Origin of the sequence: Acidovorax sp. K2F, from assembly GCF_025246485.1 — a bacterium.
In the GTDB taxonomy this organism is placed as follows: Bacteria; Pseudomonadota; Gammaproteobacteria; order Burkholderiales; family Burkholderiaceae_C; genus Acidovorax; species Acidovorax delafieldii.
Genome location: NZ_JAOBSQ010000044.1, coordinates 1 through 40,863, shown reverse-complemented (window position 1 = coordinate 40,863; position 40,863 = coordinate 1). Strand labels below are relative to the sequence as shown.

Here is a 40,863-nt window from a genome sequence, read left to right as displayed (position 1 = left end):
GACCTGGTCGGTATGTGTTTTCCTGCAGATCAAAATGAGAGTCTGGTGTTGCTACTGTGGGCAGACTTGCTCTGCTACCACCGCACCGGCCCCACCTCATCCCGCCAGAATATCCACCGCCGCGTCTCCACATACAGTGACGTGCTGATGGAGTAAGGGTCCATGCCCGCCTCGCTGCGCTGCAGCCGCACCAGGTAGCCGCCATAGCTGGCCGCCCACAGGGTTTCTCCATCGGGGGATGCATCGACAGCGCTGATCGTGCTGCCGATGTGGTGGTGCCACAGGGCTTGTCCCTCGTCGCTGATGGCATGCAGGTAGCCGTCCGCATCGCCCAGGATCACCAGGCCCGGCAAGGTGACAGAGGCGTACACGCGGCAGCGTTCGTCCAGTGGTGGGGTGTCCTCATCGGTCGCTTCTTGCGGTGCCGCCCCGATGGGGATCGAGCAGGTACTGCCCCAATACAGATGGCATGAGTTGGCAAACAGGCGTGTGCCGTCGTGCGAGAACACTGCGTGGTGGGGGTAAGACGATAGGGGTTCGTGTTCGGCCGCCACAGCGCCGTGCGCGTCCAGCAGGATGTGGCAGCTGTCCTGGTCGCCTACGGCGATGTGACGCTCATCAGGCGACAGGGCCATGTGCAGCATGTCCAGCGCCAGCACGGTGACGGTCTCACCATCGACCTTTTCATCCATCTGGTTCTTGGGCCAGGTGTAGGGGCCATCTTCTTCAAACGTCTGCGGGTGCAGGCGTTGCACTGGGCTGTCGGCATTTTGGGCTGCGGGGCGCAGAAGATACACCCCTGTGGGGTTGCGCAGCAGCACGCGCAGGCCATCGTTGAAGGGAATGATTTCATCGCAGCGCTGCCCGAGCGGGCCTGCCGACACCTGCACCTGCGGGGGCAGGCCTTCGTTGCCGCGCGGCAGGGCAAATTGCGCAATCACGGGGCCATTCCATCCGTGGTGGGTGGTGATGTGCAGGCCGTCGCATTGGGCAAAGCACTGGCGATCGGGCGAGCGGCCCAGGCCCTGGATCGCGGGCAGGGGCGTGTGCTCTGTGCCATGCAGCAACACCCAGCGGGCGTCGCCGTCATGGGCCGCGCCGATGCGGGCGACCACACGGTCATCGTCCAGCACAAACACGGGGCCGATGAATTGGCCGGCCTGGGCGGCACGCGCCACATAGGCATCCGGAGCAAAGGCAAAGCGCTGGCGAAACCGCGTGGCAAGATCTTCGTCGGCCCAGTGGCTCACCACGCGCGCCAGTTGCAGCACGGTGGGCGCATCGGCCTTGCGCGGGTCTTCGGGCAGGGCGTTGTCGTGTTCTTCGGCGCCGTTCTCCTCATCGCCGCCACCGGCTGTTGCCGAGGCCTCGGCGCGGTGGGCATCGTTGGCCAGCTGGTGCGCGCGGATGGCCGCTACGTAGGCTTGCCCATCGGCCTGCCATTGCTCCGACAGCGTCATGAGTTCGACGGGAAACACGGCCGCATCGGGCAGGTCGGGCGGCAAGGGTGGGGTGGCCAGCAGTTGCACGGCGGCTTTGATGCGGCGGGCCTCGGCCTGCTGGGCCTGCGCCTCTTCGTGCCGTGCGCGGATGCGGGCCTGCACCAGACCGTGAAAGCGCAGCAGGCGGGCAATGTGGTCGGCGGCGCAGCGGGGCAGGGGGGCGCGGCTGTCGCTTTGGCGCTGGGTGTGGCTGAACTCGACCGCAGCAGGCCCTTCGCGCGCCTCGTCCACGTCGATCTGGTAGGCGCTGTGGGCGTTGTCTTCGTCATCGCCCGGCGCGTCGTCACCGTTGCGCCAGCTGTATTTGAGCGCGCGGCCCCAGGGGTCGCCGTCGTGCATGCAGGGCTGGCGCGCCCCCACCCAGACCTCGCCCTCCCAGTAGCCGTTGCGGTCGCTGTCCCACCAGTCGTTGTACTGCTCGGTGAACACGGGCAGGCTGGTCAAGGCCTCGATGTGCTCTGCCGTCAATGTGGCCTGCAGGCGCTGGTAGAGCGGGTAGCGTGCGCGGTGCTGGCCCACGGCCTTGCGCACATAGTCCAGCACTCCGCGCCAGGCGTGTTCGCAGGCCTTCCAGGCGTCGGGGTCGTGGCCGGGCTCGGCGGGGGGCGCCAGCACCTGCCAGTCCCCAGGCTCACCCTGTGTGTAGCGGCGGTACAGCAGCGTGCGCTGCGCTACCGTGGGGGCAGCATGGCGCCACAGCTTGGTGGCCACACGCTCCAGCCAGTTGCGGGGCGCGGGCACCTGCTCCACCGACAGGTAGAAGTCCCAGGTTTTCCACACCGTGATGAACACGTTGTCGTCGCGCGCGTCGCCTTCTTCGTCCACATGCCGTTGGCACAGCGAAAAATCGGTCTGCTGGAACCAGCCGTAGGCTTTGTGCTCCTTGTGTGCAATCACTGGCGTGTGCACCACGGCCAGTATGTTGTCGATGCTGATGGTGTTGTCGGCGCACAGGTCGTCGGCCACAGGCTGGTCGGCGTGGATGTCTGCGCTGCTGCGCACCGCGCACTGGCCTGCCCGCACGGCGGCCAGCACCTGGCGGCGGCTGATCATGGCAGCCAGGCCGTCTTCGCCGGCGTCCACGCCCTCGTGGAACTCGGGGGCGAACACGGCACCCACGATCTCGGCCGAGAACTCCGCACGGTGCGGCACACCGCGCACCTCGTCCAGCAAAAACTCCACCTTTTCTGGGCCTGTGATGTCTACATGGTATTCGTCGGTGAACAGCGTCACCCGGGCCTGCAGCCCACCACGCACGCGCAGCTCGCCATGGTTGTAGTGGCCCCAAAGCAGGTCATGCACCTGCAGCGCACCTTGCACACGCACCAGCTGTCCGCCGATCACGGCGTTCTGCACATGCATGTTGCCGTTGACAACCAGGTGCGTTGTGCCGTCGGTGTCGGCGCTGGTCAAGGCGCCGTCGATGCGCAGGTCTCCATCCACCACGATCACAAAGGGCGCACGGGGCACGGAGGCCTCAATGGGGCCGTCGGGTTGCTCTTGCAGCCATTGGCGCAGCGGGCTGCCCTGGGCCAGGGGGGCGTCGAGGTGCAGCGCAGGCCAGTGCGCGTCGCCGGTGATCCACAGCACGGTTTCATCAGCCAGGGCCTCAGGGTCCTGCTCCAGACGCTCGGCCATCCAGCAGTCGGGGGGAATGCGGTGGGCCAGATCGGCCAGTGGGCAAAGTCGGGCAGTGGGCATAGGCAGGGACGCAGGAGGGACTCAACCGGCGGGCATCGTACACCGCGCCCAGCACTGATCCGGCTTTGCGCAGACAATGATGTGTCATCTTATTAATTCATTGCCATGACGCAGAACCCCCCCGTTTTTGAAGTCCTCCCCCGCGACCTCTCTGCCTACCGCCGGGGCAATGTCGGCATCGACTATGTGCACCGCTTCGAGTCGGGCAAGCCTGGCCCGCATGTGCTCATCAATGCACTCACGCACGGCAACGAGATCTGCGGCATGGTGGCGGCCACCCACCTGCTGGACACGGGTGTGCGTCCCCTCATCGGCACGCTGACCATCAGCTTTGCGAATGTGGCCGCCTACGAATCGTTTGACCAGAGCCGTCCGTTCGAGAGCCGACAGCTGGTGCACAACCTCAACCGCATCTGGTCGGCGGCCGAGCTGGACGGCACGGCCGACAGCCCCGAGCTGCAGCGTGCCCGCATCCTGCGCCCCGTGGTGGCTGCGGCCGATCACATCCTCGACATCCACTCTACCAGCCAGGACGTGCAGCCGTTCTGGGTGTACCCAGCCTACCCGCGCAATGCGGAGGTGGCGCTGGCCATCGGCCGCCCGCCGGTGCACCTTGTGATGCCCAGCGGCCTGGGTTCGGGCACGCCGCTCATCCAGCACGGTCGCCACGGGCAGGCCGAGGGAGATGGGGTGGCGCTGGTGGTGGAATGCGGCCAGCACTTCCGCCAATCGGCGGCCGACATGGCCACGGCGGTGGCGCTGGACTTTCTGGCGCACTTTGGCCTCATCGCACCGGTGGCCGACCGGGCCACGCCCGCCGAGCAGCGTCGCTACGAGCTGCTAGAGACCTGCATGGTCCGCACGTCGGACTTCCGCTTCACAAAGCCCGTGCAAGGGTTTGAGGTGTTTGCCAAGGGTGACCTCATCGCCACCGATGGGCCGCACGAGATCCGCGCGCTGTGCGACGACTGCACCATCCTCATGCCCACCCGCGAGCCCATCGTGGGCCGCGAGGCGGTGTACCTCACGCGGCCGATCTGATCCGGTTGGGGCGGCTGAGAGGTCCGGGCATGGGCGCCCGGGCTATTTCTTGAAACGGATCTTGCCGTCCTTGACGTACTGGTTGAACTGGTCGGGTGGCAGTGCTGCAGACCCGACGATGTCTTCTTCGACCGACCAGCTCAGCGTGGTGCTGTCCGCGCTGGTGGTCACCTCGATCGGGCCCTCTGGGATGGCGATCGGGGCGCCGTCGCCCGGGGTGTAGGTCACGTGGCCGTGGACGGTGGCGTGTTGTGTCATGGCGATTTCCTTGCGGCAGTGCCGCTGTGTTCATCGCTTCATTACAGGGTGAACTGCCTGACTGCCGTGTCAGCGCATGCCGCGCCGGAGCGACGGCAAGTGGCCGGTCTCGCACCGGTCAGGGTGGCACCACTGCCTGCGTGCGCTCCTGGCGCACCAGGTACAGGCCGCTGCCAATGATGATGGCGCCGCCCAGCAGCGTGCTGTAGCCTGGGACCGTCTGCCACAGCACCCAATCCAGCCCCATGCCCCAGGCCAGCGCCGTGTATTCAAATGGCGCCACCACGGAAGCCTGCCCGTGGCGAAAGGCTTCGGTGATCGCCAACTGGCCTGCAAACCCTGTGATGGCGAGCCCTGCCACCAGTGGCCAATGCGCCTGTGCCACGCCCACCCAGTGCGGCCAGGCCAGCGCGCCGGCACCCAGTGCCAGCAGCGTGGTGGTCCAGAACACCAGGCTGGCACTGGAGTCGGTGCGGGTGAGCATGCGCCCCGTGATGGCCGACACCGCATAGCAGGTGGCTGCAGCCAGCACGGCCAGTGCGCCCAGGGTAAAGAACGCCTCCTGATTGGGTTGCAGAGCCACCAGCACGCCCACCATGCCCAGCGCAATGGCGACCCAGTGGGCAGCGCGCACCTTCTCGCGCAGCACCACCGTAGACAGCGCAGTGATGAGCAGCGGCGCAATGAAGAACAGTGTGTAGGCCTCGGCCAGTGCCAGTTCACGGATGGCAAATGCAAACAGTGCCAGCATGGCCACGTTGAGTCCGCCACGCAGCAAGTGCAGGGGCCAGCGCACCTTCAGCAGCCGTGGCACCTCGCCACGCCACAGCGCATAGAGCGCCACCAACGGCAGCGCAGCCCAGCCCCTCAACGCCGCGACCTGCATGGCGGGGTAGTGGGCGCTCAGCGTCTTGAGCAGCGCATCCATCAGCGAAAAGAAACCCACCGCAGCCACCATGGCGATGATGCCGCGCAGGTTGCCCGAGGGCATCGACAGGCCTGCAGAGGCGTTGGGTTGCGCTTCAGACATGGTGCGGCCCTGTGGCTGCGCGCGCGCAGGCCAGGCCTCGCTGGCGGTCATGTGGGACAGGAGCCTGTGCAGAGAAAAGGCGCGGCAACAACGGGCTGGGCAGGTGCATGAGAACGTGGGCCCTGCGGACCAGCCTGTGGTGTGGCCGGACCATTGCAGGGCGTTTGCGGCAAGGCCAAAAAGTGTAGCCCAGGCGCGCTGCGCCGCGGTGCTGTCAGCCCGCTGGCGCGGCGGGCATCTGCGTGCTGGCAGGGGGGGTATCGCTGCTGCTTCCGCCGTCCGCCGAGGCGAGGATCGCATCAAGTAGCGCCAGCGCCTGCAGAAAGTCGAACCCATCGATGGCCTGTGCCAGCGCCTGGGCGCGGTCCGGGTAGTGCTGCAGCATCGCCGGGTGCAGTTCGGCATATGCAGCGCTGGCATCGAGATCGTCACTGGCCAGCAAGGGCCGCAGCGCGCGCAAGCCTTGTCGCAGGTGGTCGGCACTGGCGGCCGGGGCTGTACTTGTTGTCTGTGCAGAGGCATCCACCACAAAGCGCAAGGATTGCACCACCTGTTGCAGTCGTGCATCCAGGTCTTGCAGCGCGTGTTGGGTGTCGGCGTCCAGGCCCCCTGGCGGAGCGGCCTGTAGTCTGGCCTCGGCTTGCTGCGCGGCCACCTGCAAGCCGGTGAGTCCTGCTGTACCCGCCAGGCCCTTGAGGGTGTGCAAGATGCGCTGTGTTTCGGCCAGGTCACCGCCTTGCCAGGCCTGCAGAGCCTTTTGCGCGTCCTGAGGGTGTTCCATCACCATGCGCTGCAGCAGCCGTACCAGCGCTGCAAAGTTGTTGCCCAGCGATCGCAGCCCCTGCTCCAGCTGAAAGCCCGCCACGCCCTGTAGCTGGGCCCGCACCCGAGTTTCATTCACCAGCGTGGGGGGCGGTGCCGCGACGCTGGGCGTTGGGGCTGCGCCGTCTGCGTCCACGGCGTGGGGCAGCAGGCGCGCCAACACCCGTGCCAGTTGTGCCGGGTCCACGGGCTTGGGCAGGTGGTCGTTCATGCCTGCGGCCAGCGCGGCGGCGCGGTCTTCGGCGAAGGCGTTGGCCGTCATGGCCACGATGGGGGTCTGTGCGTGACCCGGCAGTGTGCGGATCTGCCGCGTGGCTTCCAGACCGTCCAGGTGGGGCATCTGTATGTCCATCAGGATCAGGTCGTAGTGATGTTCACGCGCGCGCTCCACGGCCATGGCCCCATCGCCCGCCACATCCACTGCAAAGCCCAGTTGGCGCAGCAGTTCTCCCGCCACTTCCTGGTTCAGCGCATTGTCTTCGGCCAGCAGCAGTTGCAATCCCGAGGTGAAGCGCACCGGCGCATCGGTGGTCAGCGCGGGCGTAGCGGTCTCAGGCAGTTGGGCACGGTTCCAGACACGTACCAGCACTTCGTCGAGTGCAGTGGGCAGCACAGGCTTGGGCAAGAAGGCGGCAAACGGGCCTGCATCCACCTCGTCGGCCGGGCAACTCAGGCTGCCGCTGACAAGAATGCAGGCCGGGCGATGTTTGAGCGGCAGTGCGCAGATCTGTTGCCAGGTCTGGGTGCCGTTCAGGCCTGGCATCAGCCAGTCGGTGAGCACCAGCTCGTAGGGGTCCCCCACTTCGTCGGCTTGCGCTACCGCCTGCAGCGCAAGCGCGCCAGACGATACGGCATCGGCCCGCGCTCCCAGGTGGGTGAGCATGTCGGCCAGCAACTCGCGGGCTTCTTCCATGTCATCGACCACCAGGACGCGGGTGCTCGGGGGGAGGGCCTGGACATGTTGTGTGGCGGCCGCCTGTGTGCTGATGCCAAAGGGCGCCTCGAACCAGAAGGTGCTGCCCCTGCCAGGCTCGCTGCGCACGCCCACCTGCCCCCCCATGAGGTCTGCCAGTCGGCGCGAGATGGCAAGCCCCAGTCCTGTGCCGCCATGGGTACGGGTGGTGGAGACATCGGCCTGCTGAAACGCGAGGAATAGCTTGCCTTGTTGCTCGGGGCTCAGGCCGATGCCGGTGTCGCGCACCTCAAAACGCAAGCGCACGTCGGTCGCTTCGCGGTGGATGACAAAAGCGTGCAAAGAAACGCTGCCGCGTTCGGTGAACTTGACTGCGTTGCCCATGAAGTTGGTCAGGATCTGACCCAGCCGCATGCCGTCCCCATGCAGTATGGGGGGGACACCTGCAAGCTCGGCCATCACCTCCAGGCCCTTGGCCTCGGCCTTGTCGCCGGTGATGGTGAACACGTTGCTCACCACCTTCTCCAGCTCGAAATCGGTCGGGTCCAGGGCCATCTTGCCCGCCTCGATTTTGGAGAAATCCAGGATGTCGTTGATGACGGCCAGCAGGTGCATGGCAGCGCCCGACACCTTGTCGAGTTGCTGGCGCTGGTGCGGGTTGGTGGTGTCGCGGCGGATCAGGTGTGTCAGCCCGATGATCGCGTTCATGGGCGTGCGGATCTCGTGGCTCATGTTGGCCAGGAAGGCGCTCTTGGCCTGGTTGGCTTCGTCGGCCATGGCCTTGGCGCTGCGCAGCTGGGCATTGGTGTGCTGCAGCTCCAGCGTCTGTTGTGCGAGGGCTTGGCTGGTCTTTTCGAGGTCGAGCGTGCGCTCGGCTACCAGCTGTTCCAGCTCGTCGCGGTAGCGGGCCAGTTCCCGCTCGGACTGCTTGCGGCTGGTGATGTCCACCCATATGCCGGTCATGCAGTCGCGGTCGTGCAGGTGCAGGGGGCGCATGGAAACCCAGAAGTCGCGCACGTTGCCGGCCTTGTCGCGCCGCTGGGTCTCGAAGTCCTGGCCGCCCAGGGCCTGGATGCGCTGGAGCTTTGCATCGACCTTGCTTCTGTCTGGGTCCAGCTGCAGGTCGTAGAGGTTCATCTGTGAAAATTCTTCGCGCGTGTAGCCCAGCGATTCGTAGGTGGCATCGTTGAAGCTCACAAACTGCAGTGTCTGCAGGTCCAGCACCACGATGCCGATGGGGGCCTGGCTGATGATGTTGGCGTGCAGCTCCTCCCGGTCGTGCAGTTCCGCCAGGGCCAGACGGCGTTCATCCTGTGTTTTCTGAAAGGCCAGCACTGCATTGGCCATGTCTCCGATGTGCGTGCCTTCGCGTGCGGCCATGGCCTTGATGCGGGAGAAGGTCTTGTAGTCGCTCAAGCCGCTTTCGCCGCGCGAGAGCTTTTGCAGGATGGTGTTGAGCTGGTCCAGCTGGCGGGATGTGGACCGCGACAGCAAAAACCACAGTGCAAGAAACACCAGCGCGGCCAGCGTGCTGTAGAGGCGCATGCGGCGATGAAAATCCTGCAACTGGTTGCGCGTGCTGGCAGCGTTCTCTATGGCATGGTCCATGAAGGTCTTGGCAATGTCGCCCATGCGCAGTGCGAACACACCGTAGTACGCCGTGGCGCTGATCAGGTGCTCGCCTGCCGCTGACTGGTCGATGGCCATCTGGTCCGAACTCATCAGCGCAAACTGGCGAAACTCTTGAAAGGCTCTGAGCGCAGCGGGGTAGTGCGTGCTGACATGCGAGAAATCGTGGGCTGTGGTCAGCCCGGTCAGGTCCTTTTCGAGCGCGGCCATTTCGTCCACGATGAGTCCGTGGAGCTGGTAGGCCTTGGCTTCGTCCACCTCGCGGTATTTGGAGACAGTCAGGGTCTGTGTCAGCCGCAACTTGATCTCCAGCAGTTTTCGGCTGATGGCTTCCGCCTTGGCGGCCACCTGGATGTCTTCCTCCTGGCTTTGCAGTGCCTTGCGCTGCACGGTCTGGGTGTGCTGCTGCACTGCGTACTCAAACCCCATGCCCACCAGAACGGCCAGCACCACCGGCAGAAAAAAACGCAGAAAAAACCGTTGGCGTTTGATCAGGAGGAGCATGGGGGATGGGTGGCGCGATGGTGGGTCAGCGCTTGGGGGATGCGGGCAGCAGGGCGGCCCAGTGAGACGGCGGAATGCTGCCAAGGTATTCAAACCGCGACTGCCCCAAGGGACGCAGCACCACCATCGTTCCCTCGGGCTTGACGAAATAACCCATCAGATCCGCCATGTTGGGTGCGTGTGCCACGATGACGCGGTTGGTGCCTGCAGGAACCGGGGTGGATACCAGGGCCCGGGTGGCGGCGATCACCGGCTTTTTCTGCTCGCTTGTGAGGTTGGCGGTGTAGGCCAGAAGGGGCTCTGCGCGCAGCAACTCCGGCTGAGTGGCAAACGTGAGCTGCGCGCTTTCGCGGGCCCTGCACAGCGGGCTGTGGATGACCTCGCCCACGGGAATGCGGGCGCGCTGCAGCGTGACACCGAGGTCGCGCGCCTGCTGCCGCCCCGCATCACTGAGGACTCGTTGGGTATTACAGTCGTTCAGGTCCACCTGCGGGGCCTGATCCATCCGGCTGCTGTCGGTGGCGCCGTGGCGCAGGTACAGCACAAAGCCTCCCTGGCGCATCTGCTCCAACAGGGCGGGGCTGACAAGGGTCTCGCGAAAGGTCTGGTCCTGGGCGCTGCTAAAGCCAGGCCAAACCGCGGCAACAGCCAGCACACAAGCGCTCACAGCGGCCTGGTGGGCGGGCGCATTACCGTGCAGTGCGATGGCCGGGGAGAAGGCAAGCATGCTTCACGGCTCCAGTGCGGCCACCGGGTGGTCTGCAAACTGCTCGGCGATGGCCGCAAACTGCGGCACCAGTTGCACAAATGCATCGCAGATGTCGGGGTCGAAATGTTGGCCACGGCCGTTGCGGATGATGTCTACCGCATCGTCCAGCGTGAACGCGCGTTTGTAGTGGCGGCGCGAGATCAGCGCGTCAAACACATCGGCAATTGCCATCAGTCGTGCGGGCAACGGGATGGCGTCGCCCTGCAGTCCCTCGGGGTAGCCCGAGCCATCCCACTTTTCGTGGTGGCCTGCCGCGATCTGTCGTGCGGTCTCCAGGAACTCCAGCGCTGAGTTTCTGGGGGCGCTGGCCGGGAGGGGCGGCTGGTGGTGACCCAGCTGCAGCACGCTGCGGATGGCCTCGTCGATGGCGTCGGCACCAATGCGGGCATGGGTCTTCATGATCTCGAACTCATCAGGGGTGAGCTTCCCCGGCTTGAGCAGGATGGCGTCGGGAATGCCCACCTTGCCGATGTCGTGCAGGGGCGCGGCCTTGGCGATCCGCTGGCGCTGGTGGGGGCTGCCCAGCAGGTGTTGAAAGCGCGGGTGGTCCTGCAGGTGCAGCATCAGTGCCTCGATGTAGGCCTGCGTGCGGTGCAGGTGGTTGCCGGTTTCGTTGTCGCGCTTTTCGGCCAGCGTGGCCATGGCGTGCAGGCTGAAGTCCTTGATGAGCTCGTTCTCGGCCATGCGCCGCTGCACCTCGGCGTCCAGGTAGCTGTTCTGGTCCGCCAGCCAGTCGCGCGCGGCTTTCAGCTCCAGATGGGTGCGCACCCGCGCCAGCAGCACAGCGGGCTTGATGGGCTTGGCCACATAGTCCACTGCGCCCGCCTGCAGGCCGCGTTCTTCGTCCGCGATGGCGTCGAGGGCGGTCACGAAGATCACCGGGATCTCGCGGGTCTCTGGCGCGGCACGCAGGGCGGCCAGCACCTCGTAGCCGTCCATCTCCGGCATCATCACATCGAGCAGGATGATGTCGGGCACTGGCTGGGTGTGGGCGACCTGCAAGGCCCGCTGCCCCGAGTTGGCCACGCGCACGTGGTAGTACGGGCGCAGCAGCTGGCCGATGACGGTCAGGTTTTCGCGGGTGTCGTCGACGACCAGTACCGTTCTGAGCAGGGCTTTGTCATCGGTCGGCAAAAACATGGTCGGGGTGCTTTCGGGCTACCACGCAGAGAATCCGCTCTGGTGTAAGTGCATGTTACTGCCCTTACAGGAGCTGACAAGCTTTCCGTGGTGCGGTGGTCGGGTAGCACATCGCATCCATGCGTTGCTGCCGCAGCACCTGTCGGGCCGGGGTCCCCCTTTTTTAGCCAAACGACCGCGCTGCAGCCATGGCGCCCATGCGCTGGCTGATGGCAAGAAACTCTGCCACGGTGTCATCAATGATCTGCTGCGCGGTCTTGACGGAGTCAATCAATCCCACGGTCTGCCCGGCCAGTGCAGGGGCCGCCTCCATGTCACCGTCAAAGTACACACGCTGGATGCCCGCAAAGCTGTCGGGGGGCATCAGGCCCGCCTCGTGGATGGCCTGGGTGCGCTGTGACTTGAGCGCGCGGATGCAGGGGCTGGCCTTGGTGTTGAGCATCCAGGTGCCGGTCACGCCCGCATCGACGATGGCGTTCTTGTAGTTGGCGTGCACGGGGCTTTCGGCACAGCTCACAAAACGCGTGCCCATCTGCACGGCCTCGGCCCCCAGCGCAAACGCAGCAGCCATGCCGCGCCCGTCGCAGATGCCACCGGCTGCGACCAGCGGCACGTCCACCTGCGCGCGAATGGCCTGCAGCAGCACCAGGGTGGAAACCTCTTCGGGGTTCTTGAAGCCGCCGCCTTCGCCGCCTTCGACCACCAGGCCGTCAATGCCTGCATCCACGCATTTCAGCGCTGCATCTACCGTGGGCACCGCGTGGTACACGGTGATGCCCGCGTCCTTCAGCGGCGCGATGAACTTGGCCGGGCTGCCCGCCGAGGTGGTCACAAACTTCACGCCCGATGCACACACAAAGCGCAGCATGGCATCGTCCTTCAAAAAGCGGATGGGCAGGTTCACGCCAAATGGCAGGCCCAGCGCGCTCATCTTGGTGATCTCGGCCTGGCAGTTGGCGGTTTCGCCCGACGAGGTCTCAATGATGCCCAGCCCCCCCGCGCGCGACACCGCCGAGGCCAGCTGCGTGCGCGCAATCCAGCCCATGGGTGCCTGGATGATGGGGTAGCGCGCACCGGTGTGGGCGAGGACGCGGTTGGTAGCGGGTGCGGTCATGGGCGGTGTCTCCTGATTTTTGGGAGCGCCCATTATTTCGACGGGTGTGCCGTCGCTGTGTCGCCCGCGTTACGGGGCCAGGGCGGGTGTCTCTTGCCAGGGCAGCAGCACAAACAGGCGCTGCCAGTCGGCGCAGGGAGAAACCGTGGAATCGTCGTTGGGCAGGTGCCCACAGCCCCAGTCTGCAGGCCCAGGCCAGCGCAGCCCGCTGTCGAAGGTCATTGCCACCCCTGTCACCGGGTGGGGCACCGTGAGCTGCCAGGCATGCAGCCACAGCCGCTGCTGGCCCAGCCGCTCGGCCCACCAGCGGTTGAGCGGGCCCTTGCCATGCGTGGCGTCGCCGATGATGGGGTGGGCCAGGTGCTTGAGATGACGGCGTATCTGGTGGCGCCGCCCGGTGATGGGGATGGCCTCAACCAGTGAGGCGCGGGTGGTGGCAAAACGCGCATCGCTGGCCTCGGGCAGCGTGAGCTGCGCCAGCCGCCGAAAGCGTGTGTGGGCGTCCTGCACGGCCGCATCGGCCGGAGCATCGTCGGGCTTCAAGGCATGGTCCACCTCAATGGCCTCGGGTGCCCAGCCGCGCACCATCGCCAGGTAGCGCTTTTGCGTGGCGCCATGCTCAAAGGCTTGCGACAGCGCGCGCGCTGCATCGCTGTGTAACGCCATCACGAGCACGCCGCAGGTGCCCTTGTCCAGCCGGTGCACCGGAAACACATGCTGGCCCAGCTGGTCGCGCAGGGTCTGCATCACAAACCGCGTCTCGCCCGCATCCAGCCCCGTGCGGTGCACCAGCCAGCCTGCGGGCTTGTACACGGCCACCAAGTGCTCGTCGCGCCAGAGGATGTGCAGGGGAGGGTGCATGGAGGAATGTGTGTGCGCCATCGCGGGCTAGGGGAAGGCGCGGATTGTGCCGCACGCGCCGCTGCCTACACTGGCCCCGTTCAACCCTTGCAAAGGATGCCCAGGTATGTCCGCTGGAGACTGGAAAGACATGTACGCCGCCGCCGTGGCGGGCGACCTGGCGCTGGTGCGCCACCACATCAGTGCAGGCGTGAACCCCAACTACCAGCATCCCGAGATCCTTTGCACGCCGTTGGTGGCGAGCCTGATCCACGGCCACCACGAGATCGCTCACTACCTTCTGGCGCATGGGGCTGACCCAGGGCTGCGGTCGGACTTCGACGACATGACCCCGCTGGAGGCCGCCCGCCGCTACCGGCGCACCGAGTTCATCGCCTTGCTACAGGCGCAAGGCGCCAAGGAAGAGCGCAAGCCGTTCTGGTGGCGCTGGTTGCCCATTTAGCCCCCCCCTGGGTTGCTTGGCGTCCTTTTCCCCAAGGGACGCCGCCCGTGCGCTGCGGCGCACACCGGGGCCGCGTCCGTCTCAATGGGGCGACTGGCCGGCGTGTGCCGTTTCTTTCGCCCTGAGCTTGGCGCCGATGTACTCGCCGTGCGTCACATGCAGCAGGCCGGCCACCTTGCTGATGGTGTGCATCTCGTTCTCGTCCGGGCGTGCGTCCGCGTAGGCGACCTGCCACATGGCTTCAACGAGCTGGATTTTCTCGTCCTGCGTGAAATGCTCGTTCAGCTGGCTGGTGAAGCGCTGGTAGTCGTAGGCGGTTCTGGAGGTGGCTGCGGCCTGTTCCAGCAGGCGCTGCAGTTCATCGTCACTTAGTGCAAATTGCCGGTGCAGTGCGGTTTGCATCACGCTGCGCTCCGCATCGCCCACCGCCGACTGGGTCCGTACCACCTCCACCAGCAACACGGCGGCTGCCAGTTGCACAGACCGCGCACGCTCTGCAGGAGATGGCACGGGGTTGAACGGGGTGAGGCTTTCAAGCAGGTCTTTGAGGGCTTGGAACATCGTGTGGTTTGCTGGCTGCGTCAGTAGGGTGGAGGCGTTGGGGGTGGGGTTGGTTCCGCTGACGTGTGCTGGCTGCGCACGTTGCGCTCGCTGCGGCACAAAGCCCCGGCGACAATCGGGGGCCATGACGAAGAAAACCATACTCCCCTTGCAACTGCTGGTTGCCCCCGACAAGAACGACCCCGCACCGCTGATCCTGTACCACGGGCGCAACTGCCCCGATGGCTTTGGCGCGGCGCTGGCGGCATGGCTGTACTACGGCGACCAGGCTGAATACGTGGGGCTGGACCACGGCGATGTCAAGACCGTGGACGACCTGCCGCCCCTGCAAGGCCGCGCGGTCTACATCCTCGACTTCTCGTTTGCCAACGAGGTGATGGCCGCCATCGACGAGCGCGCCGCCAAGCTGGTCATGCTGGACCACCACAAGAGCGCGGCCGAAAAGCTCACCGGCTTTGCCTGCCGCTGCGGTGTGGTGCACTTCGACATGAACAAGTCGGGTGCGCGGCTGGCGTGGGAGTTTTTCCATCCGCACGAACCGATGCCTGCCCTGTTCAAATACGTGGAAGACCGCGATATCTGGAAGTGGGAGTTTGCCGAGAGCGCTGCCTTCCTGTCGGCCCTGGACATGGAAGAGCAAGGCTTTGCGCGCTGGCGCGAGATTGCCGACTTCACGCCCGAGCAGCTCCGACAGTTCATGGTGCGCGGCGAGGCCATGGACCAGAAGTACCGCAAGCTCTGCGCCGACATCGCCGAAGGCGCGCAGCCGCTCGTGTTCAACGGTATCACCGGGCTGATGGTGAACGCACCTGGCATGTTCCACAGCCTGGTAGGCGACATCCTCTCGGCCAAAACGGGCACCTTTGCGCTGATGTGGAGTGCTGGCGAAAAGGGCGTGAAGGTGGGGCTGCGTGCACAGCGCAACTTTGACTGCATCGCGCTGGCCGAAAGCATGGGCGGCGGTGGCCATGCGCAGGCCTGCGGCTTCAAGATGAAGGTGGAGCGCCTGCCAGAGCTGCTGACAGGTACCTTCAACGCGTGATGCCCGGGCGATTTTGAGGATAAATCGCCTGTAGCGCTAGAGCTATATGCCTGAGTAGCTATCAAAAATATAGTGAATGATATGGCGCGCCAGCGCGGCTAAACCAGCCGCAGGTCGGCCCCCTGGGTCCCCGGAAACACCCGCGCCACGGCCGCCGCGTTCAGCCCGTACATGCGGGCGAACAGTCCCCCCAACACACTGCGGTAGTCGTTGAGCACGGGGTAGTCGCGGTTCTGGAACAGCGTGGTGGCGGTCAGCGCCTGCTGCTCTCCCGCGATGCGGCCGCCATTGACCCCGCCGCCCAGCACCCAGAACACCGTGCCGTGGCCATGGTCCGTGCCCCGGTTGCCGTTCTCGCGGAAGGTGCGGCCAAACTCGCTGATGACCACCACCACGGTGGACTTCCACGCGGGGCCCATCTCGTCGGCAAAGCCTGCCAGGCCACGGCCCAGTTCCTCCAGGCGGTTGGCCAGCGTGCCGGTGGCGGCGCCCTGGCCCACATGGGTGTCCCAGCCGCCCACGTCCACAAAGCCGAGCTGGTAGCGCGACTGCATGAGCCGCGCCATGCGCCGGGCAGTGCCCTCAAAGCCCTTGGTACTCAGCGCATTGCGGCTGGCAGCTTCCATCTCGCCCTGCATGGTGCGGGCGACCTCATCGCGGGTGGCAAAGCCTTCGTTCACGGGCGTGGCCAGCGGTGTGCCCCGGTACATGGAGGCGATGAGTTCAGCCTGCCGCGCATCCACACCACCGCGCCCCGCGCCTGCGCTCAGTGCGGTGTTGGGCACATCCACCGCCCCGCGCAGCACCAGGGGCAGGGTGCTGGTGAACGCCATCGGCTGCAGCGCCATCGGGGCACTGTCGGCGCGCGGGTTGAGCTCGGCCACCAGCCGGTTCAGAAAACCCGATCGGTAGTCGCGCCGCCCGCCCAGGGGCTGGCCCAGCTCGATGCTGTCCTGGGTGTCGAAGTGGCTGCGCGAGAGATCGTCCGTGCCCGCAAACGGCACAAACGCCAGCTGGCGCTGCTGGTAAAGCGGCAGCATCGATTCAGCCAGTGCTGGGTGCAGGCCCCAGTCGGGCGTGAGGGGCAGGGCGCCGCCCTCCTGCCCCGGCCGAGCGATGGCGATGTTGGGCCGTGTCTCGTAGTAGTAGCTGCTGGCCGTGGGCACGAGCAGGCTGGCGCAGTCGTAGCCACCGCGCAAGAATACAAGCAGAAAGCGCGCGTCCTGCGCGCGGGGCGCGGCGAGCACGCTGGCGCTGTGCACGCCCAGGCCCGTGCCGAGTGCGCTGGCGCCCAGGGCCTGGAGAAGGTGTCGTCTACAAAGCATGGGGCTGTCCTTTCAACCTATTCAATGGCGCCCGAACGCATCATCGGCTGCTGCGCAGGCGCGTGCGCGGCCAAAGCCATGGCAGCCGTGCAAGGGCCGCCCCGCCGCACGGGCTGCGTCCCCCTTCCCGAAGGGCGAAGCCATTCGAGAGAAGGGGGAAGGCGCGAAGCGACTCAAGGGGATGTACTCCATCTCCTCTCCTCATCCGTGCATGAACTCAGGGGATGCGAGGAACAGCAGATTCCATTCGCGCGGTGAGGTGGCCTGCGCCAGGGTGCTGCGCGTGGCCGGGGACCAGGTGGGCTCCAGCGTACGCACGTAGGCGGTCTGCGCCAGGGCCGGGGGCACGCGCGGCGCGGCGCGGGGTGCCGCGTCATCGCTCGCTGGTGGGGCGGCCATGGCGCCTGCACCCAAGGCCTGCGCCATCTCAAAGCGCGTGCTCATCTGCCCCGAGCCTGACCATGTCGCGGAGTCCAGCGGGTAGCCATCGGGCGTGACACGGCCATACAAAGGCTCGGCCAGCCGTTGTAGCCATGCCAGCGCAGGGTCGGTGCTGGGCAGCACGGCATCGCCGTGGGCCAGGCGCAGGCCCGCCAGTGCGTAGTGCACCGGGTCCCGAAAACGCTGGCCCAGGGATGCGCGGAACTCCGGGGTGTGGAACAGCGTTTCCAGCACTGCCGCAATGTCGCCGTCCGTGCGCTCAAAGCTACGGGCCAGTGTCTGCAGCAGTGCAGGGGGCGGGTTGTCGCCCACCAGAAAGAGCGCGATCTTGCGGGTGATGAAGCGCGCGGTGGCAGGCGCACGGGCCAGGCGGTCCAGCGCTTCGTCCACCTCGGCCAGGCCTTGGGCGCGGAGCGGCTGGCCGAGCAGTGTTTTGGGGTCCCAGTCATGCCGCTGCGGGTTGAATTCAAACAATCCCTCGCGCACGTAGTGGCGAAGCAGTGCGGGCCTCATGCGCGGGGGCTCGTCGCCCGGCGGCCGCTGCGACACGCCCACGCCGGTCAGCACGCGGGCCAGCTCCTGCACGTCCTGCTGGCTGTAGCCACCGTCCACGCCCAGCGTGTGCAGTTCCATCAGCTCGCGCGCGTAGTTTTCGTTGATGCGGCCTGCGGCGTTCTGCGCGTTGTCCAGATAGCGCAGCATGGCCGGGTGGCGCACGGTGGCACCCAGCAGGTCGCGAAAGCGGCCCAGCGCGTGGGGGCGCACCGCACGCTCTTCGTAGTCGCCCACCAGGGCGCGCAGGTTGCCCTTGCCTGCAAACACGTTGAAGTGGTTCATCCAGAACCAGGTCATCTTCTCGCGCAACTGGCTGGGCGAATACAGCGCGCGCAGCACAAACCGGGCGGCAGCCTCTTGCTGCAGGGCGCGCATGTCCTGCTGCCAGGCCTTGAGCGCGGCCTTGCGCTCGTCCTCGGTGGGCAGGGCCTTGGCGGCGCGGTTGCGGGCTTCCATGTCGGCTGCAAGCGCCTCGATGGGGGTGCGCGAAATGGCCATGGCGTCGATCTGCGCCTGGGCTTCGCGGGGCAGTGCGGTGTGGACACCTGGGCGCAGTTGCGCAGCCAGATACGCGCTGATGCCCAAGCCGCCCAGCGCTTGCGTGCCCTGGGCGGTGCAGCCCCAGGTCACGCGGTCCAGCAGGCGGGCCAGGGTGGGCTCGTCGGCCGCGCTCCAGGTGCCCGGGCCTGTTGTGTGGGGCACTGCGGCTGCGGGGGGCGCGGCTTGTGTGGCAAGGGGGGCGCCAAAGACGGCGCAGCCCGCCAGGCCGAGCAGCAGGGTGCGGCGGTGGAGGTGCAGTGGGTTAGTGGGGGTCATGGGGCCTCGCGGGCAGCCAGCCAATGGCTGTCCGCATGGTGCCGCTGCCACCACCCGCATGCAAGCCCGCACGGCCGGTTTTACCTGCGCGACACAAACGCCAGGGAGGATGTATCGAGGGGTATCTTCAAACCCCCAGACATGATCGCCTGAGAACAGGTTCTCGGTGCTATGGCGCTGCGCCCGTGGCCTGTGCGGCCTCCTCAAAACGGTCTACCTTGCGCAGGGTCTGGAACGCCATCATCCAGCCACCCACCACACCCAGCGTGCACAGGCCACCCACGATGGCGGCGGGCACCACGCCCAGCCATGCGGCGCTGGTGCCCGCGCGGAATTCGCCCAGTTCGTTGGACGAGCCGATGAACAGCATGTTCACCGCGTTCACCCGCCCGCGCATGGTGTCGGGCGTGGAGAACTGCACCAGAGCGCCCCGGATGTACACGCTCACCATGTCGGCCGCGCCCGCCACCAGCAGCGCCGCAAACGACACCCAGAACAGCGTGGACAGCGCAAACACCAGGTTGGCCACGCCAAACACCGCCACCGCGATGAACATGGTGCGGCCCACTTGGCGGTTGAAGGGCCGCATGCTCAGGTACAGCCCGGCGCTGACCTCGCCCACAGCCATGGCACTGCGCAGCGCACCCAGGCCCGCCGGGCCCACATGCAGCACCTCTTGCGCATAGATGGGCAGCAGCGCCACCACGCCGCCCAGCAGCACGGCAAACAGGTCCAGCGAGATGGTGCCCAGGATGATGGGCCGCGTGCGGATGAAGGTGATGCCCGCGCCAAAGCGCTCGAACATCGTGCCTTGCGCGGGGCCGGGTGCCATGGCATGGGCCACCACCACGCGCAGCAGCAGGGCCACCCCGAGCACAAAACACGCGCAGCAGATGGCATAGGTCAGCTCGCCGCCGCCCAGCGCATACAGCAGCCCGCCCAGCAGCGGCCCGCCAATGCTGGCCACACGCATCAGCATGCTGTTGGCGGCGATGGCCTGGGCCAGTTGTGCACGGGGCACGATCTGTGGCAACAGGCTCTGCATGGCCGGGCCCGAGAACGCGCGGGCGCAGCCATAGAGCACCAGCACGGCATAAATGCCCGCCACCCCGCTGCTGCCGTGGCCAGACAGCCACCAGAGCAGGGCACTGCACAGGCCGCCCACCGACCAGGCGATCGCCAGGATGCGCTTGCGGTCAAAGCGGTCGATCAGGTCGCCCGCGGGCAGCAACAAAGCCAGCATGGGCAGAAACTGCGCCAGCCCCACATAGGCCAGCGCCAGCGGCTGCCGCGTCAGGTCGTACACCTGCCAGGCCACCACCACCGCCTGTACCTGGGTGGCGATGACGACCACCACGCGGGCGACCAGAAAGGAGACAAAACCGTTATGGCGATAGACGCTCTGGGAGTCGCTGGCGGCGGGAACAGGCGAAGTGGGCTCGGGAACGGGCATGACAAGGCGTGGGAGCAGAGAGGCGGCCCAGGGCTGCGCGGACCTGGGGAGAACCCTGATGCTAGCGCCCTCGGCGCGGGCGCGCTGTGAAGGCGGGGTAAAGCCCGGCGCCCAGGCGGTGCGCCCGGACCTCAGGTTCTCTGCCGACCTGCCGAAAAGACGACAGAGGCCCTGAAAAGCAGGCCTGCTCCGCCCGTGGCGCCTGTGCGCTGCGCCGATTCACCCCCTGGAGACCAATGGTCGAGCCATGGCGTTGACGATCAACACCAATGTGATGTCGCTGAATGCGCAGCGCCGGCTCGGCAATGCACTGGGCGACCTGGCGACGACCGTGCAGCGCCTGTCTTCGGGCCTGCGCATCAACACTGCCAAGGACGACGCTGCGGGCTTGGCCATCTCGGAGCGTTTTACCTCCCAGGTCCGGGGCATGAACCAGGCGGTGCGCAACGCCAACGACGGCTTGTCGCTGATGCAGACGGCCGAGGGCGCCCTGCAGGGCGTGGCTGCCAGCCTGCAGCGCATCCGCGAACTGGCCGTGCAGGCGGCCAATGACACCAACAGTGCCTCCGACCGGGAGGCCATTCAGGCAGAGGTCTCGCGCCTTGCGCAGGAGATTGACCGCACCGGCCGCACCACTCAGTTCAATGGCATGAACGTGTTCGACACCTCCAGCGCGAGCGTGGTGGGCGATGAAAACCTGCTGGGCGTGTACGACGGCTTGACCAGCGCGGGCAGCTGGCTGGAAAGCAGCGAACAGCTCATCCGCACTTACTACGGCCTCAAGGCCGATGGTGCCAAGCTCGACATCCGCTATACCGGCTACACCGACGGCGCCGGCGGGGTGGCTGCCTATGTGCAAAACACGGGCTATGACGCCAACGGCCGGGGACTGAGTCTGGTGTTGCAGGTGGACATGGCCGACTTTGTGCCCCCCAATCTGCCCAACGGCGGCAACGCGCCGTACTACAACGACCGCATCATCGGCCACGAGATGGTGCACGCCGTGATGGCCCGCAGCACCAACTGGCAGAACCTGCAGGCCGGCAACCTGTGGTTCATCGAAGGCACGGCCGAGTTCATCCAGGGGGCGGATGAGCGGGTCAAGAACGACATCGCTGCAGTGACCACGGCAGGCGTGGTGGCCGCCATCAATGGCCCCACGAACACCAGCGAGTTCTACTCGTCCAGCTATTCGGCGGTGCGCTACATGCATGACCGCATCAAGGCGGCGGGGGGCACAGGGGTCAAGGACGTGCTGACCTACATGAACGCCAACCCGGGCGCCACCCTCGACACCGCCATCGCCAATGCCTCGCACGGCGTGTTTACCAACGCGGCCGATGTCAAAAGCCAGTTCGCCACCAATGGCGCCGCGTTCATCGGCACCTTTGACCTGAACAACGACGACACGGGGGCGATCGGCGGGCTGGATGTGGACGGCGGCGCCGCGCGCAATGCCAAGGCCGCCATTCCCAACATGGGCAGCCGCTCCGGCCAGGATGTGCTGGAGGGGTTCACCGAGTCGTACGAAACGATTGCCAAGAACGCCGGGGCCGTGAGCACCAAAGTGTTCCAGGTCGGCGCCAACGCCAACCAGACGCTGGAGACGCGGGTGGGCGTGATCAGCCTGGGTGCGCTGGGCCTGCGCAACACGCTGGACGTCACGGTGTCGCCCGCACAGGCCATCGTGGCGGTGGACCGCGCGCTGGACTATGTGAGCAGTCAGCGCGCCGTGCTGGGCGCCCAGGCCTCGCGCCTGGAGGCCACCATCGGCAACCTGCAGGTCAGCAGCGAAAACCTGTCGGCCAGCCGCGCGCGCGTGGTGGACACAGACTTCGCAGTGGAAACCGCTTCGCTGGCGCGCCAGCAGATCCTGCAGCAGGCTGGAAACGCCATGGTGGTGCAGGCCAACCAGATGCCCCAGGGCGTGCTGGCCTTGCTGCGCAACTGATCGCCTTCCGCACAGGATCGTCAGCGAGGCGGTGGTGCGCGCCGTTTCCCTGGCGAATCAACGGCGTTGCCGGTGCCGGTAGTGCCAGGGCGCCAAAGGCCGCTTCTGGGACCACAGGCCCGCATGCTGCGCCTGTGCAGAGCGCTGCAAGGGCGCCAGGTGCGGGTAGTGGCTGGCGTAGGGCGTGTACACCCAGGCCATGCCCGCGCGCACCTGTGCCGTGGCGACATCGGTGCCACCACAACGCACCTGCGCCACCATGCGGCCGTAACTGTCCTCATCCACGGGTTGTAGCGTGGCCCGTTGTCGAAAGCACAGCTGTGCCAAGTGCTGCCGCGACTTCTGCCCGAACGCTTGCCGCGACTCGGGCGCATCGATGGCGGCGATGCGCACCTTCACCTGCTGGTAGGCACCAGGTGGTCCGCAGCGGGCAGTGAGGGTGTCGCCGTCGCTGATGGCAACGACCAGGCAAAACAGGGAAGCGAGGGGCACAGGGAGTTTGGGTGTGTGTTTGCAGGCACTGGCGCCAGTGTTTCTTGCAAAAATGGAGCGATTTGGCTGGGTGCGCTACAACAGCATGCTTTTGTAGCTATTAATAGTATAGCGGTGTGCTGCGTGATGACGATGACACGACAAGGGCTGGTATGGGGGCGTGCGCATGCCGCCGCCCTGCGTAGCACCTGGCGGGCCACAGGTCTGCTTTGCTTCAAGGTGTGACCACGCCGTGGTGTGCATGGCATGAAGAATCTGGGGAACCGGGAGCGGTTACTGCCGTCAGACACCCCAGGCGCTGTGACAATGGGTGCATTGTCGAATGCGCTCGCGTCGCGTTTGCTTCGCGCTTGTTATCGTCGGCGATAGCCGCCCACCCCAAGGAGTCCCGGTTTTGCGTTTCCCCTGGTCCACAGAATCCCATGCCCCCCAACCAGCGCCCCTGCGCACCGCTGCAGTGGCCCTGGCCTGTGGCGCGACTTTGGTCATGGCAGGCTGTGCCGGCACAGGGGCCAAGACGTTTGGCGTGCAGGAGAACTTTGGCTCGGTCGCCACGTACTCGCGCCTGTTCGATGCCACGCCGGCCCAGACGTGTGAAGCCTCGCGCCGCGCGCTGCTCAGCCAGGGCTACGTCATCTCGTCCAGCGCGGCCGACCTGGTGGAAGGCAAGAAGAGCTTCCAGCCCGAGCCCGAGTCGCACCTGCAGATGGTGGTGCGCGTGGTGTGTGTGCCCGAGGCCAACGACGGCAAGGTCAGTCTGGGCTTTGTGACGGCCACCCAGGACACCTACGCATTGCGCAAGACCAACAACTCGGCCAGCGTGGGTGTGGGCGCCATCGGCTCGGTGTCGCTGCCGTTCTCATCCAGCAGCGAGTCCCTGGTCAAGGTGGGCAGCGAGACCATTGCCAAGGACACCTTCTACGACAGCTTTTTTGATCTGGTCAAACGCTACCTGGTCATTGACCAGGCGTTGGCGGACTGAGCAGCCCTGGCGGGACAGTCGCCCGCACTCAGGCACTCAGCGGTCGGAACGTGGCGGTACCCGGTAGCGCAGCTCGGCAAACACGCCGCCCAGCGTGGTCACGGATTGCAGTTGCAGCGGCGGCTGCACCACACGGCGCGGAAACAACGGTGTGCCCACGCCCAGCGTGACCGGCGCCACCTGCACGATCAGCTCGTCCAGCAGGCCCGCATCGTCAAACTGCCCCACCAGGTCGCCCCCGCCCACCACCCACACATTGCGCCCTGCTGCGGCCTGCACCATGGCTTGGTGCACGGGGCGCACATCGCCACGCACAAAGCGCACATCGGCGCCCGCAATGCTGCGCAGCGTGCGTGTGCTGAACACCCAGGTGGGCGGTGTGTACGGCCAGGGCTGTCCCGCATCGATGGCATGTTTCAGCATCCATTCGTAGGTGTGTGATCCCATGGCCAGCGCGCCCACGTTGCGGATGAAGTCGGGGTAGCTGGAGCCCTCGATCTCGCCAAACTGCAGCAGCCAGCGCAGGTCATGGTCGGGCGTGGCGATGAAGCCGTCGAGGCTGGATGCGCCGTAGAACTGTGTAATGGTCATGCCCGCGCACTGTAGGGACCGGCTGCTGACAACGTGCTGGCAGCAGGCGCGGGTGGGGTCTGCCCCGTGCATTCATCGGCCAGAGGCCCCAGTGACTCAGGGCAGCTGCACCGTCTCCGCCAGATGCCCGTACACCGCTGCAATGCGCCGCAGGTGCCGCGACTCCGGGTGGGTCAGCAGCCAAAGCTCGGTTTCGCCATCGGCCAGCGCGCCCGTGAGCGGGCGCAGGTCGCTGCGGCCCTGGGCCAGAAAGAGGGGTAGCACCCCCACGCCCATGCCCAGGGCCACCAGTTCCATCACGGTGAGCAGGCTGTTGACGCGGTAGGTGGGCTGTGCCCTGGGGTATTGCTTCTTGCGCCAGCGCACTGAGGGGTGGTCGGGCAGGGCGTCGTCAGGCGCAATCCAGGCGGCGCGGCCCGCCTCCACATCCGACAGGGCCAGGGTGCTGGCGGTGCCTGCGTAGAGGGCCGAGCGGATCATGCCCAGCTGCCGCCCCACCAGGTGCTGTGGCGGGCGCTTGGTCGCGCGCACGGCGATGTCGGTGTCGCGCCGCGTCAGGCTCACCAGCTCGTTGCCGGCGTGCAGCTCGTACACCAGGGCCGGGTGCCGGGGCTGCAGCATCTGCAGGGCCGGGGCGATGAGGCCGTGCAGGATGGTGTCGGTGGTGGAGATGCGCACCGTGCCCGACACCTGTTCGGGCTGCGCCTGTGCGGCAGAGCGCGCGGCCTCCAGAGCGGCTTCCACCCGCTCGGCCTGTTCGGCCAATGCCTGGGCCAGTTCCGAGGGGCGGTAGCCAGCGCGCGACCGGTCGAACAGCGACTGGCCCAGCCCCCGTTCGATGCGCTGGATGGCGCGGAACACCGTGGACGCATCCACACCCAGCCGCTCACCGGCGGCCGCCAGGGTGCCGGTGCGCACCATGGCCAGCAGCACTTCCAGCTCGGCCGCGCCCAGTTGGTATTGCGCTGATGCAACGGTTGATTTCATGGGTGCTTATTTTGTTTGCGTTATTGCAAGCATAGATTCTGCCTGTCGCCGGGCCTTGCCGTGTACCGATGGGTGTCTGTGGCTGCTAGTGGGTAGCAACGGCGACACATTCCAACCGTTTTTACAGAAAGCCCCGTTCCCATGAAGCTCTACTACGCCCCCGGTGCCTGCTCGCTCGCCGTCCACATTGCCCTGCGCGAGGTCGGGGTTGCGTTCGATCTGGTCAAGGTGGACCTGGTGCGCCACACCACCGAGACCGGCGCCAACTATCTCGACATCTCCCCGCGCGGCTATGTGCCCCTGCTGGAGCTGGCCGACCAGTCGCGCCACACCGAAGCAGCGGCGCTGCTGCAGTACGTGGCCGACCTGGACCCGGCGCGCGCACTCATCGGCCAGCCCGGCTCCAGCGAGCGGCTGTCCGTGCTGGAATGGCTCACCTTCGTCAGCACCGAACTGCACAAGGGCTTCAGCCCCTGGCTATGGCACAAGGAGACGGCCGACTCCACGCGCCAGGCCGTCAAGGCCAAGCTGGCCGTGCGTTTTGCCGAGATGGATACCGTGCTGTCGCGCAGCGATTTTCTGGTAGGCGGCTACAGCGTGGCCGATGCGTATGGCTTCACCATCGTCAACTGGTCCCACCTGCTGGGCATCCCGCTTACCGCCTACCCGCACCTGCAGGCCTGGATGGCACGCGTGGCGGCCCGCCCGCAGGTGCAGGCTGCGCTGCGGGCTGAGGGGTTGTTGTCGTGATGGCCCAGACCACAGCGCCCGCTGCGCTCACTCTGGTCTCGCACGCGCTGTGCCCCTATGTGCAGCGCGTGGCCATCGTGCTGCACGAAAAGGGCCTGGCGTTCGAGCGCCGCACCATCGACCTGGCCCGCAAGCCCGACTGGTTCCTGGCCCTCTCGCCGCTGGGCAAGACCCCGGTCCTGCAGGTGCGCGGCCAGAGCCTGTTCGAGTCGGCCGTGATCTGCGAATACCTGGACGAGGTGGCCATGCCCGTGCTGCACCCGCCAGATCCGCTGCAGCGCGCACGCCACCGGGCTTGGATGGAGTTTGGCTCTGCGGTGCTGAACACCATCGGCGCCTTCTACGCCGCAGCGGATGAGGCCACGCTGCAGGCCCGCGCGCAGGACCTGCGCAGCCGCTTCGTGCAGATCGAAGAGGCCCTGGGCCAGCGCAGCGTGCCGGGGCCGTACTTTGCCGGGCCGGACTTTGGCATGGTGGATGTGGTGTTCGGCCCGGTGTTCCGGTACTTCGACGTCATCGACACCTTACCGGGCGTGGATGGCCTGGGGCTCTGGCACGGCTTGCCGCTGGTGCAGCAGTGGCGGGCTGCGCTGGCGGCACGCCCTTCGGTGCAGCAGGCCGTGGGTGCGGACTATGCCGAGGGCTTGCGGGCCTTTTTGCGCGCGCGTGGGTCAGCCCTGTCGCGGCGCATGCAGGCGGTGGCCGCGTAGACCCCGCACGCCTGCCAGCTCAATCCGCCCAGGTGCCCGGCGCCAGCCCGTCCAGCGTGTACGGCCCGATGGCCGCGCGGATCAGCCGCAGCGTGGGGTGGCCCACGGCGGCCGTCATGCGGCGCACCTGGCGGTTGCGGCCTTCGCGGATGATGAGCTCGATCCAGGTGGTGGGGATGGCCTTGCGCTCGCGGATGGGCGGGGTGCGGTCCCACACCGCAGGGGCGGGCTCCAGCAGCCGCGCGCGGGCGGGCAGGGTGGGGCCGTCGTTCAGCACCACGCCACTGCGCAGCGCGGCCAGCGCGGCCTCATTGGGGATGCCCTCCACCTGCACCCAGTAGGTCTTCTCCATCTTGAAGCGCGGGTCGGCAATGCGGGCCTGTTGCTTGCCGTCGTTGGTCAGCAGCAGCAGCCCTTCGCTGTCGGCGTCCAGCCGCCCGGCCACGTACACGCCGGGCAGGTCGATGTAGTCCTTCAGGCCCTGCCACTTGCCCTCGGGCGTGAACTGGCTCAGCACGCCGTAGGGTTTGTTGAAACGGATCAGGCGCGAGGTCATGGGGCTGGTTTCAAGCAAAAAGGGCCGGATGCGCTAGTGCAATATGCGCTGGGTGCTATCAATTGCATAGTAATGAAGCCCTGCGCCATCACGCCGGCACGAACAGCGCCGGGTCCACCATGGTGCGGTTCAGCATCACGCCCCAGTGCAGGTGCGGGCCGGTCACGCGGCCGGTGGCGCCCACCTTGCAGAACGCGTCGCCCGCCTGCAGTACATCGCCCACGCGCACCTCCATGCTGCTCAGGTGGCAGTACATGGTGAGCAGGCCCTGGCCGTGGTCCAGCCACACCGTGCCGCCGTTGAAGAAGTAGTCGCCCACGTCAATCACCCGGCCCGGCAGCGGCGCCACGATGGGCGTGCCGGTGGCGGCGGCAATGTCCATGCCGCTGTGCGGATTGCGCGGCTGGCCGTTGAACACGCGGCGCAGCCCGAACGAGCTGGACCGCCGCCCCGGCACGGGCACGCGCATGCGCAGCGATGCCAGCGCCACTCCGGCGGGCTGCTCGGTGAAGGTGGCCATCACCTGGGCCTGGTGGTCGCGCTCGCGCTCGTAGCGGGCCTGGTCCTCGGGCGAGAGGTCCACCGTGCGGGGCGACACCTTCAGGTGCTGCTCCTTGTATTGCTTGGGGGCCACGCTGTAGTGCACCAGGCGCGGGCTGCCGCCGCCCTCGGGCAGCACGCTGATGAATGCATCGCCCGGCGCCGCCGCCAGTGGAATGCCCACGATGGCCGTCCACTCGATGGCATCGCCCACCACCCGCAGCGGCACATCCACCTCGCCCTGGCGCACCTGCGCCACCGGCCGCGTGGCCGCCGGGCCCAGCGACAGCCGTGCCACGCCCCCGGGCACCTGTAGCGCCTGGGGCCACACCGTGGGCGCGGGTGGCATAGGCTTGGCATGCAAAGGGGCCACCAGGGCAGGCTGCACGAGCAGGCCCGCCGTGCCGATCAAGGCGCTGCGGCGGGTGATGGAGAGGGCGGGGCGGGCGGAAGCAGGGCGGGCAGATTCAGACACGGCAGAGGAAGGCATGAACAAAAACAAAGTGGCTGCGCGAGGGACTGGTACGGGTGCAAAGCGCCCCGCTGTCGCGGCCGACAAGGGCGATTGTGCCCCCGGTGTTGGCGGCGTCCGCCTACATCGCGCCTGCATGTCGGCACCTACCATCGCGCCATGCCACCCGCCGCCCCTCGCCGCCGTTCCACCATGCTCACTGTCTTGCTCACGGCCCTGGCCACGGGGGCCCTTGTCTTGTTGGCACTCAACTTCACGGCGGGCGAGAAAAAAGTCCAGCAACAGCTGCCGCGCCTGTACAGCGCCGCCCACCCGCAGTTCGAGCGCGCATTGGGCAGCCTGCTGGGCCCGGGCATTGTGGGCGGCAATGCGGTGACGGAGCTGCTCAACGGCGACCAGATCTTTCCGCCCATGCTGGCCGCGATCAAATCCGCTCAGAAAAGCGTCACCTTCGAAACCTACATCTACTGGTCGGGCGACATCGGCAAGCAGTTTGCCGACGCCCTGAGCGAGCGCGCCCGCGCCGGTGTGCCCGTGCATGTGCTGCTCGACTGGGTGGGCAGCGCCAAGATGGAAGAGAGCTATCTGGCCGAGATGAAGGCGGCCGGGGTGTTGATTGAAAAGTTCCACAAACCCCACTGGTACAACCTGGCCCGGCTGAACAACCGCACCCACCGCAAGCTGCTGGTGGTGGACGGGCAGGTGGGCTTTACCGGCGGCGTGGGCATTGCCCCGGCATGGACGGGCCACGCGCAGGACCCCGACCACTGGCGCGACTCGCACTACCTGGTGCGTGGCCCCGTGGTGGCGCAGATGCAGGCCACGTTTCTGGACAACTGGCTCAAGGTCACCGGCAAGGTGCTGCATGGCGAGGCGTACTTTCCGGCCATCGCACCAGCGGGTGCGCAAAAGGCGCAGATGTTCTCCAGCTCGCCATCGAGTGGCAGCGAGAGCATGCAGCTCATGTACCACCTGGCCATCACGGCAGCCGAGCGCAGCATCGACCTGTCGGTGGCGTACTTTGTGCCCGACGACCTGACCCGCAAGCTGCTGATGGATGCGCTGGCACGCGGCGTGCGCGTGCGCCTGGTTACCCCCGGCGAGCACACCGACACTGAAACGGTGAAGGCCGCATCTCGCGCCACCTGGGGCGAGCTGCTGCAGGCCGGGGCGGAGATCTACGAATACGGGCCCACCATGTACCACTGCAAGGTCATGATCGTGGACCAGTTGCTGGTGTCGGTGGGCTCCACCAATTTTGACAACCGCTCGTTCCGCCTGAACGACGAGGCCAACCTGAACGTGTACGACGCTGCCTTTGCACAGCGCCAGACTCAGGTATTTGAAGACGACATCCGACGGTCACGCCGCGTGACCTACGAAGCCTGGCGGGACCGCCCGCTGCGCGAGAAAGTGCACGAGACCTTGACCGGCTGGATGCGGTCGCAGCTGTGACGATGTTTGAATGAAATCAGCCGCTGGCGCCAGTGAACAATGCGCCAGGTGCTATCAAAAGTGTAGTTGCTGGTAGTGGATGCGCGGCGGCGGTTGCGGTGCGCCGCCGGGGCAGTTTTTGCCCTGGCGGGCATCTCCGCCGTGCTTATGGATCAGTGCGTCACGAACTCGTAGGTCACGGCTTCGCTGTCCACCATGTCGAGGATGTCGTCCAGCACGTCTTCGTCTTCGGTGCTGGCCCACAGGTCTTCGGGGTCTGTGGCAAACAGGGGTTCGATGGCGATGTCCATGAACTTGCCATCGGGCAGCTTGATGACCGGCGTGCCCTCGGAGGTATCGACCAGCTCCCAGTTGTCGGGCACGGTCATTTCGAGCTGGATGGTGACGTTGAGTTTTTTCATGGCGAATCCTTGTTGCAGAACCAGCCAGGGTAACCCAGTTTGGTGCCAGATGGATGTCTGGCGCCGAACGGATATGCCTAATGCGCTATAAAAATTAGAGCATCCGAAGGATTCTCCACTGCAGGCGCTCATGCCTGCGCCGGGCGAACTGCGTGCTCTCGCGTCTGGCATAGGCTTTGCGTCATGCAGGGCGCAACATGTCGCGATGCAGACCGTGGGCCGCCGATGTGCCCTTGTACTGCGCGCCATTTGCTGTAACGTGTCTGGCCCAGGCCCCTGTGCGTCCGCATTCGCTGCGGGCCACGGAAATGCCTGTTTTTGTCCCATCTTCTGACCTACTGGAGAACCTGCCCATGATCATCAAGAAAACCCTGGCCCTTGCCGCAGCCGCCGCCGTGGTCGCCAGCCTCGCCTTCAGCCCGGCCGCGCAGGCGGGCCCCCGGCTCGACAAGATCATGGAGGCCAAGGTCATCCGCGTGGGCACGCCCGGCGACTACCGCCCGTTTGCCATCAAGACCGACGCGGGCTACAGCGGCCACGACATCGATGTGATCGAAACCATGGCCAAGGAGCTGGGCGTGAAGATCGAATACGTGCCCACCACCTGGCCCAACCTGGTGAAGGACCTGCAGGGCGACAAGTTTGACGTGGCCGTGGGCGGCATCACCCGCAACGTCAACCGCATGCGCATTTTTGACATGCTGCCCGGCTACGCCCCGTTCGGCAAAGTGGCCCTGGTGCGCGCGGCCGACAAGGCCAAATACACCAGCGTGGACGCCATGAACCAGCCCACCGTGCGCGTCATCAAGAACCCCGGCGGCACCAACGAAACCTATGTGCTGGCCAACCTCAAGGCCGCCCAGGTCAGCACGCACGACAAGAACGCCGAGATCCCCGCGCTGATCGCCGATGGCAAGGGCGACGTGATGATCACCGAGACGTATGAAGCCCTGCACTACGCCAAGGCCGACCCGCGCCTGCACGCCGCATTTGTGGATGCACCGCTCACGCCCAAGAACTACCTGGGCTTCATGTTGCCCACCGACGACGCCGACTACGTGCGCGTGATGGGCTTTGTGTGGGGCCTGGTGGACAGCCGGGGCACCATCAAGCAGGCCGCTGACAAGTGGTTGAAGTGACGGCTTCGAAGTGACTTGGATCTGGCGCAGTGGACCTGTGGGTTACTCGCCCGGAATCTCCGGCTCCACCAGCAGCGCCAGCAACTGCAGCGACTCCTGCCAGCCCAGGTAGCACATCTCGGTGGGGATCACCGCCGGGATGCCTGCCTGCACGATGGACACCTCGGTGCCCATCATCACTTTTTTGAGCTGGATGGTGGTGCGCATCTCGCCGGGCAGGTTGGGGTCGTCAAACCGGTCGGTGTGCACGATGCGCTCGCCCGGCACCAGCTCCACATACTCGCCGCCAAACGCGTGCGTGCCGCCGCTGCTCAGGTTGGTGAACTGCATGCGGTAGCTGCCGCCCACGCGCGCGTCCAGGCTCAGCACCCGGCCGGTAAAGCCATGGGGCGGCAGCCATTTGCACATGGCGTCGGCATCCAGAAACGCGCGGTAGATGCGCTCGGCCGGTGCGCGCAGCACACGGTGCAGGGTGACGGTGCCGGTGGCGGCGGAGGGGTTGGGGGTGGGGGTGGTCATGCAGGGTCTCCTTGCGGGAATCGGGGTGGATGGATGGCAGCGTGCGCCCCAACGCCATGGCGGTCAATGGCCTGGGGCGTCAACGCGTTCACACCTCTACGACGAACGGGCCGGTGCGTTTTCGACAGCCGGCCCTTTGCATCACCACATTTTTTTGTGGCGCCGGCTCAGGCGGCGATGGTGCGCACCGCAAAGCGCTCGCTGCCCTGCGCCCAGGCCAGCAGCCGGTCGATGTTGGGGTGCTTGCCCGGAAAGGCGCGCGCATCCGCCACATGCTCCGCATACCACTCCAGCCCCAGGCTGGCGGCTGCAGGCGTGATCTGCCCGCCATACAGAGCCGCCAGCGCGGCATACACCACCAGCGACCCGGTCTGGCCGGGCTTGTTCTCGATGGTGGCCAGCACCTGGCCGTCTGCGCCCAGCAGTTGCAGGGAGGCGAGGTGGCTGGCGGAGGGGAGTTGCTTGAGGCGGTCTGCGAAGTTCATGGCAATCAAATTCAGGTGAAATGGGCCGCAAGCGCTAGAAGATCATGCGCGAGCAGCTATAAAAATGTGAGTAACGGAATCAGCGGGGCGGAATCTTAAAGGATGCGCGGAGGGGTCAAGACTTTGAACAGGCTCTGACTTTTGAACACACGCTCACGCCTGCCACACCCCAAACCCGGCCGAGCGCAGGTCGATGCCGATCTCGATCTCCCGGTCCACCGCCTCTTCGTAGGTCATGGGGTTGAAGCCCTCGTACAAGTCCGGCAGCAGCCGCAGGCCGTACTGCGTCACAAACCGGTTGGCCTGGATGCCCGCCTTGTGCTTGTCAAACCGCACATCCGGGTCCAGCCCCGTCATGCCCACGTACACGCAGGGCTTGCCGTCGATGTAGCCGGGGTTGCACTTGCGAAAGCGCGGCTCCAGCAGCACGTCTTTGGAGAGCTCGACCACATAGACGTGGTGGTGGGGCTTGCGGCGGCGCATGGGGGCTGGTGGGGTGGGGCGGTGTGGGGTTGGGCCGCTTTATGCAGTCCGTCTGGCGGGCTACTCGTCGTCCTCGTCCGCCAGCCCGTCATCCCGCAGGCGCCGGTCCAGCTTGCCGCGCAGCGCATCGGCGTCTTGCAGGAACTGGTCCACCGGCACCGCAGGGGCCACGCGCAGGGTGGGAGGGAACAGGCTGCTCATGTACAGCTCGCTGCCCAGCCGCATGCGATTGAGCCACTGCGCGCCCAGCCACGACGGCACGCCCAGCAGCACCACAGCCGCCATGGCCCAGGCCAGGCCCACGCGGCGGCGGGGCAGCACGGTGGCCAGGTGGGCGTACAGCGCGCCGGCCAGCACCAGCACCATCAGCACCGGGGCAAACCGCGACAGCGACTCCAGCGAAAACGTGAACGCCGTCAGATAGCTCAGCAGCTGCACCGCGTCGGCCACCAGCACTGCGGCGCACGCGATGCGCACGTGGCGCCAGAACCGCAGCTGGCTGCCAAACAGCTTGTTGGCCACAGCCCATGCGCCCGACCACAAGGTCACCACGGCCAGCGTGGTCAGCAGCAACAGGGGCAGCGCCTTCAGGTACTGCGCGGCGTCGCGGGCCTCCAGCCACGACTCTCCCAGCCCGGCCAGCAGCACCAGCACCGCCAGCGCGGCCGTGGTGCCCACCGTGCGCCATGGAAACTGCGGCAGCGCCTGCTCCTCGGCGATGGGCGCATCGGCCAGGCGCAGGTGGAGGTGGGTGTGGCCCAGGTCGATGGGCGTGCCATCGGGCCAGTCAAAGCGCTCTCCCTGCGCATGCTGCTTGCGCTGCAGGCGTGCACCGTTGCGTGTCTCCAGCACCTCCACCTGCACGGTGCGGGGCTCGTCCACCGCGCGGTCAATGCGCAGGTGCCGGGGCGCCACAAAGGGGTCGTCCAGCACCAGGTCGCAGTCCAGCGCGCGGCCCACCGTCACGGGCCAGCGGGTGATGGGTGCACGCGCCAGCAGCGCGCCGTGGCGGTCAAACGCCTCGATCAGCCCCAGGGTGGTGGTTGGCATCGCGCTCATGGTGCGGCCTCCCAGCGAAAGGCCTTGAGGTAGTGGCTGGCCAGCTTCATGCCGTTGTCAAACGCAATGCCTTGCACATCCAGGCGGCCCAGCACGCCCTGCGTGGGCTGGTTGACCGAGGTGGCCAGCACCGTCATGTTGTACAGGCCGGTCAGCTTGCGGTAGGCCGACAGGCACACCACCGCGCGCAGCGGCACGCTGCCGGGGTCCACAAACCGCTCGGTGCATTCGGCCGCCGTCTGGTGGCGGTTGCCGCGTGTGGGCAGGCGCTCATTAGCAAAACTTTGCGAGTACATGCGGGCAAACCGGGCGGCGCCCAGCGTGGGGGCGTTGTAGGCCTCGTACGACAGGCGCACTGCGCCGGTGCTGAAGTCGCCCGCCACCACATCGCTGTCGGCCTGGCACTGCGTGCGCTCCAGGTTCAGCCCAGGGAAGGCCGGGTCACGCCCCGATCCCCAGCACCGCGCCAGCGCATCGTCGGGCACGGGCAGGCGGTAGTTGCCATGGCGCTGCTCGCGAAACGGCGCTTTCAAAAACCGGTCCGTCAGCAGTTGCTGGTGCTCCATCAGCTGCCGCGTCATCTCGGCATGTGCGGCCTGCGTGATGGGCTGGGCGTTGGCTGCGCGCTGCACCAGCGCCTGCGCAAACTCGGCCGGTATCAAGAAGCTCACCTGCTCGCCATCAAGCCGCTTGGCCACGTTGACGCCGAGCACCCGGCCTGCGTCGTCCACGGCGGGGCCGCCGCTCATGCCGGGGTTGAGCGCGCCGCCAAAAAAGATGCGCGGGTAAAAGCTGCGCTTGACCAGGCCGTTGTAGGTGCCCTCGGTCACGGCAAAGCCGATGTCCAGCGGGTTGCCCAGCGAGTAGATGCGCTCGCCCTGCGCCAGCGCGTCGGTGGTGGGCCGAAAGCCCAGCACCGGCGCCGCTGCCGTGCGCCCCTTGGCGCGCAGCACGGCCAGGTCGCGCTGCACGTCAAACGCCAGCAGCTCCACCTCGCCCTCCTGCCCCTCCATCGTCACGTACACGCCCCGGTAGCGCTCGGGCTCCAGCGCGAGCTGGCTGGCCACGTGAAAGTTTGTGACGATCAGCCCATCGGCCGACACAAAAAAGCCCGAGCCAATCGACGCTTGCGTGTTGGCGTTGCGCAGCAGCGTGCGGATCTGCACCAGCTTGTCGCGCGACAGCTCGTAAATGCGCCGCGCGTCGCGCGACAGCAGGGCTGCATCGGCCGCTGTGGGCGCGGCGGCTGCAGCGCCCCCCGGTGTGGGCGCTGTGCCATCCACAGGGGCACTGCCCGCCGGGCGCATGGCCGGGGTGCTGGCAGCTGCGGGTTGGGGAGCGGGCTGTGCGTGCGCCAGCGCACACAGCAGCAAAAGCAGCGACGAGGTCGCCAGCCGCAAGGGCCGAATCGAAGGGAAGGGCATCGCGGTATTCTATGAACGCCCTGCGACAAGCCTTAGAGCGGCTAACAAAACTCTTCTGGCGTCGTTGCTGTGTCTTGTCGTACTGCTCGTACTGCCTGCGACACAGCGCCTAGCCAGAACCGCTTCGCTGAGTTTTGTTAGCCGCTCTTATTGGCGTTGTCCATTCCGTTGGCCCCGCTTGCCGCCGGGCCTGCCATTCACCTGCCACTCCATCCCACGCACCCATGCAACCCACCCACACCTATCCCATCGGCACGCCAGGCCAACCCTGGGGCGCTGCAGAACGCGAGCAGTGGCGCGCACGCCAGGTGCGCCAGCGCAGCTACGCCGACGACGTGCTCATGGCCATCGAGGCACTGCGGGGCCGGTTTGACGTGGAGATGTATGGCGACGTGATTTATGCCGACGCACAGCACCCGGCAGAGCGCTTTCCCCTGCGGGCCCTGCGCAGCCGCTATTGGCAGCCCGGCCTGCCCACCGTGCTGGTGACCGGGGGAGTGCACGGCTACGAAACCAGTGGCGTGCACGGCGCGCTGCGGTTTGTGGACACGCAGGCCGAGCGCTTTGCCGGCCGCGCCAACCTGCTGGTGGTGCCGTGTGTGAGCCCCTGGGCGTACGAGCGGTTTCAGCGCTGGAACTTCGACGCCATCGACCCCAACCGGTCGTTCCGCGAGGGCTCGCCCGCGCAGGAATCCGCAGCCCTCATGCGCCTGGTGGCGCCACTGCACGGCCAGTTTGCCGCCCACATCGACCTGCACGAAACCACCGACACCGACGAATCCGAATACCGCCCCGCCGTGGCCGCGCGCGACGGCAAGGTGTTCGAGCCCGGCAGCATCCCCGACGGCTTTTACCTGGTGGACGACACCGACAACCCGCAGCCCGCCTTCCAGCAAGCCATCATCGAGGCCGTCAGCCGCGTTACGCACATTGCGCCAGCGGACGAGAAGAACGAAATCATCGGCACGCCCGTGGTGGCGCCGGGCGTCATCCACTACCCGATGAAGCAGTGGGGCCTGTGCGCGGGCATCAGCGGCGCGCGCTACACCACCACAACGGAGGTCTACCCCGACAGCCCCCGCGCCACGCCCGAGCAGTGCATTTATGCACAGGTGGCGGCGGCCTGTGCGGCGGTGGAGTTTGTGCTGGCCGACGCGCAACTCTGAGAGTTGCGGCCCTGTGCGGCGCGGCTTCGTATTTTTGGTGCTTTCTTGGCGCTCGTTACCCAGCGCTTCCCAACGCGCCCATCAGCCGGGCACTCACCTCGGCCTCATCGAGCGTCGCGAATGCCATGTTGTGCTGCTCCGTCAGCGGCCCATGGCCCGGCTCCATGCGACCTGCGGCGTCGTAGCCCATGGCCTTGAACTTCCAGACCCCGCCGACCAACTTGAGCGAGCCCACATGCGCGCCATCGGTCGTGTGCACGGACACTACGGCGGCGTTGATGGGCACCAACTGCAACGGGCCTGCCACCGGGCCGGGCGGTATGTGAGCGAAGGTGGGGTGTTTCAATCCTGCTCTTCCAGCAGAGTCTGTACCGCGCGCAGCAAGGCGGGCAGCGCCGTTTGGGTGATGTTCCACACGGTACCCAAGTTCACCGTGGCGTAGCCGTGGATGAGTTGGTTGCGAAACGCCACGATCTGCGCCAGGTCAGGTATGCGGGCGGCCATGGCCGTATCCAGCTTGGACAGTTGGTTGAGTGCTTCGCCAATGATTTCAAACTTGCGCTCTACCGCCGCCTGGGCCATGGCGTTGGCGCCATAGGCTGCTGCATCCATGCCATGGGTAAAAGACTCAATGGCGGCAGCTGCCTCGCGCACATCCCACAAAAAGGCGCGCGGGTCACGCTGCATACACAGCCTCGCGGTGGCGGTTGATGTTGGCTAGCACGTACGGGTTGCGCACAGCGCCGGGTTCCACCAGGTCCACGCCCCGGCCGAGCAGGGCTTCCAGATCGGCTTTGGCTCCAAAAATGGAGTGGAGCCCGGGTTCAACACCCGGAGCAAACTCCACCAGAAAGTCGGCGTCGCTGTGGGCGGGGTCAAAGTCACTGGCCCGTGCTGCCGAGCCAAACACCTCCAGCCGCCGAATGCCGTAGCGCTGGCAGATAGCGGCAATGCCGGTGCGGTATTGGGCGATGGCGGGATGCATGGGCGCAGTTTAATCGAGCACCTCATTGACCACCATATTGGCCTGTAGTGCTTGTTTGATAAGCGGGAAGTGCTATGAAGAATATAGCGAATTAGTGCAATGCCTAAAACGATGACCCCGGTTCGCTCAAAAACGCCAGCTCTTCGGCCGTGGAGGTGCGGCCCAGCACCGCGTTCCGGTGCGGGTAGCGCCCAAAGCGGTCGATGATGGCCTTGTGGCGGCGCTCAAAGTCCAGGTTGTTTTCCATGCCCGGCTGCGCAAACAGGTCAAGCGCTTGTTCATGAATCACGGCAGATTCGCTGTGCATGTACGGCATGTAGGCAAACACGCGCTGCGCCGTGGGCAGGCTGCGGTCCTGCCCGCTGGCCACCAGCTCTTGCGCCAGGGCAAGGGCCAGCGCGTCTTGCGCAAAGGCGCGGGCGGTGTCGCGGTACACATTGCGCGAGAACTGGTCCAGCACCAGGATTTCTGCCAACCGGCCTTCTGGGGTGGCGCGCCAGGTGAACAGTTCGCAGCAGGCAGCGGCCTCCAGCGTGGGGCCAAAGCGGGTGCGGATGGATGCGTCGAGGGCAGCGTCTTTGGCGAAGTGCTGCTGGGGCGTGAGTTCGGTGAACCAGAACTGGAGGACGTTTTGAGGCTGCATTCCACGAGGATAGCGCTGTAGCATGCGACCCAGGAGGGACAGTTCATTGGCTAACGGCAACAACCAAAAACTCGCAGTTCTCATTGATGCAGACAATGCGCAAGCGTCCGTCATCCAGGAGCTTCTGGCCGAAGTATCCCGTTATGGCACGGCCACCATCAAGCGCGCTTATGGGGACTGGACCACGACCAATTTGAAGGGCTGGAAAGAAGTGCTGCACAAGTTGGCGATTCAGCCTATCCAGCAGTTCAGTTACACCAGCGGTAAAAACTCCACGGACGCATCGCTCATCATCGACGCGATGGACGTGCTGCATGACAACACGGCGGATGGTTTCTGTTTGGTCAGCAGCGACAGCGATTTCACCCGCTTGGCTACCCGCATCCGGGAGGAAGGTAAGGTGGTTTACGGATTTGGCGAACGCAAGACGCCGGAAGCGTTTGTCGCTGCGTGCGACAAATTCATCTACACCGAAATCCTCAGGACAGAGCCCACGCCAGCCAAGGATGCGCCCAAGGAGGAGGCGGTTGCGGTGGCCGATGTGCGGACCCTAAAGCCCTTGATCATTGCGGCCATCGATGCCAATGCGCGCGAAGACGGTTGGGCTGCGTTGGGTGGGGTAGGGAGCCACATCAGCAAGATCAACTCCGCTTTTGACGCCCGCAACTACGGCTTTAAAAAGCTCAGTGAATTGGTGCGTTCGCTGACCTATCTGGAGGTCAAAGAGCTGCCACTCGTCAGGCCGGACGGGGTGACCGTGTCGAATGTGCAAATCCGGATCAAACGGGTTGCGTAGGCATTTTTGGCGAGTTGCTTTGTATGGACGCGCGGGCCGCTGAACTCCTCGCGGAGCGCGCCGCCATGCCCAGCCAATTCACAGTCACAGACAAAATCGGCATCTATCCATTGATAGATAAGGGTTACCAGATATCGAAATGAAAGCAAGCTAAAGCGAAGTTGCTGCTACTTGCGCCCGCAGCGGGTGCGCCCGGCTCATACAGTGATCGCCTCGCGCAGCACCTGGTCCCGAAAGCTGGCGGGCAGGCTGTTGGGGGTGAGTACATCCACCTCTATTCCCAGCAACTGCTTCAGTTCGAACCGGATCGCGCCAATGTCCATCAGCGTGGTTTGCGCGGTGGGCTCCACCAACAGATCGAGGTCGCTGTCGGCTGTGTCGTCTTCGTGCAGCGCCGAGCCAAACACCCGCACGCTGCTCACACGGTGGCGCAGTGCGATCTCGCGGATTTGCGAGCTGTGGAGTGAGAGGGCTTTGGAGGGGCGCATGTTCTGGATTCTATCGGCGCGACTATTTTTTGGCGAAACTGATCCTTAAGGCAGCTAATATCTAGCAAGGCTCCTGCTTTGGGTGACACCGACTTCACCTCAATAATTTATCTGAAAATGAATAATATCTACTTGAGTCTTTCAGCGCTGCCTGAACGATTTGCGCAGAGTCTGGGTTCTGGTTAGACACCGCCTTGTGAACTAAGAGGCTCCAGATATATTCTGATCGCTCTCTAAGTAGATCGATTCTTGAGTTTAGGCCAAAAACTTCGATAGCCAGCTTGCCTCTGGCTGTTTTTCCGCTAACCAAGGCAAACCTGCTCTTCAAGTCAAAGATGAAATCTAGATGTAGAGATGGGTCTTCAACTGATGGGTCAATTAATGGATCTCCGCTGGCTGTGCGGTGAAAGATTTTGCCTTTGTGACTAGGGTTGTTGCAAATTGGACATGAAAGTAATAAGTTGGTCCATTTGTAGGTAAGAGAGATGTAAATGTTTTTTGGTCGAAAATGTTCAATATGAGGTGTAGCTACTGCTCCGATTTTTGATTCGCAGAAAGCACATTTTCCATGAAACATGTTATTTAAAGAATCTCTGATACTTTTGTGTGCGTATCTGCCTTGGCGCGATTTGAAGAGTGCCTCATCTTTTTTCGTCCTGGCTTCTCGGAGCTCGGTTACCCAGCGCGTTTCATTTTTGATTAAAATGTTTGGAGTGGGTGTTCTAGCTACGAATTGCATTATTGGCGCTTTCCAATTGTTTTATTATTTTTTTTTGAATATCTTCTGATGCGTCGGGTAGTTGAAATGGGTTGTGTTCATCCACGAAAAGGGTGAGTTGTCGATATTCTTCTTCTTCTTTTTGTGATCGAGATGTGTCCGCTATAGAGAGTTCTGCGAGTCTTTTGAGCTTGTGCTCGGTCTCTGGAGAGTATGTTGACAAAAATCCAAATGCTTCGCTTTGGAGTATGTCATCTACACTCATTGCAAATAAACTCTGAGTTATAGGTATTGGGGATGATCCATTTTGTAAAAGTTTAATTGTCAATGAGTCTTCGCCGGCTCCTGCTGCAACCATGGGGCTGTGTGTTGTAACAATAAATTGAATATTTGGGAATTGCTTTCGTAGCCAGCCTGCAATATTTCTTTGCCAAACGGGATGAAGATGTATATCTAGCTCATCAATTAAGACGACACCCGTTTCATGTAGAGGATTATTGCTTTGAGGGTAGGCGGTAATTAGCCGCCAAACCAAATCGCCTGCAAGAGCAAGAACGCTCCTGTAGCCATCACTCAGGCCTGTTGTGGGGACCTTTGTGCCATTCACATCAAATAAAATTCTTGCTTCGGCGTCTATGGAATCATAGCGGACTCCTGTGGGTAGTAGGGCATTAATGGCCGTTACTCCCATTTCTCGCAGACGCTTAGCATTAGTGTCGTTTTCTTTTGCCTCTCGGTAGTCCAGATAAACGATCCATTGCTGAAATGCTGCCAGTCCGTCTTCCTCCTGAAATTGACTCAGAAAGTTCGTGAATCGCGATGGTGTGTCTAGTGTCGGAACTATCGCTTGATTTGATCTTGTAAGTCTTCTGAATGCCCCGTAACCAGCGGCGAACCAGCCGTCACTTTGTGGGGAAAATGCATTTTGTCTGAGCCAGGATAGGGTTTTGTCGGCTGATTCATGAATCCCAGGTTGGGTATGAATTTTGTTTCTGATTGTTATTGGTTTTCTACCTGATATGTGTAGTGAATAGCCAAAAGCCATTCGTTTCTTATGTTCTCCAAAAACCCCTGAGTCGTTATCATCTTTGTGTATTCGGATGGATATTTTTCCGGCTGTATCTTCACTCTTTAGCCATCCGATCGGTCTAG

Annotated in this window: 41 protein-coding genes; 11 read left to right on the top strand and 30 right to left on the bottom strand. The window is 65.1% G+C overall.

Annotation, left to right across the window (positions count from 1 at the left end):
• Nucleotides 1-74 precede the first annotated feature (74 nt).
• A complete protein-coding gene (locus N4G42_RS16995) occupies nucleotides 75-3,203 on the bottom strand; it encodes a polymer-forming cytoskeletal protein (RefSeq protein ID WP_260668008.1) in 3,129 nt (1,042 codons plus the stop codon).
• A 105-nt stretch (nucleotides 3,204-3,308) separates the two neighbouring features.
• Between N4G42_RS16995 and N4G42_RS16990 the strand changes: the two genes are divergently transcribed.
• Nucleotides 3,309-4,244, top strand: coding sequence for a succinylglutamate desuccinylase/aspartoacylase family protein (locus N4G42_RS16990; protein ID WP_260668006.1), 936 nt, complete (start codon nucleotides 3,309-3,311; stop codon nucleotides 4,242-4,244).
• 42 nt (nucleotides 4,245-4,286) lie between these two features.
• On the opposite strand, the gene N4G42_RS16985 is transcribed toward N4G42_RS16990, so the two are convergent.
• From N4G42_RS16985 to N4G42_RS16955, 7 genes are all read right to left on the bottom strand, one after another.
• On the bottom strand, nucleotides 4,287-4,502 hold the full coding sequence (locus N4G42_RS16985; protein WP_056064801.1) for a hypothetical protein: 216 nt from the start codon (nucleotides 4,500-4,502) through the stop codon (nucleotides 4,287-4,289).
• 118 nt (nucleotides 4,503-4,620) lie between these two features.
• Nucleotides 4,621-5,532: a DMT family transporter gene (locus tag N4G42_RS16980; RefSeq protein ID WP_260668005.1), complete on the bottom strand. Its 912-nt coding sequence runs from the start codon at nucleotides 5,530-5,532 to the stop codon at nucleotides 4,621-4,623.
• Nucleotides 5,533-5,746: 214 nt separating this feature from the next.
• Nucleotides 5,747-9,400 carry a response regulator gene (locus N4G42_RS16975; protein ID WP_260668004.1) on the bottom strand — a complete coding sequence of 1,218 codons (3,654 nt, stop codon included), beginning with the start codon at nucleotides 9,398-9,400 and terminating at the stop codon, nucleotides 5,747-5,749.
• A gap of 25 nt (nucleotides 9,401-9,425) precedes the next feature.
• Nucleotides 9,426-10,127: a histidine phosphatase family protein gene (locus N4G42_RS16970; RefSeq protein WP_260668003.1), complete on the bottom strand. Its 702-nt coding sequence runs from the start codon at nucleotides 10,125-10,127 to the stop codon at nucleotides 9,426-9,428.
• A 3-nt stretch (nucleotides 10,128-10,130) separates the two neighbouring features.
• Complete coding sequence (locus N4G42_RS16965) at nucleotides 10,131-11,309, bottom strand: two-component system response regulator (RefSeq protein WP_260668002.1); 1,179 nt, start codon at nucleotides 11,307-11,309, stop codon at nucleotides 10,131-10,133.
• A 163-nt stretch (nucleotides 11,310-11,472) separates the two neighbouring features.
• Nucleotides 11,473-12,423 (bottom strand): nitronate monooxygenase family protein, encoded by a 951-nt coding sequence (locus tag N4G42_RS16960; RefSeq protein ID WP_260668001.1) that lies wholly within the window; start codon nucleotides 12,421-12,423, stop codon nucleotides 11,473-11,475.
• A 69-nt stretch (nucleotides 12,424-12,492) separates the two neighbouring features.
• Nucleotides 12,493-13,284 carry a pseudouridine synthase gene (locus N4G42_RS16955; RefSeq protein WP_260668000.1) on the bottom strand — a complete coding sequence of 264 codons (792 nt, stop codon included), beginning with the start codon at nucleotides 13,282-13,284 and terminating at the stop codon, nucleotides 12,493-12,495.
• Between the two features lie 106 nt (nucleotides 13,285-13,390).
• On the opposite strand from N4G42_RS16955, the gene N4G42_RS16950 reads away from it, so the two are divergent.
• Nucleotides 13,391-13,726, top strand: a complete 336-nt coding sequence (locus N4G42_RS16950) for an ankyrin repeat domain-containing protein (RefSeq protein WP_056064787.1) — start codon at nucleotides 13,391-13,393, stop codon at nucleotides 13,724-13,726.
• Between the two features lie 81 nt (nucleotides 13,727-13,807).
• Here the strand turns inward: N4G42_RS16950 and N4G42_RS16945 are convergent, their stop codons facing one another.
• A complete protein-coding gene (locus N4G42_RS16945) occupies nucleotides 13,808-14,287 on the bottom strand; it encodes a TerB family tellurite resistance protein (protein WP_260667999.1) in 480 nt (159 codons plus the stop codon).
• A gap of 124 nt (nucleotides 14,288-14,411) precedes the next feature.
• Between N4G42_RS16945 and N4G42_RS16940 the strand changes: the two genes are divergently transcribed.
• Complete coding sequence (locus tag N4G42_RS16940) at nucleotides 14,412-15,329, top strand: DHH family phosphoesterase (protein ID WP_260667998.1); 918 nt, start codon at nucleotides 14,412-14,414, stop codon at nucleotides 15,327-15,329.
• 98 nt (nucleotides 15,330-15,427) lie between these two features.
• On the opposite strand, the gene N4G42_RS16935 is transcribed toward N4G42_RS16940, so the two are convergent.
• The 3 genes from N4G42_RS16935 to N4G42_RS16925 all read right to left on the bottom strand — a co-directional run bounded on the left by N4G42_RS16935 (nucleotide 15,428) and on the right by N4G42_RS16925 (nucleotide 19,919).
• The gene (locus N4G42_RS16935; protein ID WP_260667997.1) at nucleotides 15,428-16,654 is read right to left on the bottom strand and encodes a DUF1501 domain-containing protein; all 1,227 of its coding nucleotides are present in this window, start codon (nucleotides 16,652-16,654) and stop codon (nucleotides 15,428-15,430) included.
• A gap of 201 nt (nucleotides 16,655-16,855) precedes the next feature.
• Nucleotides 16,856-18,466, bottom strand: a complete 1,611-nt coding sequence (locus tag N4G42_RS16930) for a DUF1800 domain-containing protein (RefSeq protein ID WP_260667996.1) — start codon at nucleotides 18,464-18,466, stop codon at nucleotides 16,856-16,858.
• A 169-nt stretch (nucleotides 18,467-18,635) separates the two neighbouring features.
• A complete protein-coding gene (locus tag N4G42_RS16925; protein WP_260667995.1) occupies nucleotides 18,636-19,919 on the bottom strand; it encodes an MFS transporter in 1,284 nt (427 codons plus the stop codon).
• 247 nt (nucleotides 19,920-20,166) lie between these two features.
• On the opposite strand from N4G42_RS16925, the gene N4G42_RS16920 reads away from it, so the two are divergent.
• A complete protein-coding gene (locus N4G42_RS16920) occupies nucleotides 20,167-21,870 on the top strand; it encodes a flagellinolysin (protein ID WP_056064769.1) in 1,704 nt (567 codons plus the stop codon).
• A gap of 57 nt (nucleotides 21,871-21,927) precedes the next feature.
• On the opposite strand, the gene N4G42_RS16915 is transcribed toward N4G42_RS16920, so the two are convergent.
• Complete coding sequence (locus N4G42_RS16915) at nucleotides 21,928-22,362, bottom strand: thermonuclease family protein (protein ID WP_260667994.1); 435 nt, start codon at nucleotides 22,360-22,362, stop codon at nucleotides 21,928-21,930.
• Between the two features lie 487 nt (nucleotides 22,363-22,849).
• Here N4G42_RS16915 and N4G42_RS16910 point away from each other — a divergent pair, with 487 nt between their 5' ends.
• Nucleotides 22,850-23,344: a DUF2242 domain-containing protein gene (locus N4G42_RS16910; RefSeq protein WP_056747050.1), complete on the top strand. Its 495-nt coding sequence runs from the start codon at nucleotides 22,850-22,852 to the stop codon at nucleotides 23,342-23,344.
• Nucleotides 23,345-23,380: 36 nt separating this feature from the next.
• Here the strand turns inward: N4G42_RS16910 and N4G42_RS16905 are convergent, their stop codons facing one another.
• Entirely contained in the window at nucleotides 23,381-23,935 is a 555-nt protein-coding gene (locus N4G42_RS16905) for a dihydrofolate reductase family protein (RefSeq protein ID WP_260667993.1), read from the bottom strand.
• Between the two features lie 96 nt (nucleotides 23,936-24,031).
• On the bottom strand, nucleotides 24,032-24,922 hold the full coding sequence (locus N4G42_RS16900; protein ID WP_056064749.1) for a LysR family transcriptional regulator: 891 nt from the start codon (nucleotides 24,920-24,922) through the stop codon (nucleotides 24,032-24,034).
• A 141-nt stretch (nucleotides 24,923-25,063) separates the two neighbouring features.
• Between N4G42_RS16900 and gstA the strand changes: the two genes are divergently transcribed.
• Both gstA and N4G42_RS16890 read left to right on the top strand, forming a co-directional pair.
• A complete protein-coding gene (gene gstA / locus N4G42_RS16895; RefSeq protein ID WP_260667992.1) occupies nucleotides 25,064-25,672 on the top strand; it encodes a glutathione transferase GstA in 609 nt (202 codons plus the stop codon).
• A complete protein-coding gene (locus N4G42_RS16890) occupies nucleotides 25,672-26,382 on the top strand; it encodes a glutathione S-transferase family protein (RefSeq protein WP_146871452.1) in 711 nt (236 codons plus the stop codon). Before gstA ends, N4G42_RS16890 begins: the two co-directional genes overlap by 1 nt.
• A gap of 19 nt (nucleotides 26,383-26,401) precedes the next feature.
• Here the strand turns inward: N4G42_RS16890 and N4G42_RS16885 are convergent, their stop codons facing one another.
• A complete protein-coding gene (locus N4G42_RS16885) occupies nucleotides 26,402-26,938 on the bottom strand; it encodes a pseudouridine synthase (protein ID WP_099730742.1) in 537 nt (178 codons plus the stop codon).
• 88 nt (nucleotides 26,939-27,026) lie between these two features.
• On the bottom strand, nucleotides 27,027-27,968 hold the full coding sequence (locus N4G42_RS16880) for a M23 family metallopeptidase (RefSeq protein WP_260667991.1): 942 nt from the start codon (nucleotides 27,966-27,968) through the stop codon (nucleotides 27,027-27,029).
• A gap of 174 nt (nucleotides 27,969-28,142) precedes the next feature.
• Between N4G42_RS16880 and N4G42_RS16875 the strand changes: the two genes are divergently transcribed.
• Nucleotides 28,143-29,405: a phospholipase D-like domain-containing protein gene (locus tag N4G42_RS16875; RefSeq protein WP_260667990.1), complete on the top strand. Its 1,263-nt coding sequence runs from the start codon at nucleotides 28,143-28,145 to the stop codon at nucleotides 29,403-29,405.
• A gap of 152 nt (nucleotides 29,406-29,557) precedes the next feature.
• Here the strand turns inward: N4G42_RS16875 and N4G42_RS16870 are convergent, their stop codons facing one another.
• Complete coding sequence (locus N4G42_RS16870; RefSeq protein WP_056064732.1) at nucleotides 29,558-29,806, bottom strand: hypothetical protein; 249 nt, start codon at nucleotides 29,804-29,806, stop codon at nucleotides 29,558-29,560.
• 353 nt (nucleotides 29,807-30,159) lie between these two features.
• On the opposite strand from N4G42_RS16870, the gene N4G42_RS16865 reads away from it, so the two are divergent.
• The gene (locus N4G42_RS16865; protein WP_260667989.1) at nucleotides 30,160-30,945 is read left to right on the top strand and encodes a transporter substrate-binding domain-containing protein; all 786 of its coding nucleotides are present in this window, start codon (nucleotides 30,160-30,162) and stop codon (nucleotides 30,943-30,945) included.
• A gap of 42 nt (nucleotides 30,946-30,987) precedes the next feature.
• On the opposite strand, the gene N4G42_RS16860 is transcribed toward N4G42_RS16865, so the two are convergent.
• The 5 genes from N4G42_RS16860 to N4G42_RS16840 form a co-directional block, all read right to left on the bottom strand.
• Complete coding sequence (locus tag N4G42_RS16860) at nucleotides 30,988-31,464, bottom strand: SRPBCC family protein (protein ID WP_260667988.1); 477 nt, start codon at nucleotides 31,462-31,464, stop codon at nucleotides 30,988-30,990.
• 167 nt (nucleotides 31,465-31,631) lie between these two features.
• Nucleotides 31,632-31,949, bottom strand: a complete 318-nt coding sequence (locus tag N4G42_RS16855; RefSeq protein WP_260667987.1) for a DUF2322 family protein — start codon at nucleotides 31,947-31,949, stop codon at nucleotides 31,632-31,634.
• A gap of 153 nt (nucleotides 31,950-32,102) precedes the next feature.
• Nucleotides 32,103-32,432 carry a hypothetical protein gene (locus N4G42_RS16850; RefSeq protein WP_015014990.1) on the bottom strand — a complete coding sequence of 110 codons (330 nt, stop codon included), beginning with the start codon at nucleotides 32,430-32,432 and terminating at the stop codon, nucleotides 32,103-32,105.
• A gap of 60 nt (nucleotides 32,433-32,492) precedes the next feature.
• The gene (locus N4G42_RS16845) at nucleotides 32,493-33,491 is read right to left on the bottom strand and encodes an FHA domain-containing protein (protein WP_260667986.1); all 999 of its coding nucleotides are present in this window, start codon (nucleotides 33,489-33,491) and stop codon (nucleotides 32,493-32,495) included.
• The gene (locus N4G42_RS16840; protein WP_260667985.1) at nucleotides 33,488-34,915 is read right to left on the bottom strand and encodes a serine protease; all 1,428 of its coding nucleotides are present in this window, start codon (nucleotides 34,913-34,915) and stop codon (nucleotides 33,488-33,490) included. The genes N4G42_RS16845 and N4G42_RS16840 overlap by 4 nt, the downstream gene beginning before the upstream one ends.
• A 224-nt stretch (nucleotides 34,916-35,139) precedes the next feature.
• Here N4G42_RS16840 and N4G42_RS16835 point away from each other — a divergent pair, with 224 nt between their 5' ends.
• Entirely contained in the window at nucleotides 35,140-36,081 is a 942-nt protein-coding gene (locus tag N4G42_RS16835) for a M14 family metallocarboxypeptidase (RefSeq protein ID WP_260667984.1), read from the top strand.
• A gap of 55 nt (nucleotides 36,082-36,136) precedes the next feature.
• Here N4G42_RS16835 and N4G42_RS16830 read toward each other — a convergent pair whose 3' ends face one another.
• The 4 genes from N4G42_RS16830 to N4G42_RS16815 form a co-directional block, all read right to left on the bottom strand.
• A complete protein-coding gene (locus N4G42_RS16830; RefSeq protein ID WP_260667983.1) occupies nucleotides 36,137-36,427 on the bottom strand; it encodes a hypothetical protein in 291 nt (96 codons plus the stop codon).
• Nucleotides 36,424-36,768 carry a DUF86 domain-containing protein gene (locus N4G42_RS16825; RefSeq protein ID WP_260667982.1) on the bottom strand — a complete coding sequence of 115 codons (345 nt, stop codon included), beginning with the start codon at nucleotides 36,766-36,768 and terminating at the stop codon, nucleotides 36,424-36,426. The genes N4G42_RS16830 and N4G42_RS16825 overlap by 4 nt, the downstream gene beginning before the upstream one ends.
• Entirely contained in the window at nucleotides 36,758-37,066 is a 309-nt protein-coding gene (locus N4G42_RS16820; RefSeq protein WP_110961036.1) for a nucleotidyltransferase family protein, read from the bottom strand. Before N4G42_RS16820 ends, N4G42_RS16825 begins: the two co-directional genes overlap by 11 nt.
• Nucleotides 37,067-37,169: 103 nt before the next feature.
• A complete protein-coding gene (locus N4G42_RS16815) occupies nucleotides 37,170-37,709 on the bottom strand; it encodes a DUF924 family protein (RefSeq protein ID WP_260667981.1) in 540 nt (179 codons plus the stop codon).
• Nucleotides 37,710-37,755: 46 nt separating this feature from the next.
• Between N4G42_RS16815 and N4G42_RS16810 the strand changes: the two genes are divergently transcribed.
• Nucleotides 37,756-38,505, top strand: a complete 750-nt coding sequence (locus N4G42_RS16810; RefSeq protein WP_260667980.1) for an NYN domain-containing protein — start codon at nucleotides 37,756-37,758, stop codon at nucleotides 38,503-38,505.
• A gap of 197 nt (nucleotides 38,506-38,702) precedes the next feature.
• Here the strand turns inward: N4G42_RS16810 and N4G42_RS16805 are convergent, their stop codons facing one another.
• The 3 genes from N4G42_RS16805 to N4G42_RS16795 form a co-directional block, all read right to left on the bottom strand.
• Nucleotides 38,703-38,993 (bottom strand): nucleotidyltransferase family protein, encoded by a 291-nt coding sequence (locus N4G42_RS16805; RefSeq protein WP_260667979.1) that lies wholly within the window; start codon nucleotides 38,991-38,993, stop codon nucleotides 38,703-38,705.
• A 94-nt stretch (nucleotides 38,994-39,087) separates the two neighbouring features.
• Nucleotides 39,088-39,732, bottom strand: coding sequence for a retron system putative HNH endonuclease (locus N4G42_RS16800; protein ID WP_260667978.1), 645 nt, complete (start codon nucleotides 39,730-39,732; stop codon nucleotides 39,088-39,090).
• The coding region (locus N4G42_RS16795) for an AAA family ATPase (protein WP_260667977.1) at nucleotides 39,716-40,863 on the bottom strand (1,148 nt) is incomplete at its 5' end. The genes N4G42_RS16795 and N4G42_RS16800, both read right to left, overlap by 17 nt.

Bases quoted from the DNA above. Each gene is read 5' to 3' on its own strand.
- N4G42_RS16995 (WP_260668008.1), bottom strand. From the start codon at position 3,203: ATGCCCACTGCCCGACTTTGCCCACTGGCCGATCTGGCCCACCGCATT.
- N4G42_RS16990 (WP_260668006.1), top strand. From the start codon at position 3,309: ATGACGCAGAACCCCCCCGTTTTTGAAGTCCTCCCCCGCGACCTCTCT.
- N4G42_RS16985 (WP_056064801.1), bottom strand. From the start codon at position 4,502: ATGACACAACACGCCACCGTCCACGGCCACGTGACCTACACCCCGGGC.
- N4G42_RS16980 (WP_260668005.1), bottom strand. From the start codon at position 5,532: ATGTCTGAAGCGCAACCCAACGCCTCTGCAGGCCTGTCGATGCCCTCG.
- N4G42_RS16975 (WP_260668004.1), bottom strand. From the start codon at position 9,400: ATGCTCCTCCTGATCAAACGCCAACGGTTTTTTCTGCGTTTTTTTCTG.
- N4G42_RS16970 (WP_260668003.1), bottom strand. From the start codon at position 10,127: ATGCTTGCCTTCTCCCCGGCCATCGCACTGCACGGTAATGCGCCCGCC.
- N4G42_RS16965 (WP_260668002.1), bottom strand. From the start codon at position 11,309: ATGTTTTTGCCGACCGATGACAAAGCCCTGCTCAGAACGGTACTGGTC.
- N4G42_RS16960 (WP_260668001.1), bottom strand. From the start codon at position 12,423: ATGACCGCACCCGCTACCAACCGCGTCCTCGCCCACACCGGTGCGCGC.
- N4G42_RS16955 (WP_260668000.1), bottom strand. From the start codon at position 13,284: ATGCACCCTCCCCTGCACATCCTCTGGCGCGACGAGCACTTGGTGGCC.
- N4G42_RS16950 (WP_056064787.1), top strand. From the start codon at position 13,391: ATGTCCGCTGGAGACTGGAAAGACATGTACGCCGCCGCCGTGGCGGGC.
- N4G42_RS16945 (WP_260667999.1), bottom strand. From the start codon at position 14,287: ATGTTCCAAGCCCTCAAAGACCTGCTTGAAAGCCTCACCCCGTTCAAC.
- N4G42_RS16940 (WP_260667998.1), top strand. From the start codon at position 14,412: ATGACGAAGAAAACCATACTCCCCTTGCAACTGCTGGTTGCCCCCGAC.
- N4G42_RS16935 (WP_260667997.1), bottom strand. From the start codon at position 16,654: ATGCTTTGTAGACGACACCTTCTCCAGGCCCTGGGCGCCAGCGCACTC.
- N4G42_RS16930 (WP_260667996.1), bottom strand. From the start codon at position 18,466: ATGACCCCCACTAACCCACTGCACCTCCACCGCCGCACCCTGCTGCTC.
- N4G42_RS16925 (WP_260667995.1), bottom strand. From the start codon at position 19,919: ATGCCCGTTCCCGAGCCCACTTCGCCTGTTCCCGCCGCCAGCGACTCC.
- N4G42_RS16920 (WP_056064769.1), top strand. From the start codon at position 20,167: ATGGCGTTGACGATCAACACCAATGTGATGTCGCTGAATGCGCAGCGC.
- N4G42_RS16910 (WP_056747050.1), top strand. From the start codon at position 22,850: ATGGCAGGCTGTGCCGGCACAGGGGCCAAGACGTTTGGCGTGCAGGAG.
- N4G42_RS16905 (WP_260667993.1), bottom strand. From the start codon at position 23,935: ATGACCATTACACAGTTCTACGGCGCATCCAGCCTCGACGGCTTCATC.
- N4G42_RS16900 (WP_056064749.1), bottom strand. From the start codon at position 24,922: ATGAAATCAACCGTTGCATCAGCGCAATACCAACTGGGCGCGGCCGAG.
- gstA (WP_260667992.1), top strand. From the start codon at position 25,064: ATGAAGCTCTACTACGCCCCCGGTGCCTGCTCGCTCGCCGTCCACATT.
- N4G42_RS16890 (WP_146871452.1), top strand. From the start codon at position 25,672: ATGGCCCAGACCACAGCGCCCGCTGCGCTCACTCTGGTCTCGCACGCG.
- N4G42_RS16885 (WP_099730742.1), bottom strand. From the start codon at position 26,938: ATGACCTCGCGCCTGATCCGTTTCAACAAACCCTACGGCGTGCTGAGC.
- N4G42_RS16880 (WP_260667991.1), bottom strand. From the start codon at position 27,968: ATGCCTTCCTCTGCCGTGTCTGAATCTGCCCGCCCTGCTTCCGCCCGC.
- N4G42_RS16875 (WP_260667990.1), top strand. From the start codon at position 28,143: ATGCTCACTGTCTTGCTCACGGCCCTGGCCACGGGGGCCCTTGTCTTG.
- N4G42_RS16870 (WP_056064732.1), bottom strand. From the start codon at position 29,806: ATGAAAAAACTCAACGTCACCATCCAGCTCGAAATGACCGTGCCCGAC.
- N4G42_RS16865 (WP_260667989.1), top strand. From the start codon at position 30,160: ATGATCATCAAGAAAACCCTGGCCCTTGCCGCAGCCGCCGCCGTGGTC.
- N4G42_RS16860 (WP_260667988.1), bottom strand. From the start codon at position 31,464: ATGACCACCCCCACCCCCAACCCCTCCGCCGCCACCGGCACCGTCACC.
- N4G42_RS16855 (WP_260667987.1), bottom strand. From the start codon at position 31,949: ATGAACTTCGCAGACCGCCTCAAGCAACTCCCCTCCGCCAGCCACCTC.
- N4G42_RS16850 (WP_015014990.1), bottom strand. From the start codon at position 32,432: ATGCGCCGCCGCAAGCCCCACCACCACGTCTATGTGGTCGAGCTCTCC.
- N4G42_RS16845 (WP_260667986.1), bottom strand. From the start codon at position 33,491: ATGAGCGCGATGCCAACCACCACCCTGGGGCTGATCGAGGCGTTTGAC.
- N4G42_RS16840 (WP_260667985.1), bottom strand. From the start codon at position 34,915: ATGCCCTTCCCTTCGATTCGGCCCTTGCGGCTGGCGACCTCGTCGCTG.
- N4G42_RS16835 (WP_260667984.1), top strand. From the start codon at position 35,140: ATGCAACCCACCCACACCTATCCCATCGGCACGCCAGGCCAACCCTGG.
- N4G42_RS16825 (WP_260667982.1), bottom strand. From the start codon at position 36,768: ATGCAGCGTGACCCGCGCGCCTTTTTGTGGGATGTGCGCGAGGCAGCT.
- N4G42_RS16820 (WP_110961036.1), bottom strand. From the start codon at position 37,066: ATGCATCCCGCCATCGCCCAATACCGCACCGGCATTGCCGCTATCTGC.
- N4G42_RS16815 (WP_260667981.1), bottom strand. From the start codon at position 37,709: ATGCAGCCTCAAAACGTCCTCCAGTTCTGGTTCACCGAACTCACGCCC.
- N4G42_RS16805 (WP_260667979.1), bottom strand. From the start codon at position 38,993: ATGCGCCCCTCCAAAGCCCTCTCACTCCACAGCTCGCAAATCCGCGAG.
- N4G42_RS16800 (WP_260667978.1), bottom strand. From the start codon at position 39,732: ATGCAATTCGTAGCTAGAACACCCACTCCAAACATTTTAATCAAAAAT.